The sequence below is a fragment of the Dermacoccus abyssi genome, assembly GCF_003515945.1.
GTDB classification, from domain to species: Bacteria; Actinomycetota; Actinomycetes; order Actinomycetales; family Dermatophilaceae; genus Dermacoccus; species Dermacoccus abyssi.
Genome location: NZ_QWLM01000022.1, coordinates 1 through 44209, shown reverse-complemented (window position 1 = coordinate 44209; position 44209 = coordinate 1). Strand labels below are relative to the sequence as shown.

At 68.0% G+C, this 44209-nt stretch carries 40 protein-coding genes; 15 read left to right on the top strand and 25 right to left on the bottom strand.

What is annotated here, in order from left to right; translation table 11 throughout:
• Positions 1-485: 485 nt before the first annotated feature.
• Together D1832_RS13975 and D1832_RS13970 are read right to left on the bottom strand one after the other, a co-directional pair.
• Complete coding sequence (locus D1832_RS13975) at positions 486-1355, bottom strand: hypothetical protein (RefSeq protein WP_147362726.1); 870 nt, start codon at positions 1353-1355, stop codon at positions 486-488.
• Positions 1356-1389: 34 nt separating this feature from the next.
• Positions 1390-2466, bottom strand: coding sequence for a Fic family protein (locus D1832_RS13970; protein ID WP_241511024.1), 1077 nt, complete (start codon positions 2464-2466; stop codon positions 1390-1392).
• Between the two features lie 292 nt (positions 2467-2758).
• On the opposite strand from D1832_RS13970, the gene D1832_RS13965 reads away from it, so the two are divergent.
• Both D1832_RS13965 and D1832_RS13960 read left to right on the top strand, forming a co-directional pair.
• A complete protein-coding gene (locus D1832_RS13965; protein ID WP_118914918.1) occupies positions 2759-5314 on the top strand; it encodes a DNA gyrase/topoisomerase IV subunit A in 2556 nt (851 codons plus the stop codon).
• A gap of 213 nt (positions 5315-5527) precedes the next feature.
• Positions 5528-6397 carry a sucrase ferredoxin gene (locus D1832_RS13960; protein ID WP_118914917.1) on the top strand — a complete coding sequence of 290 codons (870 nt, stop codon included), beginning with the start codon at positions 5528-5530 and terminating at the stop codon, positions 6395-6397.
• Positions 6398-6504: 107 nt separating this feature from the next.
• Here D1832_RS13960 and D1832_RS13955 read toward each other — a convergent pair whose 3' ends face one another.
• Positions 6505-7749 (bottom strand): AI-2E family transporter, encoded by a 1245-nt coding sequence (locus D1832_RS13955; protein WP_118914915.1) that lies wholly within the window; start codon positions 7747-7749, stop codon positions 6505-6507.
• 69 nt (positions 7750-7818) lie between these two features.
• On the opposite strand from D1832_RS13955, the gene D1832_RS13950 reads away from it, so the two are divergent.
• A complete protein-coding gene (locus D1832_RS13950; protein ID WP_118914913.1) occupies positions 7819-8397 on the top strand; it encodes an HhH-GPD-type base excision DNA repair protein in 579 nt (192 codons plus the stop codon).
• A gap of 114 nt (positions 8398-8511) precedes the next feature.
• On the opposite strand, the gene D1832_RS13945 is transcribed toward D1832_RS13950, so the two are convergent.
• From D1832_RS13945 to D1832_RS13925, 5 genes are all read right to left on the bottom strand, one after another.
• Positions 8512-9042 (bottom strand): hypothetical protein, encoded by a 531-nt coding sequence (locus D1832_RS13945; protein WP_118914912.1) that lies wholly within the window; start codon positions 9040-9042, stop codon positions 8512-8514.
• Between the two features lie 137 nt (positions 9043-9179).
• Complete coding sequence (locus D1832_RS13940) at positions 9180-9617, bottom strand: hypothetical protein (protein WP_241511023.1); 438 nt, start codon at positions 9615-9617, stop codon at positions 9180-9182.
• 40 nt (positions 9618-9657) lie between these two features.
• Positions 9658-10287, bottom strand: a complete 630-nt coding sequence (locus D1832_RS13935; RefSeq protein WP_118914910.1) for a SatD family protein — start codon at positions 10285-10287, stop codon at positions 9658-9660.
• Between the two features lie 32 nt (positions 10288-10319).
• Complete coding sequence (locus D1832_RS13930) at positions 10320-11615, bottom strand: MFS transporter (protein WP_118914908.1); 1296 nt, start codon at positions 11613-11615, stop codon at positions 10320-10322.
• Entirely contained in the window at positions 11612-13723 is a 2112-nt protein-coding gene (locus D1832_RS13925) for a DNA gyrase/topoisomerase IV subunit B (RefSeq protein ID WP_118914906.1), read from the bottom strand. The genes D1832_RS13930 and D1832_RS13925 overlap by 4 nt, the downstream gene beginning before the upstream one ends.
• A 281-nt stretch (positions 13724-14004) precedes the next feature.
• Here D1832_RS13925 and D1832_RS13920 point away from each other — a divergent pair, with 281 nt between their 5' ends.
• Together D1832_RS13920 and D1832_RS13915 are read left to right on the top strand one after the other, a co-directional pair.
• Positions 14005-14205: a DUF7455 domain-containing protein gene (locus D1832_RS13920; protein ID WP_082128775.1), complete on the top strand. Its 201-nt coding sequence runs from the start codon at positions 14005-14007 to the stop codon at positions 14203-14205.
• A gap of 129 nt (positions 14206-14334) precedes the next feature.
• Positions 14335-14823 (top strand): DUF456 domain-containing protein, encoded by a 489-nt coding sequence (locus D1832_RS13915; protein WP_118914904.1) that lies wholly within the window; start codon positions 14335-14337, stop codon positions 14821-14823.
• Positions 14824-14844: 21 nt separating this feature from the next.
• On the opposite strand, the gene D1832_RS13910 is transcribed toward D1832_RS13915, so the two are convergent.
• From D1832_RS13910 to D1832_RS13890, 5 genes are all read right to left on the bottom strand, one after another.
• Positions 14845-15321 carry a DUF3040 domain-containing protein gene (locus tag D1832_RS13910; protein WP_118914902.1) on the bottom strand — a complete coding sequence of 159 codons (477 nt, stop codon included), beginning with the start codon at positions 15319-15321 and terminating at the stop codon, positions 14845-14847.
• A gap of 128 nt (positions 15322-15449) precedes the next feature.
• Positions 15450-16598 (bottom strand): DNA polymerase IV, encoded by a 1149-nt coding sequence (gene dinB, locus D1832_RS13905; RefSeq protein ID WP_118914900.1) that lies wholly within the window; start codon positions 16596-16598, stop codon positions 15450-15452.
• Positions 16595-20461: a DNA polymerase III subunit alpha gene (locus D1832_RS13900; RefSeq protein WP_118914925.1), complete on the bottom strand. Its 3867-nt coding sequence runs from the start codon at positions 20459-20461 to the stop codon at positions 16595-16597. Before D1832_RS13900 ends, dinB begins: the two co-directional genes overlap by 4 nt.
• A gap of 5 nt (positions 20462-20466) precedes the next feature.
• The gene (locus D1832_RS13895) at positions 20467-20916 is read right to left on the bottom strand and encodes an SAV_6107 family HEPN domain-containing protein (protein WP_118914898.1); all 450 of its coding nucleotides are present in this window, start codon (positions 20914-20916) and stop codon (positions 20467-20469) included.
• Positions 20917-20956: 40 nt separating this feature from the next.
• A complete protein-coding gene (locus tag D1832_RS13890; RefSeq protein WP_118914897.1) occupies positions 20957-21244 on the bottom strand; it encodes a DUF6504 family protein in 288 nt (95 codons plus the stop codon).
• A 239-nt stretch (positions 21245-21483) separates the two neighbouring features.
• On the opposite strand from D1832_RS13890, the gene D1832_RS13885 reads away from it, so the two are divergent.
• Positions 21484-22572, top strand: coding sequence for a polyprenyl synthetase family protein (locus D1832_RS13885; RefSeq protein WP_118914895.1), 1089 nt, complete (start codon positions 21484-21486; stop codon positions 22570-22572).
• 26 nt (positions 22573-22598) lie between these two features.
• Here D1832_RS13885 and D1832_RS13880 read toward each other — a convergent pair whose 3' ends face one another.
• Positions 22599-22973 carry an Rv2175c family DNA-binding protein gene (locus D1832_RS13880; protein WP_118914893.1) on the bottom strand — a complete coding sequence of 125 codons (375 nt, stop codon included), beginning with the start codon at positions 22971-22973 and terminating at the stop codon, positions 22599-22601.
• Positions 22974-23093: 120 nt separating this feature from the next.
• Between D1832_RS13880 and D1832_RS13875 the strand changes: the two genes are divergently transcribed.
• Both D1832_RS13875 and pknB read left to right on the top strand, forming a co-directional pair.
• Positions 23094-24260: a LysM peptidoglycan-binding domain-containing protein gene (locus D1832_RS13875; protein WP_118914892.1), complete on the top strand. Its 1167-nt coding sequence runs from the start codon at positions 23094-23096 to the stop codon at positions 24258-24260.
• A gap of 90 nt (positions 24261-24350) precedes the next feature.
• Positions 24351-26318 (top strand): Stk1 family PASTA domain-containing Ser/Thr kinase, encoded by a 1968-nt coding sequence (gene pknB / locus D1832_RS13870; protein WP_118914890.1) that lies wholly within the window; start codon positions 24351-24353, stop codon positions 26316-26318.
• 76 nt (positions 26319-26394) lie between these two features.
• Here pknB and D1832_RS13865 read toward each other — a convergent pair whose 3' ends face one another.
• Together D1832_RS13865 and D1832_RS13860 are read right to left on the bottom strand one after the other, a co-directional pair.
• Entirely contained in the window at positions 26395-27768 is a 1374-nt protein-coding gene (locus D1832_RS13865; RefSeq protein ID WP_415557343.1) for a class II 3-deoxy-7-phosphoheptulonate synthase, read from the bottom strand.
• Positions 27769-27829: 61 nt separating this feature from the next.
• Positions 27830-28747, bottom strand: coding sequence for a lysophospholipid acyltransferase family protein (locus D1832_RS13860; protein ID WP_118914889.1), 918 nt, complete (start codon positions 28745-28747; stop codon positions 27830-27832).
• 167 nt (positions 28748-28914) lie between these two features.
• On the opposite strand from D1832_RS13860, the gene D1832_RS13855 reads away from it, so the two are divergent.
• The gene (locus D1832_RS13855) at positions 28915-29478 is read left to right on the top strand and encodes a hypothetical protein (RefSeq protein ID WP_118914888.1); all 564 of its coding nucleotides are present in this window, start codon (positions 28915-28917) and stop codon (positions 29476-29478) included.
• Between the two features lie 6 nt (positions 29479-29484).
• Here the strand turns inward: D1832_RS13855 and D1832_RS13850 are convergent, their stop codons facing one another.
• From D1832_RS13850 to D1832_RS13835, 4 genes are all read right to left on the bottom strand, one after another.
• On the bottom strand, positions 29485-30159 hold the full coding sequence (locus D1832_RS13850) for an endonuclease/exonuclease/phosphatase family protein (RefSeq protein ID WP_118914887.1): 675 nt from the start codon (positions 30157-30159) through the stop codon (positions 29485-29487).
• Entirely contained in the window at positions 30156-31142 is a 987-nt protein-coding gene (locus tag D1832_RS13845; RefSeq protein WP_118914886.1) for an ROK family glucokinase, read from the bottom strand. Before D1832_RS13845 ends, D1832_RS13850 begins: the two co-directional genes overlap by 4 nt.
• The gene (locus tag D1832_RS13840) at positions 31139-32104 is read right to left on the bottom strand and encodes an ROK family glucokinase (RefSeq protein WP_118914885.1); all 966 of its coding nucleotides are present in this window, start codon (positions 32102-32104) and stop codon (positions 31139-31141) included. The genes D1832_RS13845 and D1832_RS13840 overlap by 4 nt, the downstream gene beginning before the upstream one ends.
• A 91-nt stretch (positions 32105-32195) precedes the next feature.
• Positions 32196-32681: an SRPBCC family protein gene (locus D1832_RS13835; protein ID WP_118914884.1), complete on the bottom strand. Its 486-nt coding sequence runs from the start codon at positions 32679-32681 to the stop codon at positions 32196-32198.
• A gap of 93 nt (positions 32682-32774) precedes the next feature.
• Between D1832_RS13835 and D1832_RS13830 the strand changes: the two genes are divergently transcribed.
• Positions 32775-34565, top strand: coding sequence for an AMP-dependent synthetase/ligase (locus D1832_RS13830; protein WP_118914883.1), 1791 nt, complete (start codon positions 32775-32777; stop codon positions 34563-34565).
• A gap of 22 nt (positions 34566-34587) precedes the next feature.
• Here the strand turns inward: D1832_RS13830 and D1832_RS13825 are convergent, their stop codons facing one another.
• Together D1832_RS13825 and D1832_RS13820 are read right to left on the bottom strand one after the other, a co-directional pair.
• The gene (locus D1832_RS13825) at positions 34588-35397 is read right to left on the bottom strand and encodes a hypothetical protein (RefSeq protein WP_147362725.1); all 810 of its coding nucleotides are present in this window, start codon (positions 35395-35397) and stop codon (positions 34588-34590) included.
• A gap of 23 nt (positions 35398-35420) precedes the next feature.
• On the bottom strand, positions 35421-35591 hold the full coding sequence (locus D1832_RS13820) for a hypothetical protein (RefSeq protein WP_182434805.1): 171 nt from the start codon (positions 35589-35591) through the stop codon (positions 35421-35423).
• A gap of 227 nt (positions 35592-35818) precedes the next feature.
• On the opposite strand from D1832_RS13820, the gene D1832_RS13815 reads away from it, so the two are divergent.
• Positions 35819-37546 (top strand): DEDD exonuclease domain-containing protein, encoded by a 1728-nt coding sequence (locus D1832_RS13815; RefSeq protein ID WP_118914880.1) that lies wholly within the window; start codon positions 35819-35821, stop codon positions 37544-37546.
• Positions 37547-37552: 6 nt separating this feature from the next.
• On the opposite strand, the gene D1832_RS13810 is transcribed toward D1832_RS13815, so the two are convergent.
• Positions 37553-37834 carry an Lrp/AsnC family transcriptional regulator gene (locus D1832_RS13810; protein ID WP_118914879.1) on the bottom strand — a complete coding sequence of 94 codons (282 nt, stop codon included), beginning with the start codon at positions 37832-37834 and terminating at the stop codon, positions 37553-37555.
• Positions 37835-37853: 19 nt separating this feature from the next.
• Positions 37854-38909, bottom strand: coding sequence for an anthranilate phosphoribosyltransferase (gene trpD / locus D1832_RS13805; protein ID WP_118914878.1), 1056 nt, complete (start codon positions 38907-38909; stop codon positions 37854-37856).
• 216 nt (positions 38910-39125) lie between these two features.
• Here trpD and ctaE point away from each other — a divergent pair, with 216 nt between their 5' ends.
• The 4 genes from ctaE to qcrB are packed head-to-tail and all read left to right on the top strand — an operon-like array spanning position 39126 to position 43498.
• The gene (ctaE, locus tag D1832_RS13800; RefSeq protein WP_082128771.1) at positions 39126-39779 is read left to right on the top strand and encodes an aa3-type cytochrome oxidase subunit III; all 654 of its coding nucleotides are present in this window, start codon (positions 39126-39128) and stop codon (positions 39777-39779) included.
• Positions 39780-39831: 52 nt separating this feature from the next.
• On the top strand, positions 39832-40611 hold the full coding sequence (gene qcrC, locus D1832_RS13795) for a cytochrome bc1 complex diheme cytochrome c subunit (RefSeq protein ID WP_118914876.1): 780 nt from the start codon (positions 39832-39834) through the stop codon (positions 40609-40611).
• A gap of 50 nt (positions 40612-40661) precedes the next feature.
• Complete coding sequence (qcrA, locus tag D1832_RS13790) at positions 40662-41771, top strand: cytochrome bc1 complex Rieske iron-sulfur subunit (protein ID WP_118914875.1); 1110 nt, start codon at positions 40662-40664, stop codon at positions 41769-41771.
• Positions 41768-43498 (top strand): cytochrome bc1 complex cytochrome b subunit, encoded by a 1731-nt coding sequence (gene qcrB / locus D1832_RS13785; protein ID WP_118914873.1) that lies wholly within the window; start codon positions 41768-41770, stop codon positions 43496-43498. The genes qcrA and qcrB overlap by 4 nt, the downstream gene beginning before the upstream one ends.
• A 76-nt stretch (positions 43499-43574) precedes the next feature.
• Here qcrB and D1832_RS13780 read toward each other — a convergent pair whose 3' ends face one another.
• Positions 43575-44048, bottom strand: a complete 474-nt coding sequence (locus tag D1832_RS13780) for a hypothetical protein (protein ID WP_118914871.1) — start codon at positions 44046-44048, stop codon at positions 43575-43577.
• Positions 44049-44209 lie beyond the last annotated feature (161 nt).

Sequence of the window (44209 nt, the reverse complement as noted above, 5' to 3'; positions counted from 1 at the left end):
TGTTCTACAACCGACAGCGCCGCCACTCAGCACTCGGCTACGTCAGCCCCATCCAGTACGAGCTAGCATCAACCCGCACCCAAAAATCCGCCTGACTTAACCACTCACGGTGGAAACCACGATGGGGGTCACGTCAAACTGTCACCTAACCCTGCAGCAGTCCCACGCGCCTCGCGGACGGTCGTCGCATTCTGGGACTGGGTGCCGACAACGCTCCCCCGAGTGGCCCCGCGCACGGCCCCGACTGCCAGGTCACGCAGCCCAGCAGCGGTCCGCACTTGCGTCGCCCGATCAGCCAGCGTCAGAGACATGGAGCAGGTCTCAGAACCGCCAATCTAGTCACCCCGCGCCGGACGCCGACGACGGGAAAGCTAGCCGTTGCGATATCCACGAGAACCAATCGCAGTTCATGTCGGCAAGTTCGCTGTGCCTGCTGCGCACGCCAAGTAGACCGACAACGTCCGGCCGCTCAGCTCTTCACCCCGTTACCACTGAGGCTGCAGGCGGCGACACATAGCCACGAAGTTGTCGTCATTGTTGTGACGGCGAAAGATCGTCTCGGCCGTGGCACCTTCGTTCGCCAGCTGTTCGCAGACTTCGTTGTGCTTCGCGAGGAAGAGTTCGACCGACTCTTCATCTGTCAGGACTCCCTTGTGCTTCACCTGCATGACGCCCGTGGACTCCACCCCGGGCACGCATCGCTCTAGTCGCCGAAACCACCGTGGCCGCTCTACTGCTTCCGCCAAGGCGATCGCTTCGAGTACTCCCGTGTGGGAACAGTCAGCGCTGCGGATCTTCACAAGCAACTCTGGGTCGACAGAACGCGCGGCGCGGTCATGAAGATATTCGGCTTCGGGCGCACGCTTGAGTAGGTCATATGCTCCCTTAGCCAACGCCAGGGCCAAGACCGTCGCCCAGATGTTGGTGCTCAGTCCGCGAACGTCCGGCGCCAGCCAGCCGGTCCAGCGGCGCGTCGCCCAAACAAGTGCACAAGACAGCACCACGCCCACAGCCGTGATCCCGTGAAAATACATACGGGTGGTGCGAGCCCACTCGTTCTTCGACATCGTCACCATGGCCGCAACCGACGACGTCAACACATGCGTGAGGCACATCGCGAGCAGTGCGACTGCTGAAGGCCACTCCAATTGCTGGGCGCCGTGAACGGCCAGGATTCCTGCCATTGCCACAGGCCCGAGCCGGAAGAGGATGTATGTCCACCAAGATCGACTCACGACGATGCTGACAAGGTCTTCGGGATCGGCGTAACGTTCTGGCCATTCCACTGACAGGTAACGGTAGAGCCAACGCAGGGCGAGCGCGATCACGGCTCCCCACACAATGCTTTGGATCAACGGACTCCTTCTCCTTTGCCGACACGACGGTCAATCAGCGAGGAAGCTCCACACGGATCTGTTGAAGCAGGTCGGGGTACGGGTCGGCAAGCTTTCGATCGCCGCGCGCCTCGCTCATCGCGACCCGCAGCTTGTCCGCCGGCAGGTAATAGCGACCACGCGTCGTCCCTTCGGCACGAAGCAGCCCGGCACTGACGAGCACGCCTAGGTCACGAGTCGCTGTCCGGTCCTCGACGCCCGTCCTGTTGATGTAAGTACTACGGCGGATACGCATGCCGAGGGCAGCATCGAACAGGGCGTCGACCGAACGCTCGGGGACACCCGAGTCCACAACGATTTCGTCCAGCATGGCCCAGATTCGCTCGGCGTCCTTGAACCGTCGGCGCAGGGTTTGGGCCTGCTGGTGATGCGCGCGAAGGGAGAACTTCAACCACAGCGTCGCGTCCCGCTCCGGACTCCACGCGCCCTGACCTGTTGCTGCAAGAACGTCGTAGTAATCGCGAGTGTTGGCACCGAGCCACTCCTCGATGCTGGAGAACTCGGGCTCGAGAATGTCGTCAGTCGCCAAGACCAATGTCTGCAGGATGCGAGCCATCCGGCCGTTGCCGTCCCGGAACGGGTGCACCATGACGAAGTTCAAGTGGGCCATGGCCCCACGAACCAGGCTGTGCTCATCGGTGGAGGCCGCCAGGACCTGCATCAACTGGTCGATCAGCTGCGGAACGTCGTCGGAGTCCGGACCCTCGTATACGTTGCGACCGGTCGACTCGTCCTGCACATAGATAGCCCCTCGCCGGTACTCCCCCGGGCTCTTGGAGAAGTCGTGCTCGAGAAGCATGAAGTGCATTGTGCGAAGCGTGTGAGCATCCAAGGTGAAGCCCGGCAGGGTTGCCATCCGCAGCACGTAGGTGAGCACCCGACGGTAACCCTCGATCTCTTTCCAGGTGCGCTCGTCAGCGGTCAGCGGCTCATCCCCTTCGACCGCAGCTGCCGCATCCTGCTCGCTGACCTCGTACCCCTCGATGCTGTTGGAGCCGCGGATCGCACGGGCTTGCGTGGTTCGGCGAAGACCGCCGGACCACCGCTTGGGTGCGCGAAGAACGTCAGCCATCTCACGCCGGATCTCATCGATCTCGTGAAGAACGCCTACGTCGACGACGTCGAGCTCGGGTGTCTCGTAGAGCATGGCTGAGCCTCCTTGTCTCGTTGTCCTAATGATTCGGACATTGAGACAGTACCGCTCAGTGTCCTGATGTCCTAATGATTAGGACATTGAGACACGTGGCGGCGGCCCGCGCTCACACCCGTCACGCCGCGTGTCGCGTCACCCCCTCGTCAGCCCATGCGAGAGGATGACAGGTGCACTGTGCCCTGCGGGGCGTTCGCAACCTGAAGGATGATCGGTGGCCCGTTCGAAGAAGCCCGAGGTTCTCGACGACGACTTCGTCGAGAACATCATCGACATCGATGTCGAAGAGGAGATGCGCTCGGCGTTCCTCGAGTACTCCTACTCCGTCATCTACTCGCGTGCCCTGCCCGACGCGCGCGACGGCCTCAAGCCGGTGCAGCGCCGCATCCTGTTCTCCATGGACGAGCTCGGCCTCATGCCGACGAAGAACCACGTCAAGTCCTCCCGCGTCGTCGGCGAGGTCATGGGTAAGTACCACCCCCACGGCGACTCGGCCATCTACGACACCCTCGTGCGCATGGCGCAGGACTTCACGATGCGCCTGCCGCTCGTCGACGGCCACGGCAACTTCGGCTCCCTCGACCAGGGCCCCGCCGCCTCCCGTTACACCGAGGCCCGCCTCGCGCCGGCCGCGCTGACGCTCACCGAGAGCCTCGACGAGAACACCGTCGACTTCGTCCCCAACTACGACGACTCCCTGCAGCAGCCGTCCGTCCTGCCGGCCGCGTTCCCCAACCTGCTCGTCAATGGCGCCAGCGGCATCGCCGTCGGCATGGCCACCAACATGCCGCCGCACAACCTCGGCGAAGTCGTCCAGGCCGCCGTCCACCTCATCAAGAACCCCGACTGCAGCCTCGACGACCTCATGCGCTTCGTCCCCGGCCCCGACCTGCCCATGGGCGGGCGCATCGTCGGCCTCGGGGGCGTGCGCGACGCGTACCTCTCCGGCCGCGGTTCCTTCCGCACCCGCGCCACCTGCAGCATCGAGAACGTCACGCCCCGCAAGAAGGGCATCGTCGTCACGGAACTGCCCTACATGGTCGGCCCTGAAAAGGTCATCGACCGCATGCGCGACCTCGTGAGCAGCAAGAAACTGCAGGGCATCTCGGACGTCAAGGACCTCTCGGACCGCCACCACGGCCTGCGCCTCGTCATCGAACTCAAGAACGGCTTCAACCCCGACGCCGTGCTCGAACAGCTCTACAAGCTCACGCCGATGGAGGAATCCTTCGGCATCAACAACGTCGCCCTCGTCGACGGCCAGCCGCGCACCCTCGGCCTCAAGGACCTCCTGCGCGTCTACACCGACTTCCGCGTCGACGTCGTGCGCCGCCGCACCGCCTACCGCCTCGGCAAGAAGGAAGACCGCCTCCACCTCGTCGACGGTCTGCTCATCGCGATCCTCGACATCGACGAGGTCATCCAGATCATCCGCTCGTCCGACGACTCGGGCATCGCGCGCGAACGCCTCATGAAGGTGTTCGACCTCTCCGAGGCGCAGGCCACCTACATCCTCGACCTGCAGCTGCGCCGCCTGACGAAGTTCTCCCGCCTCGAGCTGGAGAAGGAAGCCGAAGAGCTGCGCAAGGAGATCGAGAAGCTGCGCGCGATCCTCGCCGACGTCAAGCTCCTGCACAAGGTCGTCTGCGACGAACTGCTCGCCATCGCCAAGGAGCACGGCACGCCGCGCCGCACCGTGCTGCTCGAGGCCTCCGGCGAAACGAAGACCGCCAAGAGCGCCACCCCGCTCGAGGTCGCCGACGACCCGTGCTGGGTGCTCCTGTCCTCCACCGGCCTCGTCGCGCGGACGACGAACGCCGACCCGCTCGGCACCGACGGCAACCGCCGCAAGCACGACGCCATCGTCGCCGCCGCGCGTACGAGCGCCCGCGGTGAGTTCGGCGTCGTCACCTCGACCGGGCGCCTCTTCCGCGTCTCCGCGCTCGAGCTACCGCACCTCGTCGACACCCACGAAGCACCCGTGCTCGACGGCGGCGCACCGCTCGCCGCATTCGTCGACCTCGCCCCCGGCGAGAAGGTGCTCACCGTGACGTCGCTGCGCACCGACTCCCCCGGCCTCGCGCTCGGCACGGCCGCCGGCGTCGTCAAGCGCGTCAACCCGGACTACGCGAACAAACCGATCATGGAAGTGATCACGCTCAAGGGTGACGACGTCGTCGTCGGCGCTGTCGAACTGCAGACCGGCACCGAGGAACTCGTCTTCGTCACCAACGAAGCGCAGCTGCTGCACTTCAACGCTGACGGCGTGCGCCCGCAAGGCCGCACCGGCGGCGGCGTCGCAGGCATCAAGCTCGGCAAGGGCGCCCACGTCATCCACTTCGGCAGCGTCTCGCGCGACGGCGTCGTCGTCACCGGCGCCGGCCACCCGAGCTCGCCGGATGGCGAGATCACCTCGCTCAAGGTCGCACCGTTCGCCGAGTTCCCGGCCAAGGGCCGCGCGACGGCCGGCGTGCGCGCGCACCGCTTCCTGCGCGGCGAGAACCACCTGACCTTCGCGTGGGTCGGCTCCGCGCCGGCGCGCGCCGCCGACGCGACGGGCAAGGCGATCACCCTGCCCCCGGCCGACGGCAAGCGTGACGGCTCCGGTGACACCGCTCCCGGGCAGATCGCGGCTATCGGCACGACGGCGCCCTACACGGACGTTCCGGCCGACGCGTCGGCGAGCGAGGTTGCGGAGCAGACGCCCGTCAGCGCAGCCGAGGAGAGCGCCGAACGCACGTTGAGCCTGTTCGACGGCGACGACGCCTGACCCGTTCGGCCCGCTCTGTGAGTGTTGGCCCGGTCTGTGACCGGCGCGGCTCACAGGGCGGGCCAGCGGTCACATCCTGATTCGTGGTGCCGGACGGGGGTGCGCGTCCCCTACGCAGGTCGGTGCCACCTTCTCACTCGTCATGAGAAGGCTGTCTGTCCTCCTGCCACACCACGCGTAAGGGCCTATGCGCTTCCCGACTAGGCTGAAGGCGTGACTCCCTCGCTGTGCTCTGCCGACTGGGACGACTCCGCCTTACCCGCCTGGGGCAGCGCGAAAGACGCCCGGGTCATCGTCGTCGTGGAAGTGGGCGGTTCGTGGGGGCGAGACGCCGTTGCCGACGCCGGACTCAAGGCACCTGAGGGCGCCACTCTGTACGTGGTGCGCTCCCCCGGTCGTCATGCCGAGACGCCGGCACTGCAGCGCGTCTTCGTGAGCGGTGGTTTCGACAATGAGCCGTGGCTTGTCACCGGAAAACTGAATGCCCCAGGGGTTTCCACGTTCCTTTCGGGTGATGTTGTCGACGAGTCGTGGTGGGCCAAGTTCAGCTTCGAGCGTTCCGACGAACCCGCGCTCCTCGTCTGCACCAACGGTGTTCGTGACACGTGCTGCGCGGTTCGCGGCCGACCGGTCGCCCAGTCGGCCTACGCGGTTGAGCCGACCCGCACGTGGGAGGTGTCGCACATCGGCGGTCACCGCTTCGCGCCGACGGCGATCCACCTGCCGAGTGGGCAGACCTTCGGCCGCCTCACGGGTGACGACGCTGCCGCCCTGGCGCACGTTGCGACGACGGACGCGGTTCCCGCGGAACTCTTCTCACGCGGCAAGCACCGCGGACGGGTGGACCTCTCCCCCGCCCAGCGCGTCGCCGAGACCTGGTGGCGCGAGCAGCACCCCGAGCTTCCGCTGACGCCGCCCGTCGCCCTCGGAGCCGCGACGAAGACCGACGGCGGCGAGAGCGTCGAGCTGCCCGACGGCACGACGCTGCTCGTCACCACGCACAAGGGCCCGGAGCTGCGCGATTCGTGCATCAAGAACCCCAAGCAGTCGCAGTACTACGAGGGCTCGCTCGACCACGCGTGACGGTTCGGCCGGTAACGCGAGGGCTATCCCGCATCCTTGCGCCCGCCAGACCCGAGTCTGGACGTGAGAGTCACGAAGAGGCTTGCGACGCTGCCTTCCAGCCCGCGTCAGTCTGCCTTGGTCGCCCCATAAGGGGCGACCGCGTCATCTGCGGCTGACGTTTCGGGAGGCTCCTCATCCCGTCCGGGCGGACGCTCGTCGTCCCCCTCGCCCTCCACCTCGCGGCGAGCGTCACGCTCCGCAGCCCGGCGCGTCTCGTCGCTGATCTCGTAGCGACGCTTGTAGAGGTCGAGCAGCGCCATTGCCGTCGCAGCCATGGGCACACCGAGAATGCCGCCGGCGAGGCCGAACATCTGCGCACCGAGCAGCGCCGACGCGAACGACACCGCCGGGTGCACGTCGACAGCCTTCGCGCTGATGTTGGGCTCGATCGTGATGTTCTCGATCTGCTGGTAGATGATCGCGAAGACGAGGATGACCAGGCCGTTGACCGGCTTGTCGCTCGTGAGACCGACGAGCACGGGCAGCACGATCGAGATGTACGTGCCGATGTTGGGGATGAACTGCGCAATGAGGCCGGTCCACAGCCCGAGCGCCAGCCAGTACGGCATCCCGATGATCATCATGAACGTGCCGTGCACCGTCGCCGAGATCGTCGCGAGAATGCACCGCGCCGCGACGTAGCCGCCGACCTTCGTGACGAAGACTTCCCACACCGTCAGCACCACGCGCTGCTGTGACGGGCGGAACAGGCCCGCGATCCACGTGCGCAGGCGCGGCATGCCCGCCGAGATGTAGCAGGTGAAGAACACGAGAACGAAGGTGTTGAACGCCGTCGAGACGATGCTCGTCACGAGCCCGAGCACGCCGCCCGCCAGCTGCGACCCGTAGGACGCGACCCGCTCCGGCGTCAGGGAGACCTTCGACAGCATCGTGTTGATGTCGTAATCGGTGTCGAACTGCTCGTTCGCGTAACGCACGAGGTCGGTGACGACGCCCGGCGCCGCCGTGACGAGCGCCTGGATCTCGGACACGAGCAGACTGCCGAACGCGGCGAAGAAGCCGGCGATCGCCAGGCCGAGCGTCAGGACCACGACGCCCGTCGCCAAAGCACGCGGCATGTGCTTGGCCAGCCGACGGACGGCCGGCTCCATCGCGACGGCGAGGAAGAACGCCATGAGGATGGTGAAGATGGCCGAGCCGGCGGAGTTCGAGATGAACCCCAGCGCCGCAACGACGCCCAAGGTACCGAGCACCACCCACGTGGCCCGCCACACCGACCGCGGGTCGAGGGCGATGGTGAGACGGGGCGCGCCCTGATCGGGACGCGCGTCGGAACCGCTCGCTGACATGGTCGTTGCCCTCCCCCTCGTCACGCTGACGGGATGAGTGTTTCACGCCACCGCGGCTAGGCTGACGCCATGGCCGAGCTTCACATCGCACAGGACGACCACGCCGACGAGATCATCTCCGAGCACCCGTTCGGGCTGCTCGTCGGCATGCTCCTGGACCAGCAGATTGCCATGGAGGTCGCCTTCGCCGGCCCCGGCAAGATCTACGACCGCTTCGGCACGCTTGATCCCACCGAGATCGCCGCGATCGACCCCGACGAGTTCATCGCCCAGTGCACGACTCCCCCGGCCATCCACCGCTACGGCAAATCGATGGCCGAGCGTGTGCAGAAGCTCGCCGCCGCCATCCGCGACGAGTACGACGGCGACACGACGAAGATCTGGGCCACCGACGACCCGAACGAACTGCTGGGGCGCCTCAAGAACCTGCCCGGCTACGGCGACCAGAAAGCACGCATCTTCGCGTCCCTCCTCGGCAAGCAGCTGGGCGTCCAGCCCGACGGCTGGCGCGAGGCCATCGGCCCCTACGCCGAAGAGGGTTCCTTCCGCTCCGTCGCCGACGTCGTCGACCCCGACTCGCTGCTCAAGGTCCGCGAGACCAAGCGCGAGATCAAGGCTGCAAAGAAGGCCGCCGCGAAGAAGGACTGACCGCCCTACTGGCTACGTTGTGCGCTGCTGGCCGCGGCATGCCGCAGCCGAATCCGCAGAACGTTCCCGCCTGACGGGCCCGCCCGTATTCATCGGGCGAGGACAGCGCACGCGTCATGCTGGCGGCGTGCCTGCCTTGCGCACACCGACGGCGAACTGCACCGTCGTGCCCTTCCGCGCCGTCAACGTCACCTTCAACCCGGGCGCCGCCGTCGTGACGGTGTCCAGAGTTCCGGGGTCACCGTCGCACTCGTACGGGTGCGAGAACGTCTGCTCGATCGTGGCGCCCTCGATCGCCTCCGTGTACGACGCCGTCGCCTCCAGCCCACCGCCCGTGCAGGCGACCACAACTTCCATGGGTCCGCCCGTCACGTGGGGGAAATCGAGGCTCTTCACCCCGGACGCCGAGCCCTTCTCGATCGTGAGGAAGCTCTGCGGGTGGCCCAACACGTTCTCCCGCAGCCCCGACGCCCCGGCCGCAGGCTTCGCCTGAGCGTCGTCGCCGAGCACGACCGCCTTGGGCGTCGTGTACTCCGGGTGGTCCTGATCGCGCGCCCACTCGTCCATCGAGCAGCCCGAAAGCAACGCAGCCACGAGCGCGGTCGTCACCGTTGCAGTAACGCGAAGTGAGCGGAGGTTCGCCATGAGATCTCGTTCTTCCTTGCGGCGGACCGCACGGTGTCCGGCGGGCAGCCGAATCACTTCAACGTAACGGCGTCACACGATTCGAGGAAGAGTTGCCGCCGGAGCAATTCGGTAACGAAACAGGCGTGGCGAATCCGTCAGCCGCGCAACCACACGGCCAACCCGGCGCATCCGCACGCCCAGAGCACGCTGACGAACGTGCCGATGATGAAGCGTTCCGCCACCGCCGACTTCTCACCGCTGCGCAGCTCCGGGTAGCGCCCGAGACCCTTCACGGCCAGGACGATGGCGATGGCCTCCGGCCAGTTCGCGACGAGACCCGCGAAGATCGCCAACCGTTCGAGCGCCCCGATCCATGCGCCGCCCCGCAGGATGCTCCCGGCCTGCTCGACGCCACCCGTCGCCTTGCCCGACACAGGTTCCGGTGTCTCGGCGTTCGGCTCGGAAGCCGCCGGTAGCTGCTCGTGAACGCGCCGGTCGTCGACGAAGCGGAAGACCAGCTGCGTGACGAACCCGCCCGCCACGACGGCGAGCACGCCGAAGAGCGCGACCACCAACACCGCCCGTGCGTCCATGCCCTGAACGCTAACGTCCAACACCGACAACCGGGCGAGCTCAGCCCAAAGCAGCCGTCAGCGCACGCACCGCGAGCGCCTCCCCGGCGTCGGCTTCGACGACGGCCGCGGTGCTCACTCGCTGGCTGACGGCGGACGCCGTCACGCCGAGGCGAGCCGCGATCTCCTGACGCGACAAGCCCTCGGCGACGAGGTCGGCAACCTCCCACCCGGCTGCGGTGCGGCGCCGCCAGACGAAGGCCAGCAGGTCGAGGGCGGCGCGCGCATCGTCGGCAGCGGCGCTGGCCTCGGCTCCCCCGACACGCGTCACGACGGCGAGATCCTGCGCACCTCCTCGGGATTCGTTGACGGCGGCCCGGGCCGCGACGAACGCGGGCCCGTTCGCGGCGCGAACGTCGTCCGGCACCGGGGTGTCGACGGGCCCGATGCCGAGACCGACCCGCCACCCGCCCTCGCGGACGAAGAGACGCACGGCGCTCACGGCATCGGCCGGGTCGGCGATGAGCGCCTGGACTTCGTCACCCGCCGTGCGCGCGAAGGCACGGGACCTACCGCCGAGCGTCAGGGATTCGAGGGCTGTGAGCATGGCCGGAACACGGTCGCCCCGAGAACTACTGCGGATCTGGTCTGCCGTGACGACGATCATCGCCCCACCGCTCGATTTAGTCATACGACTAAAGTAGCAGCAATTAAGCCTCTGGACTAACTCTTGGCGGCTTCAGTCGACAGCCTGTACCGGCGGAACGATGGCACGAGCACGGCGATCGCCACCACGGAGACGAGCACGAGGACACCACCGATCCACGCTGCCCGACCGGCCCCGAACGCCTCGGCGCCCGCCCCGTGGACGACATCCGCGATGCGCGGCCCACCCGCAACGACGACGAGGAAGACGCCCTGCAGGCGACCGCGCACCGCGTCGGTGGCCGCCGTCTGCAGCATCGACGTGCGGAACGCCGCCGAGACCATGTCCGCCGCGCCACCGACGACGAGGGCGCCGAACGCGATCCAGAACAGGATGTCGAGCCGTCCGTTCGCGAGCGCCACCGCTCCACCGAAGACGACGACCGCCCCGCCCCACACGGCGACGGCGGCGAGCACCGCCACGCCGTGCCGCTGCACGCGCGATACCCACCCGGAGAACACGCCGCCGAGCACAGCACCGACCGGAATGGCCGCGAACAACCACGCGAACGCGAAGCCACCCTCGCTCGGTCCGCCGAACGACTCGTGTGCGATCTGCGGGAACTCCGCACGCGGCATACCGAAGATCATCGCGGCGAGATCGACGACGAAGCTCGCCATGAGCACCGGATGGCGTGAGAGATACCGCAGCCCGTCGACCACGGACGTGAAGCCGGCCACCGTCACCTCGCCCAGCGGACGCATCGCCGGCAGGTTGACGACGGCCCACATCGTCGCGAGCAGGCACAGCGTGTCGGCGGCGTACATCCACGAGAACCCGAGCACCGGAATGAGCGTTCCCGCGACGAGCGGCCCCGCGATGCCTCCCGCCATCGCCACCGTCATGAGGAGTGAGTTGGCCGCCGGCAGGAGCTCGGGTGGCAACAGCCTCGGCAGAGAACTCTGCAGCGCCGGCTGGTGGAGCGCGAAGAAGATCTGCTGCACCGCGAACAGGCTGAGCAGCAGCCACACGTTGATGCCGCCGACGGCGGCCTGCGCCCAGAACAGCGCGCTCGTCACGATGAGCCCGGTCGTCGTGAACATCAGGATGCGACGCCGGTCGTGCGCGTCGGCGAGCGAGCCTCCGTACAGGCCGAAGACGATGAGCGGCACGAGACCGAACAGGCCCGTCAGGCCGACATAACTCGAGTCACGCGTCTGCGCGTAGATCTGCGCGGGCACCGACACGATCGTCAGCTGCGCACCGATGACCGTGACGATGTCGGCCAGCCACAACCGCCGGAAGGCGGGAACCTTGAGCGGGCGCGTGTCCGCGAGAACGCTGCGGGCACGCGCGAGCCTGCTCGCGGTCATGCGTCGATGCGCTCCAGGTCGAGCTGGTGAGCCGACGAAATGATGAAGTCCTTGCGGGGCGCCACGTCGCTGCCCATGAGCAGGTCGAACACCTGCTCCGCCGCCTCGGCGTCGGCGAGCGTGACGCGACGCAGCGTGCGGTGACGCGGATCCATCGTCGTCTCCGCGAGCTGGTCGGCGTCCATCTCGCCGAGACCCTTGTAGCGCTGCGGCTGCTTGAACGTGCGGCCCTTCTTCTCCCACGCGCTGACGACCGAACGCATCTCGGCCTCGGAGTAGGTGTAGATGACCTCGCCCTTGGCCCGGCCGCTCGCGTTGAGTTCGAGACGGTGCAGCGGCGGCATGGCCGCGTACACCCGACCGGCCGCGACGAGCGGGCGCATGTAGCGGAAGAACAGGGTGAGCAGTAGCGTGCGGATGTGGGCGCCGTCGACGTCGGCGTCCGTCATGAGGATGATCTTGCCGTAGCGCACCATGTCGAGATCGAAGCTGCGCCCCGAGCCGCCACCGATGACCTGGATGATCGAGGCGCACTCGGCGTTCTTCAGCATGTCGCCGACTGACGCCTTCTGGACGTTGAGGATCTTGCCGCGGATCGGCAGCAGCGCCTGGTACTCCGAGTTGCGCGCCGCCATACCGGTGCCGAGCGCCGAGTCACCCTCGACGATGAACAGCTCCGACTTCTCGCCGTCGGTGGAGCGGCAGTCCTTGAGCTTGCCCGGCAGGCTCGAGCTCTCCAGCGCCGTCTTGCGCCGCTGCGTCTCCTTGTGCTGACGCGCACTGATGCGCGACTTCATCTCGGCGACGACCTTCTCCAGCAGGAGCGCCGACTGCGCCTTCTCGTCGCGCTTCGTCGACGTCAGGTGCGCCGTGAGCTCCTTCTCGACGACCTTCGCGACGATGGCGCGCACGGCGTTCGTGCCGAGCACCTCCTTCGTCTGGCCCTCGAACTGCGGCTCCGCCAGACGCACCGTGACGACGGCCGTGAGGCCGGCGAGGACGTCGTCCTTCTCGACCTTGTCGTTGCCGACCTTGAGCTTTCGCGCGTTGACCTCGAGCTGCTTCTTGAAGACCTTCATGAGGGCCTGCTCGAAGCCGGTGTTGTGCGTGCCGCCCTTCGGCGTCGCGATGATGTTGACGAAGGAACGCACCTTCGTCTCGTACCCCGTGCCCCAGCGCAGCGCGATGTCGACGCCGCACTCACGCTCGACGTCCTGGCTCGTCATGTGCCCGCTCTTCTCGTCGAGCACGGGCACCGTCTCGGTGAAGTGACCGCTGCCCTGCAGACGCCACACGTCGGTGACGGCCGCGTCGGCGGCGAGGTAGTCGGTGAACTCGCTGATGCCGCCGTCGTGGAAGAAGACCTGCTCGTGGGGGCCGTCGGCGCCCGGCGTCTCGGGCAGGCCGCGCTCGTCACGGATGACGAGGGTGAGGCCCGGCACGAGGAAGCTCGTCTGACGCGCACGCCCGATGAGCTGCTCGTAGTCGAACTGGGCGCTCTTGAGGAAGATGCTCGTGTCGGCCCAGTAGCGCACGCGCGAACCGGTGACGCCGCGCTTGGCCTTGCCGACGACCTTGAGTTCGCTGCCCGACTCGAACGGGCTGAACGGGTTGAGCGGGCTTTTGCCGTCGGCGTCGTCGAAGACGCCGGGCTCGCCGCGGCGGAAACTCATGCCGTACGTCTTGCTCGCACGGTCGACCTCGACGTCGAGACGAGCGCTCAGCGCGTTGACGACCGACGCGCCGACACCGTGCAGACCACCCGACGCGTTGTACGAACCGCCGCCGAACTTGCCGCCCGCGTGCAGCTTCGTGAAGACGACCTCGACACCCGAAAGGCCCGTGCGCGGCTCGACGTCGACGGGGATACCGCGGCCGTTGTCGCGCACCTCGACGGAGCCGTCGGGCATGAGGATGACCTCGATGCGGTCGCAGTAGCCGCCGAGCGCCTCGTCGACCGAGTTGTCGATGATCTCCCACAGGCAGTGCATGAGACCGCGCCCGTCGGTGGAACCGATGTACATGCCCGGGCGCTTGCGTACGGCCTCGAGCCCCTCGAGCACCTGGAGGTGACGAGCGGTGTAGGTCTGGTTCTCTCCTTGCGACACCTGGGAATCTCCTTGAAGTTCGCGGGGGACGCCGCAGACGGCGCACCCGTCACCGTACCCGAGAATCCGCGGGTTTCCGGGCCGCCACGCGGTGATCCGACGCTCACTGCGCACCTGCGGCGCAGGCCGAATCACAACGATGTGGCTCAGGAGTCGGAATTGGGCTTCTCGGGAATGTCCGCCCGTGACAGACTGTTGTCGATTCCGAGAAACGATGCTTCGGGCATCGTTCGTAGGACGCCGCTGGTGCCCTTTCAGGGCATCCCGACGAGAGGATCGATATGACCACGACGATGGAACACACGATGACGGCCGCTGACCGCTGCGATCGCTGCGGAGCCCAGGCCTTCATCAAGGCGGTCATGTCGGGTGGACTCGAACTGCGCTTCTGCGGCCACCACGGCCGCGAGCACCTCGACAAGCTCAAGGAGGTCGCCGTCGAGGTCATCGACGAGACGCCCCGCCTGAGCGAAGAGGTCTGAGCAGCACACTCCCGCTGACGCCGAACGGCCCCGGTCACCCGCCAGGGGTGCCGGGGCCGTTCGCGTGCCTGCACGCGGGGAGCGTTCTTACTGGTTCGGCTCGCGGCTCGGCTGAGGGATGATGAGTCCATGGAACTGACGACGACGATCATCGCCGCGCTCGTCATGGCGGTCGGCATCGCCGGACTCATCGTGCCCGCGCTGCCCGGCCTGCTGCTCGTGCTGGGCGGCGTGCTCATCTGGGCGCTCGGCAACTCCGGCCCCACCGCGTGGACGGTGTTCGGCATCGCGTGCGTCCTCGCTGCGATCGGCTACGTCGTGCAGTACGTCGTGCCGGGCCGCCACCTCGGCCGGGCCGGCATCCCGAAGCGCAGCAGCCTCGTCGGAGTGATCTTCGGCGTCATCGGCTTCTTCGTCATTCCGGTGATCGGCCTGCTCGTCGGCTTCGTTCTCGGCGTCTTCGTCGCCGAGATGGCCCGTCAGCGCCGCACGAACGAGGCGTGGCGCTCGACGAAGGTAGCCGTCAAGGCCGCCCTCATGTCGGTGGGAATCGAGCTGCTCGCGGCACTGATCATTGCCGTCGGATGGGCCTGCGTGGCTATTCCGATGGCTCTGTGACTGGCCTGTGACGAGGCGTCCCTACCAGCCCTGGCTCTCGCGGCGGCGACGATCCCAGCGCTCTTCGAGACGTTGCATGAAGCCGCTGTTGCTCGCGCCGCGAGCGGGCTTCGCCTTTGCCTTCCCGGAGCCCGGGAATCCACCCTGGACGCTCGGGAAGCTGCGTCCGGCACCGCCCGAGCCGCCGGCGCGCTGCGCTGACGAGGAACCGACGACGTGCAGGTCAGGACGCTGGTCGGCATCCGTGCCCACCGCGTAGGTGACGCCGAAGACCATGCCCAGGAAACCGATGGCACCCAGCCAGGTCTGACGGGTGGTGACGGCGAGGACGACGAGCGCGAGACCCGCCGCGAGGGCAAGCACACCGAGCAGGACACGACGGCGACGTCGTGCGCGGTTCGGGTCGGAAACCATGGTCGACGCGAACTTCGGGTCCTCGGCGGAAAGCTGCGCCTCCAACTCTTCGAGAGCGCGCCGTTCCTGTTCTGACAACGGCATGGGAGCCTCCGGTTCGACACTCGCGGCGCATTGGTGCGCCACGCATGGTGTGCTGGCATTGTCTCGTTCATTTGTAGCACTTCGGGACGTTGCTCGTGGCCACCCGCGAGGGGCGAAGAATCGACCGCTCATCCCACGAGACTCGCCGGTCTCACGATGCCCGCACCGAACCGCGCGCTGGCGCGGTCAACGGCGCGATCGGCCTCCTGCCAACCGAACTCGCGCTCCCCCAGCTTTCCCTGCCGGGAGGTCAGCCGTCGGTCGGTGAGCCCCTGCACCCGCACCCCGACGAGGCGGATGCGGGCCCGCTGCAGCCCGAGGGCGTCGAAAAGCTGGGCGGCCACGGCGTAGACCTCACGACTGACGTCGGTGTGCTCACTCAACGTGCGCGAGCGCGTGATCGTCGTGAAGTCGGAGAAGCGCACCTTGAGCACCACCGTGCGCCCGGCCACCTCCGCCGAGCGCATACGCGCCGCGACGCGGTCGCTCAGCTTGAGCAGGTGCCGCTTGATGAGGACGGGATCGTCGAGATCCTCACCGAACGTCTCGTCCGAACCGATGCTGCGTTCCGGCTCGTGCGGCACGACCCGACGTTCGTCGTGGCCCCACGCAAGGCGGTGCAGCGTCGTACCGCTCGCCTGACCGAGGGAACGCACGAGCGTGCGCTGCGGCAGGTGCGCTATGTCGCCGACGGTGCGCAACCCCAACGTGTGCAGCTTCTCCTGCGTCGAGGCGCCCACGCCCCACAGTGCCTCCACCGGCAGCGGGTGGAGGAAGTCGAGCACCTCATCCTGACGCACGAGACGCAGCCCGTCCGGCTTCGCACTCGTCGAGGCCAACTTCGCGACGAACTTCATCGGCGCCACCCCGACCGAACACGTGATGCCCTGCTCGTCGGCGACGGCGTCACGCAACTCGTGCCCGAGCGCCGCCGCAGACTCCGGCCCGTTGCAGACACCGCCGACGTCGAGGAACGCCTCGTCGAGCGAGATCGGCTCCACGAGCGGCGTGACCTGCGAGAACAGGTGCATGATCGAGCCCGAGATCTGCGTGTAGAGGTCGTAGTCGGGCGCGAGGACGACGGCGTCGGGGCACAACCTGCGCGCACGCCCCATCGGCATACCCGAACTCACCCCGCTGCGCCTGGCCTCGTAGGTGGCCGAGAGCACCACGCCCCGCCCGGCGCCGCCGACGATGACGGGCTGACCGAGCAGATCGGGGCGCTCGATGAGGGACGCCGACGCGTAGAAGGCGTCCATGTCGATGTGCAGGATCATCTGCCCCACCCTCCTGAACTTCCGGGGCTCGCGTGCCACAGCGACCGCGGAGCCTCACCCTGACCGGGAAGCTGCGCGCGACCTCCCGAGACCGTCTCGCCGGCCGGTTTGATGTCGGCGTACGGCGACTGTTTGAACCCTGAGGAGTGCACGAGCATCCGGCGTCCGCGAGCGCCGCCGACGCCCTCTGCCTCCGGTGGGGCGACGCCGACAAGGCTGCTCACGCCGTCAGCGCCCGCCTCGCTCCACGCCTGCCACACCGCCGTGAGATCCCACGCGCCGGTGGCCCGGATGGAGACGCCGTGTGGGCCGGTACGCCGCACGACACCGCGCACGAGGAGCATCCACGAGTGGAAGACGGTGTCGGCGTACGGCCCCTGGACGTCTTCGAAGAACGTGGCGTCGGCGGGGCCGGTGCCGTCGTCGAGCGTGAGGAAGATGACGCGCCGTCCCGAACGCACCGGCGGGGTCTGCGTGGCCACCTTGATGCCCGCGCACCAGACTTCCTGCCCACCCCGCAGGTTCACGAGATCGGACGCAGCGCTAAGGCCCAGGTGCCGCAGCATCGGCGCATAGAACTCCATGACGTGACCGCTGACGTCGAGACCGAGGATGTCGAGTTCGGCACGCACCTTCTCCGCCGGCGTGAACTCGGGAAGGCCCGAGCCCTCACCGTCGACGGCTCCGTCGACGAGGTCGAGGACGAGTTGAGCACCCACCGGATCCTTCGCCCCGGGGCGGCGCCCCTGCGCCTGCGCCCTGGCGGCTTCCACCGGGTCGAACGTGAAGAGCCCAGCCTCCCCTGGCGCTTCGCCGGCACCTGGGCTCGACTCACTCCTCTCGTCTGCGTTGTTCGACGACGGCCTGGTCGCGAGCACCTTCTGCCCGCGCGGACGCCCCCGCGACGTACCGCGCAGGTGCCAGCGCTCGAGATCCTCCAGTTCGAGCAGGAGGTCGCGTCGGGTGAGAGCGCCTCGCCCTGTGCGAGCACCGAAGCCGTACAGGCTGTCGAAGGCGCCGACGAGCACGAGACGTTCGACGCTCGTGCGCGTCAGGCCGGCCCGGTTCCACACGTCGCTCAAGCTCGAGTAGGGCTGCGCCGCGACGAGGGTTTCGATCTCCCGCTCGCTCATGCCCTTGACGTCGGCGAACCCGATGCGCAGACCGAGCTTTTCGGAAGCCTCCGCGCTCGGGTCCGGTTCGTCGGAGCCCGGGCCGTCGGGGAGGCCGACCGAAGCACCAGCATCGTTGTCACTGCCCTCCTCGGCGCTGCCGCTCACCCGCTCCACCCGGTACTCGCCCCGCGAGGCGTTGATGTCGACACCGAGCACGGGCACGCCGAACGTGCGAGCGTCGGCGAGGATGAGCCGCTTGGGGTACATGCCCGGGTCGTGCGTGAGCACACCCGCGACGAACGCCGCGAGGTGATGGGTCTTCAACCACGCCGACTGGTAGGTGGGCAGCGCGAACGCCGCCGCGTGGGCCTTGCAGAAACCGAAGGACGCGAAGGCCGCGAGCACCGCCCAGATGCGTTCGCGCTCGCCCCGCGTATACCCGCGGGCCTTGGCCGCGGAACGCCACCACTGCTCGATCTTCTCCTGCCCCGTGGGCGAGCCCATCGCCCGACGCACCTCGTCGGCTTGGGCGAGCGTCACCCCCGTCGTCTCGGCGACGATGCGCAACACCTGCTCGTGGAAGACCACGACGCCGACCGTCTCCTCCAGCGCCGGCCGCAGGCTCTCGTGGAGGTACTCCGGCTCACCCCAGCCCTGACGCACCCGCAGGAACGGGTTGATCATGTCGCTCTTGACCGGGCCGGGGCGGAACAGCGAGATGTCGATGATGAGGTCTTCGAAGGCCTCGGGAGCGAACTTGCCGATGAGTTCACGCTGCCCGGGCGACTCGATCTGGAAGCACCCCAGCGTGCGCGTCGAGCGGATGAGGTCGAACGTCGCCTCGTCGTCGAACGGGACGCACGTCTCGTCGTCGAGGTCGACGACGACGCCTTCGACCCTCTCGATCTCGGCCACGGCGTGCGCCATCGCCGACTGCATTCGGATACCGAGCACGTCGAGCTTGAGCAGCCCGAGGGTCTCGACGTCGTCCTTGTCGAACTGGCTCATCGGGAAACCGAGCCAGCTCGCCTCCATCGGCGTGCGATGGCCGAGTTGCGCGTTCGACAACACGACGCCGCACGGGTGCAGCGCGACGTGCCGCGGCAGACCGTCGAGTCGCTCGACGAGGTCGAACAGTCGCTCCAACTCGCTCGAGGCGAGACCGCGAGCCCGCAGCTCCGGCAACTCCTCGATGGCCTGGCGCGCATTGCGCGCGGCGATGTGCGGAAAGGCCTTCGCAATGACGTCGACGTCGACCGGCGGCATACCGAGCGCAGCGCCGGCGTCACGGATGGCGTGACGCACCCGGTAGGTCTCCGCCATCGACACACACGTGACCCGCTCGCCGCCGAAGCGCTCCATGATGCGTTCGTACATCTCGGTGCGCCGCGCCGATTCCACGTCGATGTCGATGTCGGGCAGTGACGCCCGAAGCGGCGTGCAGAAGCGTTCCATGAGCAGGCGATGCCGGATCGGGTCGACCCCGCTGATGCCCAGCAGGTAGTTGATGAGGCTGCCCGCGCCCGAACCGCGAGCAGCGACGCGCACACCGGCGTCACGGATGAGATCGCACACGATGGCCACCGTGAGGAAGTAGGTCGGGTAGCCGAGGTGGCGCACGACCTCGAGTTCGTCGTCGAGTCGCTCTTCGACGGCGGCGTACTCGGTTGCCGAGAGGTGGCCGTAGCGAGCGGGCAGCGCGGCGCGGCAGCGCTCGGCCAGAGCGCGCTGGGGGTCGACGCCGTCCAGGTCGAGCACCTCCGGTTCCGGAAGATGAACTGCACCGATGCCGATGTCGTGGAACGGATGCTGCACGCAGAGCTCGGCCAACCGTGACGTCGCGCCGACGAGGTCGAGGGCCGCGCTCTCGTCGCCCGCAGCCTGCGCGAGTTCACGTGCGATCTCGAGCATCTCGCTCTCGGGGAGCAGATGCCCTCGCGTGCTCGTGCGGTCGAGGTGCCGCAGGTCGAGCGCCACCATGCGCCGCGCCGCGTCGAGCAGATCGGCGGTGACGGCCTCGTCGGCGTCCGCGTGCCTCACCCAGCCGGTGAGCACCGCGGGCACACCGCACGCACGCGCCAGCGCCCACAGGTCGAGCGCGTGCCGTCTGCTGGCCGGCGTGCCCGGCGCCCCGTCGTGACAGGCCACCTCGACTGCGAGCGCCCCGTGCGGCAGCGCAGCACGCCACTGCTTGAGCAGCTGCTCCGCCGCGGCAGGACGTTCGGCGAGCAGCGCCTGCCCGACGTCGGAGGCCGGGCCGAGCAGCACGGTGAGTGCCGGGGCACTGTTGCCTCTGCCCGCCTCCTCGACAGTGACGAACCGCGCGATCCGTTCACGCGACGTGCGCGCGGCACTGCGCTCCCCGACGAGGTGAGCGTCCGTGACGAGACGGCACAGCTGCCCCCAACCGACGCCCTTGGCGAGCCCGCTGGCAGCGCCACGAGCCAGAACGGTGACGCGAGGCCCCCGGTCGTCGACGGCGGCCCCGCCCTTCGCGGGGGTGCGCCGCGGGCGGGACGAGATGGTCGGCGTCGGTGGCTCGAGCGCCAGGTCGACGCCGACAACGGGTTCGATGTCGTGATCACGGCAGGCCTCGACGAACTTCACCATGCCGTAGAGACCGTCACGGTCGGTGAGCGCCAGACGCTCGTAGCCCAACTCGTGTGCCCGCTCGACGAGACGCTTCGGCGGTGTGGTGCCGTAGCGCAGCGAGAAGGACGACGCGACGTGCAGATGGGTGAACTGCACCGACCTCACCCCACCGCGACGGGGGTGAGCCGCAACGCCGAAGCATCGGCGGCAGGCAGACCGACGTGGACGAGCACGGCGTCGAGGAAGAGCTGGGCCTGCCGGACGAGGTCGTCGGCCTCTCGCACACTCACCCCGGCCCCGCCACTCTGGGCGACGGCGCTGCGCTTGCCGCACTCAGTGAAGAAGCTCGCCCACTCCCCGAACTCCGGGCGCTGACGAGCCAGCGCCTCCCACGCACTGCGCGGACGTGAGCCGAGCGAACGCGGCGCCACCTGAGCCAGAAGGGCGGCAGCCGCCCGCAACGCAGCGAGTTGGGCCCTCGTGTAGCGCTCGGACGTCGTCGTGGCCGAGCAGGCCTCGATCAGGGCAGCGCGCGAACGGCCCAGAAGATCGAACAGATCGCCGGTGAGTGCTTCCGCGGGCGCACCCGGACCCGTTGCCGTCGTCGTCATGACATCTCCCTCTCGCTGCACACTTCGTCGAACCTGCACATCAGTCACTGAGCCGCTCGAGCGACCACCCGGAGCGCGCATGCGCCAGGTCGAACACCCCGAGGCTCGGGCTCGCCCCCGCACTCGCCTCGACCCGCCACACCCGACGTTCGGCGTCGTACACGCCCTGCTCCCCCATCGGCAGGCGCCACCACGGCGTTGCCTCACGCCAGCTCTCGAGCACCCCCGCGACTCGATACCTGCGTCCTCGCCAGACGAAGACCTCGGGCGCGCTCGCCTCTCCCGTGTCCACTGTGGTCACCTCGACGCTCTCGGCGTATCCGCGCATCTCGCCACCTCACTTCACTCGGGTGACGACCGCGTCGTCACCGCCGGATGGTTCGCTGTGACTGTGACGGTGAGCGACGACGCAACGAACGTCGGAACAACGGCACAGCACAAGCCCGTTCTTTCGAACTCATGTTCGATATGGTGACACTAGAACGCCCCGGCGACAACCCCCAGATTCCGCGGAATCGGAGCGACCGCGTAGGCTCGGTGGGAGTCGCTTGCCGGAAGGATCGAGACGTGCCCAACTCCGCGGACGCATCGCAGTTGCTCGAACGCATCCAGCGCACCGTCGACGCCGAAGTCGCCCACCAGCGCGAGGTTCTCGCCCCCCTCGGCGACGAAACCGATCTCATGGTCGACGCCATCGCTTCCCTGCTCTCCGGCGGCAAGCGCGTGCGTGCGTCGTTCCTCTACTGGGGCTACCGCGCCGCCGGCGGCGCCGACAGCGACGCCCTCGTGCGCGCCAGCGCGTCGATGGAGCTCTTGCAGGCCGCCGCGCTGCTGCACGACGACGTCATGGACGCGAGCGACACCCGCCGCGGCATGCCGGCTGCCCACCGGGCCATGGCGAACGCCCACCGCGAGCGCGGCCTCACCGGCGACGCCGACCGCTTCGGCGAGGCCGGCGCCATCCTCGCGGGCGACCTGTGCCTCACCTGGGCCGACGAGATGTACGCGACGAGCGGTCTACCCGCCGACGAGGTTCTTCGCGGACGTCGGGTCTTCGACCTCATGCGCACCCAGCTCATGGGCGGGCAGTTCCTCGACGTCCTCGAGGCCGTGCAGAACTGGGAAGGGCTCGCCACCGACGAGCGCATCACCCGCGCTCTGCGCGTCATCCGGTACAAGAGCGCGAAGTACACGATGGAGCACCCCCTGCTCATCGGTGCCACCTGCGCCGGCGGCGACGACGCCACTCTCGAAGCCCTCTCGCGCTACGGTCTCGCCCTCGGCGAGGCCTACCAGCTGCGCGACGACCTGCTCGGCGTCTTCGGCGACCCGGCACAGACGGGCAAGCCGGCCGGTGACGACCTGCGCGAAGGCAAGCGCACCGTCATCGTCGCTCACCTGCTCGACGACCTCTGCGTCGACGACCGCGCGTTCTTCGACACCCGCTTCGGCCACGACGACCTCGACACCGACGAGATCGAGCGTTTCCGCGCGCTCGCGATGAGCACCGGCGCCGTCGACGCCGTGGAGCAGCGCATCACTCAGGGAGCCGACGAAGCGCGCGCCGCGCTCGAGTCGCTCCGCGAGTCGATGCCGACCGAAGCGTTCACCGCTCTGCACGACTTCATCGGGACGACCACCGCTCGCTCCAGCTGAGCCGCCGCGCCGTCAGGGCAGCAACGTCAGAACGCCTCTTCCATGGCACGCTTGCGCACCTCGGCCTTGCGGCCCGCACGCAGCATGTCGATGGGAGCGCCGTCGATCGGCAACGTCTCGTCGGGCGTGCACAGCCAGCGAATCGCTTCCTCGTCGCTGAACCCCGCGTCGGAGAGCACCGTCACCGTGCCCATGAGAGGTGTGACGACCGCACCGTCCTGAACGAAGGATGCCGGCACCGCGACGACATTGCGCTCCCCCACGCGCGCGGCGACGATCTCGCGATCGGCGATCATCTGACGCACCTGGCGCAGCGACATGCCCAGCTCCTCGGCGAGGTCGGGCACGGTGAGCCAGTCACCGACAAGTGCTTCGAGTTCCGTGTGCGTTGCGTCATCCACGACCCCAAGATTGCCAGACGGGAACGCGTTACCGCATGTCGGCCAGCGCACCGGGGCGAGCTTCACCCCTTCGGGCGCGCCTTCGCAGGACGAGCCACGCCACCACCTAGCGTGTGAGCCATGCCTCTCACCTACGACGTCCCCGTCGCACTGCACGCGGCGCCGCCTGCGCACGTTCAGCCGGGCCGAGCTCACGCGCAGTTCGTCAAGGGAGCCGCGGAGAGCAGCCCTGCTGCGGAGAAGAAGCCGACCCGCAAGGTCAAGAACGTCACGATCCGCCCCGGGGACTCGGTCTACGCCATCGCGCGAACCCACTCCTCGAGCGTCGCGGCCATCGTCAAGGCGAACCCGAACATCGAGTTCCGTCGTCTCGTGCCGGGCACCGTCCTCAAGGTGCCGGTCCCCGCCTCGGCCCCGAAGGCGACGAAGCCCGTCAAGAAGCAGCCCGTCAAGAAGCCGTCGAAGGCCACGAGCGCGAAGCCGGTCAAGAAGCCCGCAGCAAAGCCGGCGAAGAAGCCCACGAAGAAGGCCGTTCGTCACACGAAGAGCGTCACCGTGCGCCCGGGCGACTCGCTCTACACGCTGACCCAGCGTCATCACGCGAGCCTGGCAAGCGTCATCAAGGCGAATCCGGGGCTCGACGCGCGTCGTCTCCACGTCGGGTCTCAGGTCAAGATCCCCGTTGCCGGTGTCACCTCCGCCGCGAAGCCGGCAAAGAAGCCCACCACGAAGCCTGCTCGCAAGCCCACCTCGAAGGCCCATGCCGGTGGCTACGCACCCAAGCCGACGCACGTCGTCAAGTACGCCGGCACCTCTGCGGCACGGCGCTACCCGGCCTCCGCTGTCGCCTCGGGTGATCGTCACCGTCAGCAACTCGCGCAGGCGAACCTGCCGAACCAGGCCCAGATCCGTTCGATGATCGTCGCCACCTCCAAGCGCTACGGGGTCGACCCGACGCTCGCCCTCGCCATCGGCTGGCAGGAATCGGGGCACCGCCAGAGCGCCGTCTCCGTCTGCGACGCGCTCGGCACGATGCAGGTCATGCCGGCCACCGGCCGTTGGGCGGGCGACCTCGCAGGCCGCAAGCTCAACCTCATGGACCCACAGGACAACATCACGGCAGGCGTCGTCACTCTGCGCTTCCTCACCCAGCACGCCAACAACCGCGACGAGGTGATCGGCTCCTACTACCAGGGCCTCGGCGCTGTCCGGAAACACGGCTTCTACCCCGACACACGCCAGTACGTCAGCAGCGTCAAGGCGCACATGAAGCGCTTCGGCGGCTGACGCAGCCGGGCGCCAGGCACGCTCCGTGTCCTCACCTGACGACCCGCAGCGTTCAGCGTTCTTCCTGCCCCGCCACCTAGACTCGCCACCGTGACCACCTCGCACGCCGATCCCCTCATCGGCCGCACCGTCGAAGGGCGCTATCGCGTCCTCGAGCATCTTGCGGACGGTGGCATGGGCAGTGTGTACGTCGCTCGAGACCTCCGCCTCGATCGGGAGGTCGCCCTCAAGGTCTTGCGGGCCGACCTTGCGCGTGACCCCGTCTTCGTCGAGCGCTTCCAGCGTGAAGCCCGCGCTGCGGCGCGACTTGCCCACCCCCACGTCGTCGCAGTGCACGACCAGGGGCAGGACGCCGATGTCGTCTATCTCGCCATGGAACTCGTGCGCGGTCGCACGTTGCGCGACGTCATTCGCGACGGTGACAGGAGCGTGGGTGAGCAGCTCACGCTCTTCGAGCAGCTGCTCGACGGCCTCGCCGCCGCCCACCGGGCCGGCTTCGTGCATCGCGACATCAAGCCGGAGAACGTTCTCATCGACGCTGCCGACCGGGTCAAGGTCGCCGACTTCGGCCTGGCCCGCGCGGTCACCGGAAGCGGTGTGAGCGTGGACAGCGAAGTCCTCATCGGCACGGCGTCGTACCTGTCGCCCGAACAGGTCGAGCCGTCGAGCTTCAGCCCCTCGGGCACCCGTTCCGACGTCTACTCCGCGGGACTCGTGCTCTTCGAGATGCTCACGGGTCACCGCGCCTTCGACGGCGACCTTCCCGTCCAGGTGGCCTACCAGCACGTGCACGGCACGATGGCGAAGCCCTCCGAGATCCTGCCGGAGCTCACTGCCGCCTTCGACCCACTCCTCGCCCGGGCCTGTTCCAAGGAGCCTCAGGAGCGTCCCGACGACGCCGAGGAGTTCAAGACCGAAGTCACCAGGCTTCGCGCCGAACTCCCCGACGACGTTCTCGACGTCCCGGTACCGCCGGCCCCGCCGTCGTCACTGACGACGAACGCCGACACCCAGCACACCCGCGTCTCCGCGGCCGCCGACGGTACGACCGCGCCGGTCGCCCGAGCCTCCTCTGCAGCCGAGGCTCCCGACTCCCCGCTCGTCACCCGCCAGTACGGCCCCCAGTCGACGACGGCCCTCCCGAGCCGCGCCACCGTCGTCGAGAACGAGCGCCCGCGCCGTTGGTGGCCCTGGGTGCTCGCCGTCGCCGCACTCGTCGTCGCCGTCGTGGCGGCCATCGCGTTCACCGTCGGCCCCCTCGGCCCGCGCACCGTTCCCAAGGTTCAGGGTCAAGCTCAAGGTCAGGCCGTTTCGACCCTGCGGAGCGCAGGCTTCGACGTCAAGGTCCGCACCACCGAGTCCGACACCGTGCCCACGGGGCAGGCTGTGCGCACGACACCCGAAAGCGGAGCGTCGCGCCGTCCGACGAGCGATGTGACGCTCTGGGTCAGCACCGGCCCCCGCATGGTCGACGTCCCCGATACCGCGAACGCCACGCAGGACGACGCGCGCAAGACCTTGGAGAGCAAGGGGTTCAAGGTCGCTCGCGTCGAGAAGCAACACTCCGACATCGAGAAGGACAAGGTCGTCGGCACCAACCCCGCAGGTGGCAGCCGCGTGCGTCACGACACCCCGATCACCCTCATCGTGAGCGACGGACCGGCCGAGGTCGACGTCCCCGATGTCTCCGGATCGTCCGAGGACGATGCGAAGCGTCAGTTGGAGGCGCTCGGCTTCTCCGTGACGACAACGGAGGACTACGACCCGGACATCGAGTCGGGCAAGGTCGTCTCCACCGACCCGAGCAGCGGCACGGCCGCGCGGGCAGGAAGCACCGTCACGCTCACCGTGTCCAAGGGACCCGAGATGGTTGACGTCCCGGATGTCGTCGGCATGAGCGCAGCCGATGCCCGCCGCACGCTCGAGGACGCCGGATTCGACGTCGACGGCGGCTCGTGGCTTGACGATCTCCTCGACGGCACCGTCTCCAGCCAGTCGCCCGAGGGCGGCTCCGGCAAGCAGGCGCCCAAGGGCTCCACTGTCACGCTGAACTTCTGAGGCGGCTCCTCGACAAACGCCGAACGCGCTCGCCCCTCGTCGGGGCGAGCGCCGTTCGGCGTGAAGCGGTCGTTGCTCAGGCGTTGCGTGCACCCAGCATCTCGGCCACCAGGTAGGCGAGCTCAAGGCTCTGCTGGTGGTTGAGGCGCGGGTCGCACGCCGACTCGTAACGGCTCTCGAGGTCTTCGTCACGCACCTCGACGCTGCCGCCGAGGCACTCCGTGACGTCGTTGCCCGTGAGCTCGACGTGCAGGCCGCCCGGCACCGTGCCGGCCGCTTCGTGCACCTCGAAGAAGCCACGGACCTCGTCGACGACGTCGTCGAGGCGACGCGTCTTGTAGCCGCTGGAGGATTCGAACGTGTTGCCGTGCATCGGGTCGGTGATCCACAACGGCGTGGCGCCCTCGGCCTTGAGACGCTCGACGATGGGCGGCAGAGCCTCGCGGATCGTGCTCGCACCCATGCGCGTGATGAACGTCAGACGGCCCGGCTCACGCTCGGGGTCGATCTTGTCGATGATGCGCAGCAGGTCGTCCGGGTCGGCCTTGGGACCCACCTTCATGCCGACCGGGTTCGAGATGCGGCTGATGAAGTCGATGTGGGCGCCATCGATCTCGCGGGTGCGTTCACCGACCCACAGCATGTGTCCCGACGTGGCGTACGGGCGGCCCGAACGGGAGTCGGTGCGCGTCAGCGGACGCTCGTAGTCGAGCAGCAGCGCCTCGTGGCTGGAGAAGAAGTCGACCGCCTTGAGGGCGTCGAAGTCGGCACCACAGGCCGCCATGAAGCGCATCGCCCGGTCGATGTCCTTGGCCGTCTTCTCGTAGCGCGAGTTCGCGGCGTTGGCGATGAAGCCCTTGTTCCACTCGTGCACGTTGCGCAGGTCGGCGAAACCGCCCTGCGTGAAGGCTCGCACGAGGTTCAGCGTGGCCGCGCTCGTGTTGTACGCCTGGAGCAGACGGTCCGGGTTCGGACGACGAGCCTCCTCGGTGAAGGCGAAGTCGTTGACCATGTCACCGCGGTAGGCCGGGAGCGTGACGTCGCCACGGGTCTCGGTGTCCTTCGAGCGCGGCTTCGCGAACTGGCCGGCGATGCGGCCCAGCTTCACGACCGGCGTGCTCGCGCCGTACGTGAGGACGGCCGCCATCTGGAGGATCGTCTTGATGCGGTCGCGGATGTTGTCGGCCGTGGCCGAGGCGAACATCTCCGCACAGTCGCCACCTTGCAGGACGAAGGCCTCGCCGCGGGCTGCGGCGGCCAGACGGGTGCGCAGATCGTCACACTCGCCCGCGAAGACGAGCGGCGGATAGCTGGCCAGGTTCTCCGAAACACGTTCGAGCGAGCCGTCGTTGGGCCACGTGGGCTGCTGCTTCGCCGGAAGCTTCGGCCAGTCGAGGCCCACGGGACGGGTCGTAGTCGAAATGGTCTGGGTTTCGGGGGTGGTACTCACCCTCCAAAGCCTATGACCGCTGTCCAATCCTGCGCATCTCAGCCCTTTTGCTGAGACGGAGTCAGGAGCGCTCGCTCGCTTCCTCACCCGGTGCCTCGGCCACCGGCTGAATCGTCTCCGTGGTCACGTCGCCGGAGGAGTCGGGGGTTTCTGCTGACGCGGCTGCGTCCGTGTTCTTGCCCTTGTCGGCGTCGCTGCTCTTGCGCGGCAGGCGTGAGGCGGCATCCTCGATGACGGAGGTGGCGCTGCCCTGGATCTCCTTGGCCACGTGAACCGCGCCCTCACCGATGGTGCGAGCCTTCTCGGCAACGGACTTCTTGCGCGATGCGGCGTACTCGTCGACGTACTCCTGGCCCGACAGGAGCATGAGCTCGTACATGATCTCGTCGGTGATCGAACGCAGGACGAAACGGTCGGCGCTCATACCCTCGAAGCGCGAGAAGTCGAGCGGAACACCGAAGCGCACGTGCGGCTGCGCGTAACGACCGAACTTCTCACCGGGAGGGGCCACCGTGTCGGTGTCCATGAGTGCCACCGGGATGACCGGCGCGCCACTTTCCAGTGCCAACCGGGCCACGCCCGTCTTGCCCTTGTAGAGGCGGCCGTCCGGCGAACGCGTGCCCTCGGGGAAGATTCCGAACAGATCGCCCTCAGCGAGGATCCGCTTGCCCGTCGCGAGTGCCCCCGCGGCCGCCGAACCGCTCGTGCGGTCGATCGGCACCTGGCCCGTGCCCGAGAAGAAGCTCTTCTGCATGCGGCCCCTGACGCCGGGCGTGGTGAAGTACTCGGACTTGGCGACGAACGTCACGCGACGGTCGAGCACGAGCGGCAGAAAGAGCCAGTCGGAGTACGACAGGTGGTTGATGGCGAGGATCGCAGGCCCCGAATCCGGGACGTGCTCGAGCCCTTCGACGGTCGGGCGGAACACCGTCCGCAGCGCCGGGCCGACGAGAACTCGCTTGAGGAGCCAGTAGAGCACGGGAGAACTTCCTGTTGGGCGTGAGAATCCGATGTCACTCTAGTCGGTGTGACCTATGACGCGTAGCCCGTCCGGGCCGCGGCGTTACCCCTCTCGTGCCAGGATGTGGGCATGCAGCTCGACGATCTCCGTGGCAGCGCTGTGCCCGCGCGCCGCAACCGCGTTCGATGACGAACGGGCAGCCCGACGAGGCCCGCGACTGGGACGCGGAGTTCGAGGCCATCGCCAAGAGCCTGCGGCCGCAGTCGGATTCCTCTGGCGACGAACCTCGTGAGATGCCCCCGGCGAGTCGCCACCGGTTCGACCACGGCTTTGCCGAGCCACCCAAGGACAACTCGCGGGGCGACAGCGCGTCGTCGTCGGCCACGGACGACGACTCCCCCGTTCCGGGTTTCCGTGACCAGTGGCGGCTGCGTGACGACGCGCCCTCGCTGCCGAACCTGAACACGAATCGACCTCTTGGGGACCCTCCCGAACTCGAGGACGACGACGACTTCGTCCCACCCGAGCCGACGCCCCTCGACAGCGACGACCCGGCAACGATCGTCATGTTGGGCTGCCTCGTGCTGGGCCCGTTGTGGCTGCTCTACCTGCTCTTCTTCGACCGCAACGCCGCAACGCTGTGGTGGAGCCTCGCCGCGCTCATCACCGCAGCCGGCTTCGTCATGGCCGTGGCCCGACAGCCGAAGTCACGCGACGAGGACGATGACGACGACGGGGCGCGCGTCTGAGGCTCGTCAGGCGATGACGGCGTCGACGACGAGCGGGCGATGGTCGGTCGCGACCTTCATCTGCTCTTCGACCGCGGACATGTCGACGGCCGTCAGCGTCAGCTGCGGCGAGGCGTAGATGAAGTCGATGCGCTTGTGCGGGTCGGCCGCGTTGAACGTGTTGATGCGCGGGCCCGCGTCGAGCAGACCGTGATGCTTGAACTCGCGCCCGGCGGGGCCGTTCTCGAGCTCGTTGAAGTCGCCGGCGATCGCCCACGGCAACGTGTGGTCGAGGGTCTCGTCGCCGAGCAGTTCACGCGCGTGTCCACCGCGCAACGCTCCGTAGAGCGACAGGTGCGTGCTGATCGCGACCCACGGCTTCTCACCGGGCAACGCCACCTCCGCCCATGCGTAACCGCGCGGCTCCTGCGGACGCGGCACGGAGTACAGGCCGTGACCGCTGCGACGCACCTCGACGCGCGGCGACGTGATGAGCGCGGTGCTCATGCGATGACGCTTGCCGCCGCCCCAGACCATGCCGAGGCTCTCGGCGAAAGCCGCGACCTTGTGGTTCGAGAACGGGTGACGCGGCATCTCCTGCAGGCACAGCACGTCAGGTCGCGCGTGCTCGATGACTTCGTGCAGCGCGGCGCGGTCGTCCTTGAGGCCCCGCACGTTGTAGCTCATGAGTCGTACCGTCATGCCACGTTTCCTTTCACGGCGCTGCGGGCGAGGTCTGCGGCGCCGACGAGGCCGGCCTCATTGCCGAGTTGCGCCTGGGCGATGCGGGCCTCCGGGCGGTAACCGCGCCCGGGCAGTTGTTTGCGGAAGGCCTCACGCGCCGGGCCGAGCAGCATGTCACCGGCGGCGGAGACTCCACCGCCGATGACGAAGGCGCTCGGATCGAACGCGCTGGCGAGGTTGGCGAGGCCAGTGCCGAGCCACGTGCCGATCTCGGCGAGAAGCTCCGCGGCGGTGGCGTCACCGGCCGAGGCGGCCTCGGTGATCATCGGACCGGTCAGCTTCGTCAGGTCGCCGCCGAGGGTGTCCGCGATGTCGTGAGCCATGGGCGATTCGGCGGCGAGCAGCGAGCGAGCTTCGCGCACGAGCGCGTTGCCGCTCGCATACTGCTCCCAGCAGCCGCGGTTTCCGCACTCGCAGCGCAGGCCGCCGGGCACGACCTGCATGTGGCCGAACTCCCCCGCGATGCCGTACCTACCGCGCTGGATCTCCCCGTCGAACAGCACGGCGCCGCCAATTCCGGTTCCCAGGTTGACCATGACGAGGTGGCTCTCACCGCGCACGGCACCGAAGCGCCACTCGGCCCAGCACGCCGTGTTGGCGTCGTTGTCGACGAAGACGGGGTGCGTGCACCGCGCGCGCAGGTTCTCGCGCAGCGGCTCGTTGCGCCACGACAGATGCGGGGCGAAGACGACCGTCGAGCGATCCGCTCCGACGAAACCTGCCGCGCCGATGCCGACGGCGGAGACGTCGCCGAGCGAGTCGCGCTCCGCGACGGCGTCAAGTTCGTCGACAACGCTGACGAGCAGGTCCTCGACGACCGCCGCTTTCGTCGAGCGGTGTGGGGTGTCGCGACGGGCGCGGGCGATGACGTTGCCCTCCTCGTCGACGAGACCGCCGGCCACCTTCGTGCCGCCGATGTCGATACCGATCGCGAGACTCACGCGCGTCCTTCCCTTGCCAGTGCTGCGGCGCCGATGACGCCTGCGTCGTTTCCGAGCGTCGCGACGCAGAAACGAGCCGCGGGGCGGTGCCCGCCGCCGGTGAGTTCCTCGGCGAACGCGACGCGTGCGGGCTCGAGGACGAGGTCGCCCGCTTCGGCGAGACCTCCTCCGATGACGAAGAGCTGCGGGTCGAGAATCGCCGCGAGCGACGCGGCGCCCTCGCCCAGCCAGCGTCCGATCTCGGCGAGTAGCGCCACCGCCGCCTCGTCACCTTCCTGGGCGGCCTGCGTCACGTGAACGCCCTTGAGGTTCTCCGGCTTGCCGTCGCACAACTCACGCAGACGCTTTCCCTGCGGAGTCCCCTCGTCGACGAGGGCCCGCGCGTCGCGAACGAGCGCGCTGCCGCTGGCGTACATCTCGAAGCAACCTCGGTTGCCACAGCCGCAGAGGTGTCCGTGCGGGACGACGCGCATGTGGCCGATCTCGACGCCGACGCCGTGGCTGCCGCGGAAGACCTCGCCGCCGAGCACGATGCCTCCGCCGACACCAGTGCCGAGCGTGATCATCACCATGTCGTCGACGTTCTTGCCGCCGCCGTAGCGGAACTCCCCGTACCCGGCGGCGTTGGCGTCGTTCTCGATGACGACGTCGTGACCGGTGGCCTCCTGGAGCTGGGCGCGCAGCGGCTCGTGGCGCCACGCGATGTTCGGTGCGAAAAGGACCGTCGCCCCCTCACGATCGATGTAACCGGCGCACGCAACCCCCACCTTGGGCGTCTCGTCACCATGGGCTCGCGCCTTCTCGGCAAGCTCCCCTATGAGGTCGACCGTGCCGGTGATGATGGCCTCGGCGTCCTGCGCAGGCGTGTCACGGCGTGCCTGCTCGACGAGTCGGCCCTCGGCGTCGACGAGACCGCCGGCGATCTTCGTTCCGCCGATGTCGATACCGATGCTCACGCTCACGTTGTGCCCTTCATCCCGCGGAGCCACTCGGGCGACCGCACGTGCCACCAATCCTGAACGGCTCCGCGACGGTGGCCAAATCGCCTCGCCGTCACTCGGGGTGCGCCCTTTCCGTGTTTCGGCGCTCGACCTCACGCGCCAAGTCGTCCAGCGCCACCGAAACGACCGTTGCCTCGGCCTTGCGGCGTAGTGCTGTGATGATCGGAATGCCGGGATCCACGTTCAACGTGTACGTGACGGTGCACCCCTGAGCCGTCGGCACGATGCGGTACGAACCCTCCAGGCTCCGTAGCTGCTGCGCCGCGACGAGTGTCCACGCGACCTCCGCTTCCGGGCCCCGCCTCGTCACGCGGTAGCGCAGCCGGAGGACGTCCTTGAGCAGCCCGGCGTCCATCCTCAGCTCTGCGTCGCTCGGCATGCCCGCCGCATCCAACGCGAACACCTCGGCCCGTGTGATCTGCGATGTCCACCTCGGGTAGGCCTCGATGTCGACGACGGTGGCCAGCACCGTCTCCGGATCTGCTGACATCACCCGAGTCGCGTTCGTGTGCTCACCCATGTCGCGACAGTAGGGCATGCGCGCGGAACCTTTCGAGCAAGCCGCTAGGCTGGGCGCGGCCTTCGGACGTCAGTCCACCCCGCCACCCCACGCCTCAGACGAAAGGTCGCCATGCAGGAGAGCTGCGAACCTCTGCTCGTTCCCGTCCGCGCGGAAGCGAGTCTTCCGCAGTTGCTCACGACGAACGCGACGCAGCGTGGCGACAAGGTCGGCTACGCCGTGCGCGAGGGGGCCACGTGGCGTGAGATCACCCACCGCGAGTTCCTCGCCGAGGTGGAGCAGTTGGCCAAGGGCTTCATGGCGTCGGGCGTGCGACCGGGCGACCGTGTCGCCCTCATGAGCCACACCCGCTACGAGTGGACACTCGTCGACCTCGCACTGCTCACTGCCGGCGCCGTCGTCGTGCCGGTGTACGAGACGTCGTCGGCCGACCAGATCTCCTGGATCCTTCGCGACTCCGGCTCGATCGCCGCCATCGTCGAGGACGTCGACATGGCCCGCAGCATCGCCACGGTCCGCGACGAGTGCCCGGCCCTGCGTGACGTCTGGCAGATCGACGGCGGACACCTCGACGAGTTGCGTCAGGGTGCCGGCGATGTCAGTGATGCCGAGATGCGCGCACGACGCGACAGCCTCGACGCCGAGAGCATGGCGACGATCATCTACACCTCCGGCACGACCGGCCGCCCGAAGGGCTGCGTGCTGACGCACGGCAACTTCGTTGCGCTGTCGCAGAACGCCCTGGCCCGGATGGACGCGCTCGTCAATGGCGAGGACAACAACGGGACGATGCTGTTCCTGCCGCTCGCGCACGTCTTCGCGCGCCTCATCCAGTACGTGGCGATCGCTTCCGGAACCCGTTTGGGGCACACGTCGATGACCACCCTCGTCGACGACCTCGGGACCTACCGCCCCTCGTACCTGCTCGCGGTGCCGCGGGTGTTCGAGAAGGTGTTCGCCGCGTCGCGTCAGCGCGCAGTCTCTGACGGCAAGGGTCGCGTGTTCGACACCGCCGCCGATGTCGCGACGAAGCACAGCCAGGCCACGAACGCGGGACGGCGCCCGTCGTTGCTCCTTCGGGCCAAGCACGCGGTCTTCGACCGTCTCGTCTACGCGAAGCTGCGCGCGGCGTTCGGCGGCGAGCTCCGGTACTCGATCTCCGGTGGCGCGCCTTTGGACGCCTCCCTCGCCCACTTCTACAACGGGATCGGCCTTCCCGTTCTTGAGGGCTACGGCCTGACGGAGACGACAGCACCGGCGTCGGTCAACCCGCCGGAGCGACTCAAGATCGGCACCGTCGGCCCGGCATGCCCTGGCGTCTGCCTGCGGATCGCCGAGGACGGCGAGGTGCTCGTCAAGGGCATCAACGTCTTCCGCGAGTACTTGGGCAACCCTGACGCGACCGCAGAGGCGAAGGTCGACGGGTGGTTCCGCACGGGCGATCTCGGCTCGCTCGACGAGGAGGGTTACCTCACGATCACCGGCCGCAAGAAGGACCTCATCGTGACCGCGGGCGGCAAGAACGTCAGCCCGTCGCGCCTCGAGGACGCCCTGCGCTCCGGTTCCCTCGTGGCCGAAGCCGTCGTCGTCGGTGACGGCCGCCCGTTCATCGCGGCGCTGCTCACCCTCGACGAGGAGGCGCTGCCGGCGTGGGCGAACGAGCACGGCGTCGCCGACCTCGACCCCGAGCAGGCACGCACGCGCCCCGAGGTACTCGAAGAGCTGCAGGCTGCGGTCGACAAGGCCAACCAACTCGTGTCGCGCGCGGAGTCGATCCGCAAGTTCACGGTGTTGCCGGAACACCTCACGGAGGCTTCGGGGCACCTCACACCGTCGCTCAAGGTGAAGCGTCACGTCGTGCTCAAGGACTTCGCCGAGCAGGTCGACGAGCTCTACGCCTGAGCACGCCGCGGAGGTTCGCGCCTCAGCTACCGGAGTTCAGCGCCCGATCCAGCCATGCGGCGAACGACTGGGCACTGTCGGGGAGGAGTTGTCGGGCCGATGAGCTGGCGTGCTCCTCGTCCGAGCGCGACTGCACGAGGCGCTTGAGCGCCGGCGCACCCGCGACGTCGGCCAGGTAGGTGACGTAGGCCGCGGACCACTCGTACCCCAGGCGGGCATCACGCTGGAACTGCTGCGCCGGCGGTGGACCGGTGAAGTGTTCCTGCCGCGCGTTGTGGGCTGCCGCAAGATTCGGCCAACGCGCGGGGAGCCTCGGCGCCTGATCGGGGGTTGCGGTCCACTCCGCAGCACCCTCCTTGAGCCAAAGCGCTGTGCGATCGGAACCGAAGTGCCGCAACCGCACGTGCGCCAGTTCGTGGGCAATGACGACCTGTCGCCCGATGTCGGTCAGCGATCTCGCCGCGCTGGGCGAGACGAGCACGCGCCCGTCGCTCGTCGTCACGGCTGCCGTCGAGCCGTCGAGCCCGTCAGCAGCCGCGGCGAAGGTGGCGTCGTCGACGACCGCGACCCTCACGCTCTCCTGGGCCTTACCCCAGATCGTGGCCACGTCGCCTGCCGCACGCTTCACAAGGTCCGCCCACTCCGATGCGCTTCCCTCGGTTACCGACAGGTCGATCGAGCCGAGCGGCGTCTCGAGGCGCATCGCCTGCCTCGACGAACCGCCTCCTGAACCCGACGGCGACTCCGCGTCGCGAGCGTCACCGTCGCCACCAGAGCATGCCGCGGCGAGGACGACGGGCAGCAACCCGATAACGCGGCGGCGGGACGGCATGCGCCAACCCTAGAGGGCGCGTCTCAGACGGCCACCTGAAGACCGAACGGCGCGCGCTCGAGTCGCGCGTCCGCCGCGTCGTGGGCGGACACGAGGCCGGAGGCGCACAGGGTGTCGAGCACCCGGTGGTCCTCGGCCTCCCACTCGGGTTCGCCGAGGGCCGGTTCGGGCAGCCCGAGGAAGGTCGTGACCACGCATGAGTCGCAAGCGCGACCCCGCACCGGGCAGGAGTTGCACGAGATGAGCATGATGCCCCCTTCGGTTGGTTCTCGCGGCCGTTCGCCCATGCGATCGGCTTGTGACGACGACGGTAGGTGCGGGTACCGACAACCCCGCTATTCAGCGGAATTCATCCGATGGCCGGCGCCATCGAGCCTCGAGGAGCAAGGGGTTGTCGGTGCCGGCATCTACCGTGCGGAGCATGGAGATCACGACAGCGCAGACGGGTGTGCAGACGTCGCTCAGTGACCTCGGCACGCCTCTCGTCGACGTGACCTTCGTCGTGGTCGATCTCGAGACGACGGGCGGACGCCCCGAGGCCGAGGGCATCACCGAGATCGGCGCCGTGAAGGTACGCGGCGGCGAGATCCTGGGAGAGTTCGCCACGCTGGTCGACCCCGGCCATGAGATCCCCGTCCAGATCCAGCGCCTCACCGGCATCACGACGAGCATGGTGTACGACGCCCCACGCATCGCGGGGGTTCTGCCGGCCTTCCTCGAGTTCCTCGGACATGACAGCGTTCTCGTGGCCCACAACGCCGGATTCGACGTCGGCTTTCTCAAAGCTGCGTGCGCCGGCCACGCCATCGACTGGCCCGCCCCCGACGTCGTCGACACCGTGAAGCTCGCTCGCGCCCTCGTCCCACGCGACGAGGTGCGCAACCACCGCCTCGGAACCCTGGCCGCACACTTCGGTGCTCACACGACTCCCAATCACCGCGCTCTCGCCGACGCGCGAGCCACGGTCGACGTGCTGCACGCCCTTCTCGCCCGAGCCGGCTCACTCGGCGTGACGTCCCGCGAGGATCTCCTCGTCTTCGGCGCCAAGGTGCCCGCTGCGCGTCGCCGTCGCGCGACGATGGCCGACGGCCTACCCGAGGCGCCGGGCGTCTATGTCTTCAAGGACGAGCAGGGCGTTCCACTCTACGTCGGCACCTCGGGAAACATTAAACGTCGAGTCAAGAGTTACTTCACGGCATCTGAGAAGCGGCGCGGAATGGGCCTCATGGTCGACCTCGCGCACACCGTCACGCCCATCCCCTGCGCCACCGCGCTCGAAGCTCATGTGCGCGAGATCCGATTGATCGCAGAGTTCCGCCCTCGCTTCAATCGGCGCGCCGCCCGGCCCGAGAAGGCCGCATGGCTCAAGGTCACCGACGAGCGCTTCCCCCGCTTGTCCGTCGTCCGTTCCCGACGCGACGACGAGGCCCTCTACGTGGGCCCGTTCCGATCGAAGACCGCGGCCGGCGCCGCGCGTGACGCCATCCACGACGTGCGCCGGATCCGCCAGTGCACTCAACCGATTTCGAGCAAGGGCGCGCCCCCGTGCGTTCTCGCCGAGATCGACCGATGCGACGCCCCCTGCCTCGGCGAACTCACACCGGAGGCCTACGCGCCGATCGTGACGGCGCTGCGCCAGGAGCTCGAGTCCGGCACTTCGACGCTCGTCTCCGATCTCGAAGGACGTCTCGCTCGCCTGGCCACGGACGAACGCTTCGAAGATGCCCGCGCCACGCGCGACGCCCTCGTGGAGATGCTGCGCGGCGCCGATCGTCACCAGCGGCGCGCCCCGCTCGTCGAGAACCCCCACTTCGTCGCTGCCCGGCCACGCGCCGGCGGAGGCTGGGAGTTCGCGGTCGTCCGCTACGGACGGCTCGCGGGGTCGGCACACGCGAATCGCGGGGAGGACCCGCGCCCCGTCATCGAGTCACTCGCCCTCTTCGCCGAAGCGGTGTCGCCCACCGACGAGACACTCCCGGAGGAGACGGACGTCGTGCTGCGCTGGCTCGAGCGCCCCGGAACCCGCGTGGTCGACTCGGATCTCCCGTGGGTCAGCCCCGTGGGCGGTGCCGGCGGCGCCTTGTCACGGCTCGATCCCCTCGTCGAGCGTGCTCGCGAACTCGCGTGGGAGGAAGAGCGCGCTTCGTGAGGGTTCTCAGCCGTCGAGGCCGAGGTCGAAGCCGGCCTCCAGGTCGTGCTTGGAGTGGGTACGGAACGCGAGGTGCGTGTCCGTGCCCGTCACGCCGGCGACCTTGTTGATGCGATCGGAGATGACAGGCGCGAGGTCCTCGTAGGAGGGAACGCGCACCATGGCGATGAGGTCGACGCCGCCTGTCACGGAGTAGACCTCGTCGACGCCGTCGAGATCGGCGAGCTCCGCGGCCACCTCGGGGATGCGGGAGACCTCGGCTTCGATGAGAACAATTGCGGTGATCACGGGTACACCGTAGCCATCGTCAGCGCGACGCCGAGCGGGAACGTTCGACCCAACCGTCGAGAACTCGGGCAGCAGCACCGGAGTCGATGGCCTCTGCGCCCCGGGCGACGCCGGCTCGCACCGCCTCGGCCAGATCGCCACGTCCACCGAAGCGCTCACCGCTCGCCTGCTGCTCCGTCAGGGCCAACGCGAGCCCCGCGTTGAACAGGACGGCGTCACGCACCGGACCGTGATCGCCGGCCAGCAGACGGCGCACGACCTCGGCGTTCTCGTCCGCCTGGCCACCTCGCAAGGCTTCCAGCGGTGCCGTTTCGAGACCGACGTCCTGCGGGCCGAGCACGTGCTCCTCCACCGCGCCGTCGAACACCCACCACACCGTCGAGGTCGCGGCCAAGGTGAGCTCGTCGAGTCCGTCGTCACCGCGGAACACGGCCGCATCCGTGCCTCGCTCGGCGAACACGCCCGCCATGACCGGGGCCATCGCCTTGTTCGCGCACCCGACCGCGGCCACGGCAGGGCGCGCAGGGTTGGTCAGCGGACCCAGGAAGTTGAAGGCCGTCGGAACGGCGAGTTCACGGCGCGTCGTCGCCGCGTGACGCATGGCGGGGTGGAAAAGCTGCGCAAAGAGGAAGGTCATGGGGGCCTCGAGCGCTTCGGCCTGCAGACGCTCGGGCTCCGTCGTGAGATCGACGCCGAGAGCCTCCAGGACGTCCGCGGTGCCCGTCGAGCTGGAACTCGCCCGGTTGCCGTGCTTGGCCACTCGCACCCCGGCGCCGGCACAGACGAGGGACGCCATCGTCGAGATGTTCACCGTGTGTGCCATGTCGCCACCGGTGCCGACGATGTCGAGCGTCGGGCCCGGCACCTCGAGAGCGCGCGCGTGTTCGACCATGACGTCCGCGAGGCCCTGAAGCTCCTGCACGGTCTCGCCCTTGGAGTGAAGAGCCACGAGGAACGCAGCCATCCGGACGGGCGAGACCTCCCCGGACATGATCGCGTCCATGGCCGCACGAGCCTGCTCATAGCTGAGGTCCTCACCTCGCACGAGGTGTGAGACGAGTTGCGGCCACTGCATTGCGATACCTCGCTGGTGTCGGACGACGGGTTCTCCCCAACTCTAGGCCCGCCGCCGACTCACCCTGTGCCGCCTCCCGATGCGCGGAACGACGCGCATCACACCCACAGCTCGAACCCGTGCGAAACCCAGTGCTCTCACAACGGAAGTAACAAAAGTGTGTCTCTTCGGGGGGCCGCGTGCGCGATCGGGGAATGGGCAGGACATAATGTCCGGGTGGCGACCGCAACTACAGCTCAGACGAGCGAACACGGCATCCCCGCCGGGCACGGACCGGCGACCCGACCCAACCTGACTGCCGTTGGCACGATGGTGTGGCTCGGAAGCGAACTCATGTTCTTTGCCGGCTTGTTCGCGATGTACTTCACGATCCGCTCCGTGGCAGGTGACCTGTGGCATGACCGCACGCATCACCTCAATGTCACGTTCGCGGCCATCAACACGACGGTCCTCGTGATCTCGTCCGTGTGGTGTCAGCTCGGCGTGTTCAAGGCCGAGCACGGCATCCCGCACCGCACGGGCAAGCTTCTCGAGGTCGGCAAGTGGGGCATGCGCGAGTGGTACTCCCTCACCTACCTGTTCGGCGCGATCTTCGTGTCCGGCCAGGTGCTGGAGTACTCCGAGCTCCACGAGGCGGGCATCTCGCTCGACAGTGACGCCTACGGTTCGATGTTCTACATCACCACCGGCTTCCACGGCATCCACGTGACCCTGGGTCTCCTGGCCTTCCTGTTGATCATCGGCCGTACCTTCACGTCGAAGAACTACAGCCACCACCAGGCCACGGGCGCCATCGTCACGTCCTACTACTGGCACTTCGTCGATGTCGTCTGGATCGCACTGTTCGCCACCATCTACCTCCTGAAGTAATGCGCCACGAACCGCGCCGCATCATTTCCCCGACCGTCGACAGGATGTTCTCGTGAGCACTCTCGCCGCCCGCCGCCGACACCCGGCTGCCCTGTTCGTCGTGCTGCTTCTCGCCCTCGTGGTGACCGGTGGCCTCTACGCCGCGTTCGCGCCCAAGACCGCCAAGGCTGCCGGCGCCAGCGCCGAGGACGTCAAGGCCGGTAAGCAGCTGTTCCTCTCGAACTGCTCCACCTGCCACGGCACCAACGCCACCGGCACCACCTCCGGCCCGTCGCTCGTCGGCGTCGGCGCTGCGTCGGTCGACTTCCAGGTCGGCACCGGCCGCATGCCGCTCGCGGCTCCGAACACGCAGGCCCAGCGCAACAACGTCCAGTTCTCGGACGAGCAGATCGCGCAGATGGCTGCCTACGTCCAGAGCCTGGGCCCCGGCCCGAGCGTTCCGGAGAAGGAGTACACGACCCCGAACGGCAACGCTGCCAAGGGTGGCGAGCTCTTCCGCGTCAACTGCGCCATGTGCCACAACGCCTCCGGCCAGGGCGGCGCCCTGACGCGAGGCAAGTACGCCCCGACCCTGATGTCGGTCAGCGGCAAGCACATCTACGAGGCCATGGTCACGGGCCCGCAGTCGATGCCGGTGTTCAACGACACCAACCTCTCGCCGCAGGACAAGAAGGACATCATCACCTACCTCAAGCACGTCGAGAACGACCCTGCTGAGGGCGGTCACAACCTCGGTGCTCTCGGCCCGGTGACGGAGGGCATGTTCGCCTGGACGTTCGGTATCGGCCTGTGCATCGGTGTGGCCGTGTGGCTCGGACGTAAGGCGGCCTGATGAAGTTTCCCCGTTTCGGATCTGACTCGTCAGACAGGAATCGCAAGAACATGAATGAATCCGGCGCTTCGGCGCACCCGGGTGAGGGCTCGTCGGACTACGCTCCGGTCAGCCTGAACGACGGGCACATCGAAGGCACGGGCGCACTTCCCGACCGCTTCGAGAACCCCGGCCTCCCGCCGCACGTCCACCGTCTCGGTGACGAGGACCCGGCTGCTGCCAAGCGGTCCGAGCGTCAGGTCGCAACCCTGTTCATCATGTCGATGCTCGCCACGGTGCTGTTCGTCGTGGCCTACTTCGCGATCGACAAGAACTCGGTCATGACGATCCCGTTCGTCGGCCCGACCAAGGCGCTTCACTTCGTTCTCGGCTTCACGCTGGCGCTGTCGCTGCTCGGTATCGGCCTCGGTGCCGTCCACTGGGCGAAGACGCTCATGCCGGACGAAGAGGTCATCGAAGAGCGTCACGAGCTGAAGTCGGACGACGAGGCCTGGGAAGCCGCCGCCAACATCATGACCGGTGGCGCCGAGGCTGCTCAGCTCAAGCGTCGCCCGCTCCTGAAGTGGACGCTCGGTGGCGCGCTCGGCCTGTTCGCCGTGCCGGTCGCCCTCCCCCTCCTCGGTGGCCTGGGTCCGATGCCGAAGCTCGACCTCGTCAAGACGATGTGGGACACGAAGATCAACGGGCGCGGCCGTCGTCTCATGCGTGACCCGGAAGGCACCGCCATCCGCGCGTCCGACGTGACGCTGGGCTCGGTCTTCCACGTCCTGCCCGAGGGTGTCAACGACACCGAGCACCCCCTCAACGAGAAGGCGAAGGCCTCCGTGCTCCTCGTCCGTCTCGACGAGGCCAAGATCAAGTCGGAGCGTCAGCGTCAGTGGGGTGTCGACGGCATCGTCGCCTACTCCAAGATCTGCACGCACGTGGGTTGCCCGGTGGGCCTCTACGAGCAGCAGACGCACCACCTGCTCTGCCCCTGCCACCAGTCCACGTTCGACATGACGGACGACTGCAAGGTCATCTTCGGCCCGGCCAAGCGCCCGCTGCCGCAGCTGAAGATCTCCGTCGACGACGAGGGCTACCTCGTGGCTGACCAGGGCTTCAAGCGCCCGGTCGGACCGAGTTTCTGGGAAGACAACGGGAAGGAACTCAAGTCGTGAGCACCGCTGCTTCCGCGCGCGACTCGCACGCTCCGACGACGCAGCGTCAGGACCCCAAGGGCGGCCTGGCGGGTGTGTCGAACTGGATCGACGAGCGCAGCGGCGCCGCCAAGGGCGTGCGCTTCCTCATGAAGAAGGTCTTCCCGGATCACTGGAGCTTCATGCTCGGTGAGGTCGCGCTGTACTCCTTCATCATCCTGCTCATCACCGGTACGTTCCTCACCTTCTGGTTCGTGCCGTCGATGGGCCACACCACCTACAACGGCTCGTACGTGCCGCTGCAGGGCATCCAGATGTCCGAGGCCTACGCCTCGACCCTCGACATCTCGTTCGACATCCGCGGTGGTCTGCTGATCCGTCAGCTCCACCACTGGGCAGCTCTCCTGTTCGTCGTGTCGATCATGATGCACATGTTCCGCGTGTTCTTCACGGGTGCTTTCCGCAAGCCGCGTGAGATCAACTGGGTCATCGGAACCCTGCTGTTCATGCTGGCCATCATCGAGGGCTTCATGGGCTACTCCCTCCCGGACGACCTCCTGTCCGGTACGGGTATCCGAGCGATGCAGGGCTTCATCCTCTCCACGCCGATCGTCGGTACGTACATCTCGTACGGCCTGTTCGGCGGCGGTTTCCCCGGCGAGATGATCATCCCCCGCTTCTACTCGCTGCACATCCTGCTCATCCCGGCCATCATGGTGGCGCTGCTCGCGGCTCACCTCATCCTGCTCGTCGTGCACAAGCACACGCAGTACCCCGGCCCGGGTCGCACGGACAAGAACGTCGTGGGCTTCCCGCTCATGCCGGTGTACATGGCCAAGGCCGGCGGCTTCTTCTTCATCGTCTTCGGCATCACGGCTCTCATCTCGAGCCTCGTCGGCATCAACGCCATCTGGGCGTACGGTCCGTACGAGCCGACGCAGGTGACCGCCGGTTCGCAGCCTGACTGGTACATGGGCTTCGCCGACGGTGCGCTGCGACTGCTGCCCGGGTTCCTCGAGTTCGTCTTTCTCGGCCACACCTGGAGCATGAACATCTTCCCGGGCTCGATCGCCCTGCTGCCGATCTTCTTCGGCATGATCGCGATCTACCCGTGGATCGAGAACTGGGTCACCGGCGACAAGCGCGAGCACCACGTGCTCGACCGTCCGCGCAACGCTCCGACGCGTACCGCCATCGGTGTGGGCTTCGCGGTGTTCTACGCGGTGCTCATGTTCGCGGCCGGTAACGACATCATGGCGATCAAGCTGCACATGTCGATCAACGACATCACGTACTTGTTCCGCTTCCTCGTGATCTTCGGCCCGATCATCGCCTTCTGGGTGACGAAGCGCATCTGCCTCAGCCTGCAGCGTCACGACCGGGACCTCGTGCTGCACGGCCGTGAGTCGGGTCGCATCGTGCGCACCCCCGAGGGTCGCTTCTTCGAGGCCCACGAGGAGCTCGACGAGTTCACCCGCTGGCGTCTGGTCGGCTACGAGGCTCAGGCCCCGAGCAACATCGACACCTCCGGCCTTGAGGGTAAGGAGCTGAAGAAGGCGAAGCGCCGCAACCGCTGGACCAACTTCTACTTCCGTGACCGCATCGCCCCCATCACGCCTGCCGAGCTCGAAGCGGCTCACCACCACGGTGACCACGACGAGCTTGAGGCTGCGGTCCTCGAGGACGCGAAGTCCGATGAGTTCGTCGGTGAGCTGCACGGTGGCTCCGAGGAGACGGGTCAGCGCTGAGTCAGTTCGCTGCACCACACGAAGGAGGGCCCGATCGGCAACAGCCGATCGGGCCCTCCTTCGTCTGCGATAAGTCTCAGTGGTGTAGACGGGACTGAAGAATGGCGACGGTGAGTTGTTCTGGTGTTCCCGCCACCGTCGTCGAACCGGGAATGGGTTGCCACGCTCCCCCGCCAATCCTGAACTCGCCGGTCAGTGTGACATCGATGCGCGTGTTGACGGCGCCTTTGCGAGCGTAGGTGTGCGTCACCCCGCCTGAGGGGTAGACACCGCCGGGGTCGGGGGTGGGTCCGTGATTCGTTCCGTCGCCGTAGTGGTACGTGTAGAGGGCGCTGGCAGGACGGATGGTCACCGTGTGACCGAGGACCGTCGTCGTGACGCTCTCCCCCGGTGCGAGCCCTTCAGCTCCGAAGGCGGCACGGAAGTAGGTCGGCAGACCAGTCAGAGTCGTGTTGCCGACGGGCCGGATGTCCACGCCCGGCTTCGTGAAGATCTGTGTGGTCCAGGCTTGAGCAGCAGCCTCTTCGGGCGTGTAGGTCGGAACAGCCACCTGGTTGACTGTCTCGCCCTGAGGTGAAGCCGCAGGCACTGTCGGCGACGCGAAGTCGACGCGGGCGTGTCAACTTGTCTGTGTAAGCGGGGTGGTCACAGGTAGGGGTTGATCCGGTCGGGGTAGGCCGCGGCGAGCTGGGCGAGGGCCTGCTTCCAGTT

Bases quoted from the DNA above. Each gene is read 5' to 3' on its own strand.
- D1832_RS13970 (WP_241511024.1), bottom strand. From the start codon at position 2,466: ATGGCTGACGTTCTTCGCGCACCCAAGCGGTGGTCCGGCGGTCTTCGC.
- D1832_RS13955 (WP_118914915.1), bottom strand. From the start codon at position 7,749: ATGTCAGCGAGCGGTTCCGACGCGCGTCCCGATCAGGGCGCGCCCCGT.
- D1832_RS13950 (WP_118914913.1), top strand. From the start codon at position 7,819: ATGGCCGAGCTTCACATCGCACAGGACGACCACGCCGACGAGATCATC.
- D1832_RS13945 (WP_118914912.1), bottom strand. From the start codon at position 9,042: ATGGCGAACCTCCGCTCACTTCGCGTTACTGCAACGGTGACGACCGCG.
- D1832_RS13940 (WP_241511023.1), bottom strand. From the start codon at position 9,617: ATGGACGCACGGGCGGTGTTGGTGGTCGCGCTCTTCGGCGTGCTCGCC.
- D1832_RS13935 (WP_118914910.1), bottom strand. From the start codon at position 10,287: ATGACTAAATCGAGCGGTGGGGCGATGATCGTCGTCACGGCAGACCAG.
- D1832_RS13930 (WP_118914908.1), bottom strand. From the start codon at position 11,615: ATGACCGCGAGCAGGCTCGCGCGTGCCCGCAGCGTTCTCGCGGACACG.
- D1832_RS13920 (WP_082128775.1), top strand. From the start codon at position 14,005: ATGACCACGACGATGGAACACACGATGACGGCCGCTGACCGCTGCGAT.
- D1832_RS13915 (WP_118914904.1), top strand. From the start codon at position 14,335: ATGGAACTGACGACGACGATCATCGCCGCGCTCGTCATGGCGGTCGGC.
- D1832_RS13910 (WP_118914902.1), bottom strand. From the start codon at position 15,321: ATGCCGTTGTCAGAACAGGAACGGCGCGCTCTCGAAGAGTTGGAGGCG.
- dinB (WP_118914900.1), bottom strand. From the start codon at position 16,598: ATGATCCTGCACATCGACATGGACGCCTTCTACGCGTCGGCGTCCCTC.
- D1832_RS13895 (WP_118914898.1), bottom strand. From the start codon at position 20,916: ATGACGACGACGGCAACGGGTCCGGGTGCGCCCGCGGAAGCACTCACC.
- D1832_RS13890 (WP_118914897.1), bottom strand. From the start codon at position 21,244: ATGCGCGGATACGCCGAGAGCGTCGAGGTGACCACAGTGGACACGGGA.
- D1832_RS13875 (WP_118914892.1), top strand. From the start codon at position 23,094: ATGCCTCTCACCTACGACGTCCCCGTCGCACTGCACGCGGCGCCGCCT.
- D1832_RS13855 (WP_118914888.1), top strand. From the start codon at position 28,915: ATGACGAACGGGCAGCCCGACGAGGCCCGCGACTGGGACGCGGAGTTC.
- D1832_RS13850 (WP_118914887.1), bottom strand. From the start codon at position 30,159: ATGACGGTACGACTCATGAGCTACAACGTGCGGGGCCTCAAGGACGAC.
- D1832_RS13835 (WP_118914884.1), bottom strand. From the start codon at position 32,681: ATGCCCTACTGTCGCGACATGGGTGAGCACACGAACGCGACTCGGGTG.
- D1832_RS13830 (WP_118914883.1), top strand. From the start codon at position 32,775: ATGCAGGAGAGCTGCGAACCTCTGCTCGTTCCCGTCCGCGCGGAAGCG.
- D1832_RS13825 (WP_147362725.1), bottom strand. From the start codon at position 35,397: ATGCCGTCCCGCCGCCGCGTTATCGGGTTGCTGCCCGTCGTCCTCGCC.
- D1832_RS13815 (WP_118914880.1), top strand. From the start codon at position 35,819: ATGGAGATCACGACAGCGCAGACGGGTGTGCAGACGTCGCTCAGTGAC.
- trpD (WP_118914878.1), bottom strand. From the start codon at position 38,909: ATGCAGTGGCCGCAACTCGTCTCACACCTCGTGCGAGGTGAGGACCTC.
- qcrA (WP_118914875.1), top strand. From the start codon at position 40,662: ATGAATGAATCCGGCGCTTCGGCGCACCCGGGTGAGGGCTCGTCGGAC.